Genomic DNA, 57,671 nt, shown 5'->3' on the forward strand with positions numbered 1-57,671 from the left:
CCCATTTTTATATTATTTTCACAAAAAGCATTTTTATCGGAACCCTTCCACCAATATGGCATGGCTTTTGCTTTTATATACAGGCAGAAAACATTGCAATGGTTCGTAAAAATCAAATCAAAGGAGATTAGATGATGAAATTACTGGCAACTATGAAACGATTTCCTGCAGGTGTTATGGTAATCCCCCTTCTTTTGGGATGTACCATGAATACATTCTTCCCCAATGCCCTGACCATCGGCGGCTTTACCACGGGTCTGTTTAAAAACGGCGTTCCCACCCTGATCGGCCTTTTCCTGTTCTGCAGCGGCGCTACCATTGACGTAAAAATGGCCGGAGCCACGGTATGGAAGGGTGTTGTGCTCACCGCCCTTAAATTTTTTATCGGCTTTGGCCTGGGGCTGCTGCTAAATGCCCTGTTTGGGGAGGCCGGTTTTCTGGGCCTGGCTCCGCTGGCAGTGATCGGGGCCGTGACCAATTCCAATGGCGTGATCTACGCAACACTGGCCGGTGAATACGGGGATGAGACAGATGTGGGGGCCACCTCCATCCTGGCCCTTAATGACGGACCCTTTTTTACCATGATCGCCCTGGGCGCTTCGGGAATGGGCAACTTTCCGGTCACTGACATTATTGCAAGCATCATCCCCATGGTGATCGGATTCATCATTGGCAACCTGGACCATGACTGGAGAAAAATACTGGCAACCGGCATGATCCTCCTTCCCCCGTTTAACGGCTTTGCCCTGGGAGCGGGCATGAACTTCCGCAACATCATAAGCGCAGGCATGTCCGGTATTGTACTGGGGTTGTTAACTGTTTTGGCCACCGGCCTTCTCTCCTTTTTTATCTACAGCGCCCTTCGCAGGAAAGCGGATCCCATGGGCGCCGCCATTGGCACCACTGCCGGAGTGGCCACCACTACCCCCACCGCCGTGGCCATGGCAGATCCGTCCTTCCAGCCCCAGGTGGAGACCGCCACTGCCCAGACAGCTGCCGCCGTGGTCATCACAGCCGTACTCTGCCCCCTTCTTGTATCCTGGCTGGCTAAATTTTCCAAAAAATGGAATGCGGCCCATGGGATTATGGAAACAGACATGGCCCTCGATCCCCTTTTGGAGGAAGCAGGCACCAACATTGAAGAATAGCGGAAGGAGGTATAATAGAAATGAACCGATTGATTTTGCGCGCTGACATGATATTGCAGGGCAAGGAGCTGGCCCCCGTGGAAAAAGGCGCCCTTGTAGTTGAAAATGGACGCATATGCGATATATTTCCACAGCACGTCCTGGACGGTCATCCCATTGAGGACGCCCGGGAGTTATGCTTTCCGGGCCAGACCCTGATGCCGGGTATGATCGAATGCCACAACCATCTGTGTATTGACGCCACTCTGCCGGACCACCTGGAACTGCTGGAATGGAGCAGCGAATGCCAGCTCACCATCCTGGCCCTCAAAGGCTTGGAGGAAGACCTCCTAAGCGGTGTCACCACCGCCCGATGCATGGGCGATAAGTATTACATTGACGTGGCTATGAAAAAGATGATCCAGGAGAAAAAGATCAAGGGGCCCAGGCTTCTGGCAGCCGGTATCGGCATGAAGGGAAGCCATGGGGCAGGTTATATCGGAAGCCCCCACTGCGGTGCTGAGGAGATCAGGGACACCTGCCGGAAGAACATGAAAAAAGGCGTGGATCTGCTGAAGCTCTTTGTAACCCCCGGGGTCCCGGATCCCAATTCCTCCTTTGTTCCCAGTTTCCTCAGCCCGGAGGAAATTGCCATGGCTGTCAGCGAAGGGGCGCGGCTGGGGATTCCCGTGGCCGCCCACTGCATCGGGGGCCAGGGCTTAAAGGACTGCATAGAAGGCGGCGTACAGGTGATTGAGCACATGTATATGGCCACGGAGCAGGACGTGGAACTGCTGGCCGCCTCCAACTGTGTGGTGGACCTTACCTCCGGCATCTTCCTGGATCCCAGCAGGGAAGCGTTCCTGTCCCCCTCCAACGCCGGGAAGGTGCGCCTGAACCGGCCCCGTGTGCGGGAAAATGTAGCCCGTATTCTTAAGGCAGGGCTGCCCTTTGTCCTGGGCACGGATGCCTATCACGGATATCTTTACCGCGAAGTGGAATATGCGGTGGAGCTGGGAGCCGATACCGTAACCGCCCTTCAGGGAGTCACCTCCCATGCGGCTGACATCTGCGGCCTGGGCCATAAGCTGGGAAGCCTGTCTCCCGGGCTGGCTGCCGACATCATTGCCGTAAAGGGCAATCCCCTGGAACAAGTCTCCTGTCTGTCCCAGGTGGGATTTGTAATGAAGGACGGGACAATCTGTAAACAGTAAAAACTCAGCCGGCCGGTACCTTTTAGATACCAGCCGGCTGAGTTTTTTCCATTCTTATAGCTATGCCAGGAGACCCCTGATATAGGAAGCCAGTTTCTCGTCCCTGCATGTTTCAAAAAAGAGCTCTGAGAATTTCTCTCCTGCAAACGCTCCCTTCACAAGTTCCTGATCCAGTCCCCGGAAAATCTCCACCAGGTCCTCCTTAAATGTGACCTTGCGGACTTCGTCCAGAATCTTCTTATTCCTCTGTTCCGGCACTGCCCTCTCCCTGGGATATCCCTGGCCCGAAGGCTCGCAGAACAGTTTTTCAAAAATATATTCCAGATTCAGGTCGCCGCCCCAGCCAAATCCCTTTGCAAAAGGAAGGGCAATGGCATTGCCGCCATTGATCTGGGCAAATGTATATGCGTCCAGGGCATCCTCCACATGGCCGCAGATCACACCCGGGAAGGAATTGCAGGCCAGCATGGCGCCCTCCCCTGTTCCGCATCCGGTTACCACATAGTCGGCCGCCTTGCTGTTAAGCAGAGCTGCCGCCAGGATCCCCACCTGTACGTATGTAAGCTGTGCCTGGTCCTCTGCCGTGTACATGCCGTAGTTATCCACTTCATAGCCATAGTGGTCGGCCACCTTTTTTAAGGCATGATAGATCATTCCGTTCTTGGCTCCCTGGCTGTTTTCATTTATAAGCGCGATTCTCATATCTTCACCTCTCACTTGATTTTGTCCCCGGAGTGCAAAGCCGGACTGCCGGCCCTGCACCTGCGGACACTTACAAGCATATCGCTCAACCGACCCCCTGTCAATAAGATCTTGATGGTCTCCTTATGAGAGCTTGATGAGATCTTATCTGAGGCTCATCCCGGCCTTCAGCATCCTGAACATCCTGTCAGCCGCGCTCACATACAGCTCCTCGGAGCGGTCCAGGGCTTCCTCCAGCTCCATGGCCCCGTTGATGGTGGTCATGATGCTGTCCACGCCGTGATCAAAGATTGTCTCCGCCTTGTGGCCCATACCGCCTACAATGGCTACCACGGGGATCCCCCTCTCTTTGCACCGCTGGCCGATGCCGCTGGGCACCTTGCCGAAAGCGGACTGCCAGTCCATTCTGCCTTCCCCTGTGACAACCAGGTCCACGCCCTCCAGCAATTCATTAAAATGCACCAGGTCCAGCACTGTATCGATTCCCGATTTCAGGTTTGCCTTAAGGAATACACAGAAAGCCGCCCCCAATCCACCGGCTGCCCCGGACCCGGGGATCTTATCCACATCCACGCCCAGTTTTTCCTTGATCAGAGCTGCGTAACGGATCATTCCGCCTTCCATGATATCCAGGATCTCAGGAGTACCGCCCTTCTGCTTGCCGAATGTATAGGTGGCTCCGTCCGGACCGGTCAGAGGGTTGGTCACATCGCACATCACAGTGAACCTGGCCTGTGCCACGCCGTGGTGAAGGCCGCTCACATCAATATCAGCCACCTTGGTAAGGTCCTCCCCTTTTCCTTCCAGCTCATTTCCCCGGTCATCCAGGAACTTTACTCCTAGCGCACGCATGGCCCCCATTCCGCCGTCATTGGTAGCGCTGCCGCCAATAGCAATGGAGATCTTCCTGTATCCCCTGTCCAGGGCATCCCTGATCAGTTCCCCGGTTCCATAGGTGGTGGTATTCAGCGGGTTACGCTTCTCGGCGGGAACCATGGGAAGGCCTGATGCGGCCGCCATCTCAATGATGGCGCTGTCCCCCTCAAATTCCCCGTAAAAGGATTCACACTCCTCCATGAGAGGTCCGTGTACCGTAAGTCTGCGATAGGTGCCGTTAAGGGCTGAGATCACCGCATCAATGGTTCCCTCCCCACCGTCAGCCACAGGCACGCCCGCAGTCTCACAGCCCGGAAAAATACGTCCCGCGGATTCCTCCAGCAGGGCAGTGATGCGCTCAGATGATAAGGTTCCCTTAAATGAATCAGATGCAAATAAAAATTTCATGTTCCGCCTCCCAAATAATCATTGATTTCATGTATGTCCCATGTGGTTTCACTATCTACTATTTTAGTGGTTCCAGGCATTTCCGTCAATGTTTTACAAAACAATCATTTTTTATTTTATATATTCTACAGAACAAATCTCCTCCATCTCATCCTTTATATCCCTGAAAAACAGCATGGCCATATAGAATACAGTGGCCTGGCTCACGAGGCGGACATCATACCCGGTCAGTTCCTTTAACCGCTTCAGCTTGTAAGTCAGCGTGTTTTTATGGATGTGAAGGGTCTGTGAAGCTACATGAAGGGAGCCCTCGGACTCAAAATACGCTTCCAGAAGACCCATCCACCGGCACAGCTCCTCATAGCTGCATTTCTTAAACAGCTTATGGATGTACTCCGCCTTCACCCCATCTCCCAGATCCTCTGTAAACAGTTCCAGGGTTACGCTGTCATAGGTGAGGATATCCTGTTTGGCCATGCCGGCAGAGCGCCAGGCCTTGTTGGCCTGTCCATAGGCCACATGGATATCCTCCGCCCTTCCGTCAATGCCCACCACCATGCGGATATTGAATTTTTTCAGCACAGCTGTGCGGATGCGCCCGGCCAGCTGCTCCATCTGGCAGTCGGAGCATTTTTTCACCAGGATCACCTGCCTGCCGCCGCTTCTGAGCACAAGGCTGCCTCTGCCTGCAAGGGATGCGCTCTCCTGTTCCACCTGCTCCAGCAGCTTTTGTCCGGCTGCCGTGGATGCGTACTCCTCCAGTTCCCTGGCACTGGCCACCATCACACGCCTGGGCACTGCAATGTCAATGCCCAGGGCAAATCCCCTCTCCTCCAGGATCTTGGGCTGCATCAGCCCGCTGCCGATCACCCAGTCCTCCAAAAAACGGTTCAGGACCCTCTGCCCCATGCGGCGCTCATCCTGTTCCGCATTTTCCCGGATGAGTATTTCCACCATCTTTTTTACAACCTGTCCATAGCCCACCACTTCGCTGTAAAGTCCCGTTATCCCGATCACACCCACGATCCTTCCCCCATGGTTAATGGGAAGGTTTAACCCTGGTCTGGAGGTGGCAGTGGCATGCTCCTCCTCCACATACAGCTCGGTCAAATGCTCCTCGATCACCCTCCCGGCCCCCTCGTGAAGGCTGCCGATCCTGGTCTCATCCGTACTGGCGATCACATATCCCCTGCGGTCCATCATGTTGATGTTCTGCCCCACAATAGCCCCCACTTCCTCCACAACAGACTGGGCCCCCTGCCGTGACAGCTTCAGCCCGCTTTCCATTTCCAGTTCATACTGTTCCATATCCCCTACCCCCAGGTTTTAAAAGGGCTGCCCCTGAATATACCAGGTGCAGCCTTTTATCGGTTACGTGTTCCCTATATCGATTGATAGTCCTATTTGTAGATCGGATACTTATCACAGAGTTTTGTGACCTCGCCCCTGATATAATCAGCCTGATTCTCAAAGTCCGTGGCAGCCAGCCAGATGCACTCGGCAATCTTAGGCATATCCTCTTCCTTCAGACCCCTTGTGGTGATGGCCGGTGTTCCAATGCGGACGCCGGATGTGACAAACGGGCTTCTGGGGTCGTTGGGAACCGTGTTCTTGTTCAGCGTAATAAACACCTCATCACAGCGGTTCTGCAGTTCCTTGCCGGAAACATCCATTCCCCGCAGGTCCACCAGCATCAGGTGATTGTCCGTGCCCCCTGTAAGGAGCTTGAAGCCCTGGTTCTGAAGAGCCTCTGCCAATGCCTTTGCGTTTAACACTACCTGGTGCTGATATTCCTTAAACTCAGGTCTCAGGGCTTCCCCAAAGCAGATCGCCTTGCCGGCGATCACATGCTCCAGCGGTCCGCCCTGGGTTCCCGGGAAGATAGCCTTGTTAAAGTTAAACTTCTCAGCCGCTTCCTTGTTGGCCAGGATCATGCCTCCCCTGGGTCCCCTTAAGGTCTTGTGGGTGGTTGTGGTCACTACGTCAGCGTAAGGAATGGGGCTTGGATGCTCCCCTGCTGCAACAAGGCCTGCGATATGGGCCATATCTACCATGAGATATGCGCCTACTTCGTCAGCTATTTCACGAAATCTCTTAAAATCAATGGTTCTGGCATATGCGCTGGCGCCTGCCACAATGAGTTTTGGCTTTGCCTCTTTGGCGATCCGCTCTAACTCGTCATAGTCAATGTATCCCTCGTCATTCACGCCATATGGTACGATATTGAAGTAAAGGCCGGAAAAGTTAACTGGGCTTCCGTGGGTCAGATGGCCGCCATGGTCCAGATTCATACCCATGACCGTATCCCCTGGTTTTAACATGGCGACAAATACCGCCATGTTGGCCTGTGCTCCGGCATGGGGCTGGACATTGGCGTAATCACAGCCAAACAGTTTCTTGGCACGCTCGATTGCCATGGTCTCCACCACGTCCACACACTGGCATCCGCCGTAGTAACGCTTTCCTGAATATCCCTCCGCATACTTATTGGTAAGTACGGTTCCCATCGCCATCATCACCGGCTCAGAAACGATATTCTCAGATGCGATCAGCTCCAGGTTGCGTCTCTGGCGCGCGCACTCCGCCTGAATGGCCTCGCCCACTTCCTTGTCATATCCGGTAATAAAATCCATTACTTCATTAACCATTGTCCTACCTCTTCCTTTCGTTTTCGCCTGCTAACGTGACAGCCTTTTTCTGCTGATTATAACCTATCTATGGTTAAAAAGCAAGTCATAGAGCGGCCTCCGGAGAGAATAGACTGACAACTTTTTAACGCACTTCTTAATGTTTCCGTAATAATCATAGTACTTTCTTTATACTTTAGACACAATTTGGTCACAATTATAGTCTATTATCAAATTCGTTCCAAAAATTTACGTTTTATGGAAAATCTCATCGGGAGGTTTTCAAAGGAGAGGAGAACTATTATGAAAAAATCTATGACAAAATCCATGACAGCTGTTCTGGCAGCAGCAATGATCGCAGCAGGACTGACTGCTTGCGGCGGTTCTGACAACAAGGCAGAAACCACCACAACTGTAGAGACCACTGTAGCTGCTACAGAGGAGACCACCACAGCAGAGGCTTCCGAGGAAGAGACCACTGTTGCTGAGGAAACAAGCGAAGAAGCTGATGCGGAAGCTACCACAGAAGAAGCTGCCGATGCTGAGGAATCCACTGAGGCTGAGGCTTCTGAGGAAGAGTCCACCGAGGCTGCCGCTGACGCAGCAGCTGCTGTAGAGGAGACAACTAAGGCTGCTAACTAATCAGCGTTAGGCAAGACCAAAAGGCCGGGGCATTTGTTTGCCCTGGCTTTTTTAGTCCAAAATAATGACAAATGTCATTCCACCTGTTACAATCAACATCTGTTTCAATTCCCCGGACCAGGTTATAATGATCTTATAAGAAAGGGGGGCGAAACAATGAATTCAAATGAATTTTACAATGAGTTAAAACACCTCACCCAGCTGGGATATCTGGACCAGGTCCAGCTTGACCGGATCCGGGACGAGTACATAGAAACCAGGAGGGACCACCGTAACATGTTCCTGATATTTGCCTTGTTAGGTGTGATCTTTGTGGGAGCGGGCGTGATCTCCCTGTTCGCCTATAACTGGTCCATGTTTTCCAGGGAAATGAAAGCCCTGATCTCATTCCTTCCCCTTTTTGGCGTTCAGGGACTCCTTTACTGGAAAATACGCACCCAGGCGTCCGATGTATGGATCAAATCCCTTACCCTGGCTCTTGGCATTGCGTTTTTATCCGCTCTGGGTCTGATCTACCAGGCGTACCAGATCTCCCTCAGCCTTCATTCCATGCTGCTCACCGGCTTTCTGGTCATGCTGCCCGTGGTCTATCTTTTGGACGGATATTATCTGGCTATCCTGTACATGGCGGGCATATGCTGGGCCGGCGGAAACAGTGACTACACCCTGTTAGTCCTCCTGTTGGTCCCCTATTATATCAATCGGGTGAAACAGGGGGAGACCTGCTGGCAGTTATCACTGTGTTTCTTTTTCTGGATCCTTTATCTGGCCTTCCTGTACCTGTCAGGCGGCGCCTTTTATGCATGTGTCCTTGTGCTGTTTATCTATATGACCATTGAAAAGCCCGGCCTTTACCCCAGGCTGGCGGGAAGGCTGCTGTACACAATGCTGTTTTTAAAAGCTGCCTTTTATGTGTTCTTTAATGAGCTTACAGAACTGTTTGCGTACGGGGAGTCCAACCGGTATTTTCCTCATCTCCCCCGGTTCCTGCTTCTGGCACTGATGATCGCAGCTCTGGTCCGGCTGTATCTGTTTTGTCGAAAACAGCCAGAGGATGGGCGTGTGGGCCTGCTCCTGTCCCTGATCCTGTGCAGCCTGCTGGTAACAGACCTGATCCTGTTCCCAGAGACCTATGTGTTTGCTTATGAAGTCCTTGTGAATCTCTGCCTCATTGCATTCAGCCTGTACAAGCTGCTGGCAGGTGTAAAGGCAGCCAACCTTCCCTCTGTCCGGCGCTACACGGCCGCCATCATCCTGTATATCCTGTTCAAGGTATTTCTCGGGAATTACCAGCTGATGGTAAAAGGGATCGTCTTTCTCATGGCGGGCCTGGCTTTCTTTGCCGTCAATTACATGATGACCTTAAAGCTGAAAGGGGTGAATACGCATGAAACAAAATCGGAATAAAATGATCCTGTCGGCATTTTTACTGCAGATCCTGGTACTCCTCTCTGTCATTGCCCTGGTTTACGGGATATCAGCCAAGGGCCAGACCGTGACCCTTACCATGACCGGATACGATCCCTATGACGCCCTGCGCGGGCGCTACATCCGGCTCAGCAATCCGGACAGCCGAGTCATTCTGGACCCCGGATCCATAGAGCGCTACGAAAACAGGCGGGGCCGGGATCCCTACGTGTACGTGGTTCTGAACAGGGATCCCGGCACCGGCCTATCCTCATTCTCCTATGCATCCCTGGACCGGCCCGATCCTGCAACACCCTATATCAGATGCTCCTCCGATTATCTGCGGACCTATGAGGGGGAATCGTGGGTCAGCATCCATCCCAGGATCGATCAGTATTATTTAACCGAAAAACATGCCGGGCACCTGGACCAGTCCATCCGCTGGGATACACCGGTCCGTCTGACCCTGAAAATATGGCACGGCATGTATGCCATTGATGGGATCGAGGTGGACGGGCAGGCCTATTAAAGCTCCCGATTTCTAATATCCATACCTAAAAAACGTACGGTTTTCCGCCACAAAGGTTCATACTCTGCAAAAACCGTACGTTTGTCACATTCCATATCTAATTTTGGATCTTGGAATTATAGTCCAGGCAGGCCGTAACCTCCTGGGAATACCGGTTCATATACATAAAATAGATCATGTCCACCAGATACAGCATGGCAAGCCTGCTTATAGTGGAGGTCCTCCGATCCCTGGCTTCGCTGCCGTACACATAGATGATATAATCAAACTCCTCCTCAAACTGCCGGTTGCTATGGTGGGTCATCAATATGGTGGCAGCGCCTTCTTCCCTGGCGATCCTCAGATTATCAAGCACATCCCGGGTGGTCCCGCTGTAGGTGATCCCCCAGAAGATAGTCCCCCTCCCTGCGTTCCTGGCTGCAAAATACTGCAGATTAATATCATTTAATGCCTGACAGTTTTTCTTGATCCTCTTAAACCGCAGTTCTAAATCCTTTGCAATGATCCACGAACTTCCAAGCCCAAGGACCACGATCTCCCCGGCCTCATGAAGCCTCTCGATCATCTGGTTCATCTGAACCGTATCCCGGTCTCTTCCCTCCAGGCTTTAAGGCGTCCGGCCAGCTCATTTTTTATGGTAGCATAATCCGGATGGGAATTCAAGTTCTCCATCTCATTGGGATCAAAGAGCAGGTCATAGAGCTGCTCCCCTGCTTTCTGCCGATTCATGATGCCCCCTTCCACCAGGGCCTGCTTGATCACGGACTCGTCACAGTTGGCCAGATTATACTGTTTCCAGTCATTGTCATAATACTCAATATACTTGTACCGGTCTGTGCGGATACAGCGCTGTGGCTCGTAGGACGCATGGAAATTCACTTCCGCAAACACCTCATCCCGCACCCGTACCCCCGGGTCCTTAAACACGGCTGAGAAGTCCCTGCCCTGGGCATATCCGGGCACAGGCAGGCCGCACAGGCTGCACAGTGTAGGCAGCAGATCGATCTGGGACAGCAGGCCGTCATAAACGCGGCCCATAGACTGTGGGAATCCGGGCACCCGCATGATAAAGGAAACCGCCATTCCCGCGTCCTTCAGCCCGCATTTGGAATAGGGGTTGGGGAGGCCGTGATCCGTTGTATAGATAATGATTGTTTGATCGTAAAGCCCGCTCTCTTTTAAGCCCTGCATCACACGGCCGAAACAACGGTCATAGGAGGCCAGTGACTTATGAAGCCTGGCCGTGTCCTCTCGGGTGCTTTGGTTATTCATTACATTTCCAGGAACCGCTATGTAATTGGGATCATACTGTTTCCGGTCCTCATCCGACAGTTCCGGGTAGATCCTGTGGGTGGCATGGGTTCCGTAAGAGAGGAAAAAGGGCCGGCTTCCATCATAGGAATCCAGAAATCCCCTTACCCTTTCTGCATTCCTCCAGTCCCATTCCAGCAGATCCGTATCATTTGCCACAAAGGTATCTTCCACTGATAGATTCGTATCATACCCCAGATCACGGCTTGCCCTCTCCGCCCGCCAAAGGGGTCTCCAGAAATCCCTCTCATGCTGTACCCCCGCCAGTATGGAATGATAGCCGTGTTCATGCAGATAGGATGCCATATGGTGTTTTTTCTCAGTAATGTCATGCCCCCTCTGGGACAGGCCGTTCAGTCCGTTGCAGTGGGAATACTGGGATGTCATCATAGCCCCCCGGCTGGGTGAGCAGGTGGGGCTGGCACAAAACATAGCCTCAAATACCATTGCATCCTTTGCAAACTCCATCAGGTGTCCGGTGGGAACATGAAACCCATAGGGGCTGATGTATTTTCCCGTATCATGGGTGTGCATAAGCAATATGTTCATTTCCCTAGATTCCTTTCTTCTTAATATAAACCGCGGTGAGGACAAATGAGATGCCGGCTGATATGAGGCAGACCAGGGTATACTCCACTGCACCGCCGTTGAGGAACAGCAGGTAACCGGGGATCGCCGAAACTCCCATACCGGTGGCGCTCAGATGCATCAAAGCCGAAAACAGGCCGCCGAATGCGCTTCCGATACAGCCCAGCACAAAGGTCACGCTGTAGGGCAGGGTAATTCCAAAGATTGCCGGTTCCGTGATCCCAAACCATGCCGCAATGCTGCTGGAGCCTGCCAGGGCCTTTAACTTTTTGTCTTTGGCAAAGCAGAAAAACGAAGTCACCACCCCTGCCTGGCCCACCACTGCAGCCGTCCTTATGGGCATGTACATATTGGTGCCCATTTCCTCCAGGAAATTGATGTCAATGACCCACAAGCCATGGTGTATTCCTAAAATAACAAGGATCTGCTGAAGGCCCCCGATGATAAATCCGCCGATTCCAAAGGGGAGCTGGACCAGCATCCGGAACGCGCTCACCACTCCTGCCTCGACCACATGGATCACAGGACCCACACCAAACAGAATAACAAACAGGGAGATCCCCAGGGTAAGGATGGGGGTAAGGATGATATCAAACACATTGGGCACAAATCTACGGCACATATTCTCAATCTTTGCAGTGAGCCATCCGCCTACAATGGCGACCAGCACAGAACCCTGGAATCCGGTGAGCTTAAACGTAATCCCCAGCAGCTGGATCAGCATGGGTTCTGCATTTCCCTTGCCAACCGCTCCCGCTGCCGGAAGGGTGCTGCTGATCACCATCAGGCCCAATACAAACCCAAGTATGGGCGACCCGCCGAACTTCTTTGCCGCGGAATAACAGATCAGTGCCGGAAGAAAGGAAAAACCCGTGTCAATGAGGATTGCCATGATGTTGTACCAGTTGGAATCCGTGGCCATCAGTCCGCTTCCTGTCAAAAATGACCTCACGCCCATCAGAATCCCGCTGGCAACGATCACTGGGATCACTGGGAGAAAGATATCGCCGAACATTCTTGATATCCTCTGGATCCCATTGCCTCCCTTTGCTTCGATCTGCGCTCCATTGCCCGTGCCATCCCCCGCGCCCTCTCCGGCCAGAGCCGTAAATTCCTTATAAACCTTATTTACGATCCCTGTTCCCAGTATGATCTGGAACTGTCCTCCGCTCTCGATCATCCCCTTTACAAGAGGAAGGTCTTTTAACTCTGCTTCCCGCACCTTTTTTGGATCCCTTAATACAAGCCGCAGCCTGGTTGCACAGTGAGCTGCCTGCATCACATTCTCAACACCGCCTGTATACAGGAGGATCTTTTCAGCCGTTTCTCTATCATCCGCCATAATAAGCCCCTTTTCTACATATTATTACCAGCGCGCTTTGGTTGTCTCCATTATATAGTGACCGTGGTTTAAATACAATCATCCCGGGGCCTTGTGGTATTTATTCCGGAAAACAGGTATTTATTTCAGCGGGAGTGCCTTCCCTGCAGCCCCAGCCTCTTATACTGTTCCTCAGGAGCCTCCGACTCCCTCATCAGCCGGATCATGGCTTCCTTCATGCGCTCCTCCACCGCCTTATCCTTTATGGGATGGTTCTGTCCCGGGTCCTCCTTCAGGTCAAACAAAAGGTCCCCGTACTTCATGTGGCGGTCATACCAGTAGGAAGAATTATCCGGTGAGGCGGATGTCTCTGCCGGTATTTTCATCAGTGGCACACCCTTTGTAAACTCAAAGGAATCACACAGCTCCCGCTCCGCCTTTTTCAGTTCCTCCACTGAAAAAGGGGTGAAAATATGGGTGGGCATTATGGTGTAATTGTACAGAGTCTCCTCCCTTCCCGAGCGCATGTACACATAGTCTCCGTCCGTTATATTCACATGCTTTCCAAACCCGCCGAACAGCGCGTACTCACGGCCCACAGCCCCCTGGCGCAAAACCGGAAGCAGGGATCTTCCCTGCATCTGCTCCGGTATGCCAATGTGAAAAAAGTCGCAGAGCGTTGGCGCAATGTCAATGGTCTGTGACAGCGCCTGGTTCCTGACATTCTTTCCCCCTGACACGGGATCCCAGATAAAAAAGGGAAGATGGGTGATCTCCTCGTACAGGGGCATATAATTCTTAGCATAATAACCATGCTCTCCCAGAAGAAAGCCATGATCCGTGTTCACGATCAGCATCGTATCCTTCCACATGTTGTGTTCATCCATAAAATCAAGAAGTTTTCCAAGATAGGTGTCGCAAAAAGTGAGCAGCGCACAGTAATTCAGCCTGACGCTCTCCAGCGTTTCCTCATCCGTAACCGGTTCATAAGGAGGCCAGTCAAAGGAAAGATCTTTGTCACTGTACATCTTCTTATAGGATTCCGGCACGTAAAACGGCTCATGGGGGTCAAAATACTCCACATGCAGGCACCAGTTGTCCTGTTCCACATTCTTTTCCAGAAACTCCATGGCAGAGCGGAAAACCCTGACATGAGGAAAATCCTCCTCATCCTTTATGTATTCCCGGTTCACATACTCCTGCCGCTTCAGATCCTGAAAATCCGTGTAGCCGCAGACATCCCCTTTCCACAGGTCCCCTTCCTGCCCTCTCACAAACTCATAGGTTGAGAACTTTGTATGATATGTCAGCCCTCCTTCCTGCCAGTAATGGGCATGGTCCGAGATAAAATGCGTGTAAATTCCATTCTTTCCCAAAAGTTCATACACAGAATTGTCATAGGGTTCCATCGGCCCCCAGCTTCTGTGGAGAAAATTATACCGCCCCGTGTGCATCTCCCTTCTGGCAGGCATACACGGCAGGCTTCCCGCGTAAAAACAGTCAAAGGCGGCTGTCCGCTCCTGAAGGCGCCGGAAATTCTCCGTGATGGTAAAGTCACAGCCATACGGGGACAGCAGGTGACGGTTCAGTGAGTCATACATAATGTTGATTACTTTCATTTGTTTCTCTCCTTTGCATACGTATTCATAAAAATGTAAAATAAAATGGCTATGCAAACATAGTCCATTTCATTCCTTAAACCGGACCGCTGGATTCCCTGATAATCAGCTGGGGCAGGATCTTTGGACGGATCCCTTCCCCCTCTTCCCCTCTGAGTTTTGCATACAAAAGCCGGCAGCATTGTTCCGCGATCTCCTGCCCCGGCATGCTAACAGTTGTAAGGCGGGGACGGAACCAGGCGCCTATCTTTAAGCCGTCAAACCCTGTCACGCTGATCTGATCCGGGATCCTGATCTGAAGCTCCTTTAATGCCTCCATGACTCCCAGGGCCATGGCGTCATTGTACGCGCAGACAGCCGTATAATCCCTGAACATATCCTTATGCTCCATCACGGCCCGGTATCCTGACTCAAATGTAAGGTCTCCGTGGAGAAACTGTTTGGGTTCCAGGATCACGCCGTACTTTTTCAGTCCGTCCCGGATTCCCTGTTCCCTGAGTCTGATGGCCCCCATCTTCTCCATGGCGGACACACACAGGATCCGCTTGTGTCCGCACCGGCCCAGATACTCCCCCAGCACCTCACCGCCATGGTGGTGGTCCACAGCCACGGTGCTCCTCTCCTCAGCCCCCGCCTGTTCCGGATTATAACGGATAATGGGGACCGGGTGGCCTGTCTCATACCACCTGTCCTGGGAAATGCTGGACTCGATCACGATCAGCCCGTCCACCTTCCGGTTGCGGATCACCCGCTCAACGCCTGATATCTTATCCTCCGGTTCATGACCGCCCAAGGCCAGCAGGTCATATCCGTGGGCCTGCAGATGGTTGCGGATACAGTTAAAAAGGTTCCCTATATAGATATTGGAATCAAAATCAATAAAATGGTCCGGAAAGACAACGCCGATCGTCCCGGTGCTGTTGGTCTTAAGACTTTTTGCATTGCTGTTGATCTCATAACCGTACTCTTTGGCCACGGCACGGATCCGCTCCGCCGTCTCCCCTTTTACAAGACTGCTCCCATTCAGGCTTCTGGAAACCGTTGACTGGGACACGCCCAGAAGTTTTGCTAATTCCTTTGAGGTCATCTCATCCTTCCCTCCAATCCCGGGCATGGCCTGCGCCACGCAGGCCGGCCGGGATGAACTAAATCCATCCGCCCCTCTTTTTTGCATACGTATGCTTTTTTATTTATACTACACCGGGACAGCGGATTTGTCAATCCTCTGTCCCGTTAAACATATATATTCCATATGCCAGGCCCTCATGCCCTTACATCAGCCCCTGAACCTTAACGCTTCTCACTTTCCTAACCTTGCCTTTTAAGGTTTTATCCTTAAGCGCATCTAAAACCATTTCCCCCTTTTGGTTCAAAATCTCCACATAGCTCAAACTGTCCCTTATATCTATGATTCCTATGTCCGTCACATCCACGCCATCGATGGTGCAGATTGTGGCCACAATATCATTGGCTCTGATCTTTGATTTCCGTCCTCCGCCAATGGCCAGCCTCATTATATCCTTATTAAACCCATTTCCATCCTGGTCCTTTAACCTGGTTTTCACGCGTTGGCTTTCCCAGAATGCTTTTTCCCTGTCATGTTCCGGAACCGGCGCTTCCTCCACGTAAAACGTCCGGCCCATGTACTCCTCCACCATCTTAAGCATCCGCCTGTCATCTTCGCAGACCAGGCTCACAGCAGTTCCCGTCTTTCCATTTCTGCCCGTGCGTCCGATCCGGTGGACATAGGTTTCTCTCCCAGTTGGGAAATCATAATTGATCACATGGGTGATATCCTTAAAATCAATGCCTCTTGCAGCCACATCCGTTGCGATCAGGAATCTGAATCCGCCTCTGCGAAAGGCATTGACGGTTTTCAGCCGCTCCTTCTGCTCCATTTCCCCGTGAAGCATTCCGCAGAAGATCCGGTTCCTTCTCAGCTTCTGGAACAATACGTTCACCATCTCCCTGGTCCCGCAAAAAATAATGGCATTATCGGGATTTTCCAGCTTTAGGACTTTGATAAAGGTATCATACTTATCCTCGGATGCTGTTTCATAAAACAACTGCCTGATGGCAGCCTCCTCCTCCGGCTGTGCATCACATGTCACGGTAACTGCATCCTGAACAAAACCATCTGTCAATTGGCAGACCTCAGGCTTTAATGTGGCGGAGAACAGGGAAATCCCCGCATCCTGCGGAAGCTTTGAAAGAATTTCCTTTACCTCGTCCGCAAATCCCATATCAAGCATCAGATCCGCCTCATCGATCACCACCCGGCTGACCTTGTTAAGCTTCAGGGTTTCCCTGCGGATATGGTCCATCAAACGTCCGGGGGTTCCCACAATCATGTGGGACTTCTGCTTCAGGGTACGGATCTGCTTGTCAATGGGAAATCCTCCGTAAACGGCCGCCACCTTCAGCCGTTTCAGCCGTCCGATCAAAAACAACTCATCCCGCACCTGTTCCGTCAATTCCCTGGTGGGTTCCAAGATCAGGACCTGGGGCAGATTCTCCTCCCAGACCGCGTGCTCACAGACCGGGATTCCAAACGCCGCTGTTTTCCCGCTTCCCGTGGGCGCTTTTGCCAATACATTGTTTCCTGACAGCATAAGGGGGATAACGGACTGCTGGATCCGGGTGGGGGTCCGGTAGCCCAGTACCTCCAGGGACTTGATGATATCGTCTGATAGTTTGTAGCTGTTGAAAAAATTATTTTCCTCTATGTTCATATATCCTCACAATTTTTCTTAGTCATTTATGGTGCGTGGACCATATTCCGCTGCTCTAATGTGCATTTAAATACAACGGGCCATATTACATCACCAACTCAAAATCCTGACCGCACCGCTCCACACCATTGACAATCAGTGTAAGGGAATGGGTTCCCGGATAATGCCTCCTGGTACTTAGATCCGCAAAAGAATGTTTTTTCTCATAAAACTTTTTTTCATTATCATCCAGCAAAATTTCAGAGATCTGGAATATTTTCCTGTTTCTTCTCCCATTGGCCTTTACGTAATCAATTCCGTATTCCAGTCTTACCTTTGCGGCCTCCTTAGCGGAAATGTAAAAGGAAAAAACAATATCCTCCCCTATTGAGACAGCGGACGGCGCCAGGCAAAAGTCTTCCACTTCTATGGAATCAACATCGTGATATCCGAACATAGCCATCACATCCCGATTGCCCTTTTTTAACAATGTCCTGCATCCATGCTTTACGATCCAGTCCGTGTATTCGTTTTTGCCATACCAGTCCTTTGCAAGCTTTATGACCAGTTCCGGATGCGTCTTGGAAATATCATTCAGGTTATTGGCAACGCTCTTTCGTACATACGGGGATGGATCGGCCTTCAGCTGCTCCAATATAGGCAGGATCGGTGTGGGATCCTTTTTATACTTATTCAATGCCTGCCCCCAGGGCAGCTGAGGCCGGCAGCCCTCACTGGCCAATCTGCGGACATGCTCATTTTCATGTTTGGACCAGGCATACATCTGTGCCATCATCCGCTCCTCATGGTGAATGATAAAAGGCCTTACTGCAAATTCAGAGGAGGAATAGGTGGTATATCTCTCCAGCGCAGCTATGGATAGATCCCAATTCTCCTCATCCTGTCCGTAGACCTCCACAAAATCCGGAAATAAAATCCCAAACAATCCGGAAGGACAGTCCGCGATCACCTGGTCTAAAACAGCAAGGGCCTCCCTGTAATCTGCGGGCAGATATGTTCCCAGACTTATATTTATTTTTCTTACCCTGGCTTTTAGCTCCAGATCATCCCATGTCTCATCCATGGTTGATCTCACAAACTCCTCCGCCTGAAAGGCTGGGTAAACGGATCGAATCGCCGCTGCGATTTCATTAAGAGATTTTGGGTTGAACATGTTTTTTAATAAATCAGCCATGTGTTTTTTCTCCTGTTGTATTATATGTACTCTCGGAGTCTCCTCGGCACCCGTCTTTGCGGCTGAGATTCCGAGAGTACACTTATTTTTATCAGCTGTTTTCCCGAAGGATGCCATCAATTTCAGCAACGGAAGCCTTCCCGCTCTCCTCATTCCCAAGGATATACACTTCTGCATCCATATGCAAAAGATACTTCTTTAAAAATTCCCAATAATACAGGTCGATCCCTGTCGCCTCATAAGTCCGGATCCCTGTTTCCCTGATCTGACACTGTTCTTTCCACTGCTGCGCCGCCTCCCTTGACCGGAAAAGCAGCAGATTTCCTCCCACTGAATATGTTTTTCCCGTATTACATGCCCCGGAAAATTCCATCAAAGCCCAAAAGGGAGTACCCACGGTCCTCTTTGTGGGCAGACAATGCAGATTTCTCAAGTATCTTTCCGGATTTATCTGAAACATAACATTTCCTATTGATCGGAACAGGTCAATGCCAAGCCATGTATGGGGTGACTCCGGGTCAATACCCGCCACCCTGCTGTCCGTGAAAAACGCCAGCAGCCATTGAAAGCTTTTTAAAACTTCCAGCAGATCATCAAAACCTGCAAACAGTTTTAAAAACTCCGGCTGGTCAGCATACAGCACCTGGCCGTCCAGGCCCGCTGATCGCTTCAAGTTCCCTGCCAGCCTCCTGGTCACCGGATAAACAAATACCGTGTCCGGTTTTTCCCTCGGGTTAAAAAACAAGACCGTAAAACAGCTGTCATTTTCCTTATGAGTCAGGTCCCCTATATACAATTCGCCTTTTTCCCTGGCCTTTTGAATCCATTTCAGGCAGTGGGAAAAGTCCTCCAACAGGACAAACAGCATCTTAGGCCCGGCTGGTAAAAATCCCGCACGCTCATTTGCGCTGTCATATTCCATAAACGGAATCATTAAAAATCCTGCTTTTTCAAGGAAATGCTCCAGTTTCCTTCCGCTCCACTCATACCCGGAATACCAGGACCCATCCGCCAGGTCAGCTCTGCCTATGACAAAAACATCTTCCGCCTTACCTAAGTTATAGCAGTTTTTAATCACCAGCACGCCTTCCTGGCGCAGCATCTCCTCTCCAATGTCCCGTCTTACCCGAATATGCGAAAGATCAAAGGCTTTCACCCGCTCTGCCAGCTTTTCAACATAATCGAACTCATCAATCATACAGCGGTCAATATTTTGCAGTGCATGCTCCACCATATCTGAACAATACTTTATAAGGCCCGCATGTTTTAACTGTCCTATCCATACCTCCGGCTCCCATTGAACTTTCTGGTATCCGGATTTTCCATTTCCCTTTTTCCATTCCTGATACAGACCGTAAAACCGTTCGTCAAAATATCCGTGGCAGTCCAGATATGCCTGAAAAGCTGTTCCATCTCCAACCGCTGCCCGCCATTCCTCAGAAGCCACGTCCATATGCAACGCGTCCTTGCATAGCAGTGTTATCTGCCTGCATTTTTCCGTATGATCCATGTGTGTATCCTGGACCAATTCATAAAAATAAGAAGAAAACTCCCGGTACTCCTTTGTCTTGCTATTATACCCTTCCTGCACCGCTCTAGAGTGTGTTTGAAAATTGCTTTCTGGCAGCTGTACGTTATACTTTGTGGGAGATTTGGGCCCGATGAAGGAGGCGTAGTGGGCTACGCTGACTGAATTGGGGCCAAATATGCCGCGAAGTGGGGCGTGCAGATGGCGGGAATGAATTTTCAAACACGCTCTAAAGCCGCCATACTGGTAAAGAGACGCCAGTTCCATACTGTTTGCATAAATTTCATGAATTTTCCGCGTTCTCTGTTCCAAAATCAGATTTATCTTCTGTACGTGCTCCGCGTGCCGTTGATCCAGGGAATCTGCCGCTGCCTGTTCAAGGTCCAGGATATTCATCAGAATACCCGCCACTGATATCCCCTGCAGCTGGGCATGATAGATCTCATGGGCCTCCGAAACCTGCCCTGACTGAAACTTCAGATTATCGCCCATTGGCAGATAAATGCTCCCGCCTTCTTTAAAACAATACGTTCCCAGTATAACAGATCCCGCATCAGATTCTGCATTAGATTCTACATCATCCCCCACATCATCTCTCCTTTCGCCTGTCCTAACTGGAACACATAACAGATCCTGCAATGGGTGTTATGGCCCACCGTATAGCCTAAACTACGGCCGATCATATGGCCCACATTATGACCGGTATCTCTGCGCCACCCATTCACACAGCCAGATCCCATCTTCATTTACTTTAATGCTTTCCATCCGTTCCAGTTCTTCCAGAATTGTTGTATACCGCTCCTGGGTAAATTCCTTGTTGGAGGTCTGCCTGCACATACGGTTCGCGCAGTCCCATCCCTTTTCCAGGGAAATGATGTGGCGTTCATCCGCATTCTTCCACAATGACATAATAACGACAGCCTGTTCTTTAGTAATCTCAACCGACATCACATTCCTGATCATTTTCCAGATATGCAGGGCGGCACACACCTTTAAAATAGGGATATCCATAGCCAATGCCACGCCGGCCTCCACAGATTCAGGCAATGTATCAATCAGCTTTTTCATGTTTATCTTTATATTCCCAGGCTTGATAGACGTTCCTCTTTTATAATCACTCAGGGAAGACATGACCAGCATATGCATCACAGGCGGCTCCTGCTCCGGGGGAGTCATTATAATACAGCTGTCAAACATAGCATGTTTCACCTCAATGATCTGTGTATCATCTGCCTTCTGGATTCTGCAGTATTGTTCAATCTCTGATTCAAGTTCTTTTCGTTTGGATCTCATTAAGTCATTTCGTCTTTCCATTGTATCTTAATCTCCTTAGCCAGCCATAACATGTACAGTATCCGTTTATTTAAGGCCATCACGAACCGGCCTGTTCTCCTGCAAATACTTTCATAGCAGCTTCTTCCTCAAACTGCCTGGAATACAGTTCATAATAGTATCCCTTTTGCCCTAGCAATTCCAGATGGCTGCCCCGCTCTATGATCTTTCCATCCTTCACCACCAGTATCAGGTCTGCCTGGCGGATGGTTGATAAACGGTGTGCGATCACAAAGGAAGTATGGCCCTTCAGCAGATGGTCCGTGGCATCCTGAATCAGCTTTTCCGTCTGCGTATCAATTGAGGAAGTGGCTTCATCCAGGACAAAAATAGCAGGGTTGGCCAACACCGCCCGGGCAAATGAGATCAGCTGCTTCTCACCGGTGGACAACAGGCCTCCGCTTTCACCCACATCACTGTCATATCCCTTTTCCATTTTCCCCACAACCATATCCGCGGACACATTTCTTGCCGCCTCTTCAATCTCCTCGTCCGATGCGTCCAGGCGTCCATATCGTATATTCTCCCGCACAGTTCCTGAAAACAGGTGGGGATTTTGCAGCACATAGCCGATCTGGCTGTGCAGCCACAGCTGCGACCGCTCCCGGTAGTCCACCCCGTCAATCAGGATTCTTCCCTTTGTGGGTTCAAAGAACCTTCCCACCAGGTTAACAAGTGTGGACTTTCCAGCCCCTGTCTCCCCCACGATCGCCACATTCATGCCCGCAGGCACATGGAGGTTAAAATGTTCCAGTACATATTCCTTCCCATCCGGATACATAAAGGAAACATCTTCAAACACAATATCTCCCCGTATCTTTTCCCAATTTTCTTTATTAGGTGAAAATGCATCCCCATACTTTTCAAGCACATCTTTCCGGTCCACCACATTGGGCTTCTGTTCCAGCAAATCCATCACCCGCTCGATATTTGCCTGGCAGGAGATCAGATCGGCAAGCAGTCTGGCAAGCTGCTGGATGGGTTCAAATATGACAACCGCGTAAGAGATAAATACAGACAAGGTCCCAAGTTTGATGATATTTTCCCGGACCATGTAGCCGCCCTTTGCCAATACGACCGCGGAAGCCACTGAACTGAAAAACAAAATGGCCGGGATATACACCGCGTTCAGCTTTGCCGAATGGATCGCCGACTGATGCATATCCGATGTCTTTTCAAAGAAGCGCTTCTCATTGTCCCCTTCAATCACCATACTCTTTGACGTTTTAACTCCGGTAATGCCTTCATTGTAGGCGCTTGTGATCTGGGAATTGATCCGTCTCACCTTTCGGTTCCATTTTAAGATACGGTTCTGAAAATACACGGTCAGCAGGGCAATACACGGAACAATCATGGTAATGATACATGCCAGCCGGGCATTTAATAAAAACATGATCACAAACACACTGACCACATAAATCAGGGCCCAAAACATATCCACCAGCCCCCACGCGATCATTCCCGCGATCCTCAGCGTATCACTCATCACCCGGGCATGGATATAGCCCACCGGCGTTGTATTATAATAGGAAAATGATAATGTCTGCAAATGCTGAAACTGCGCCCTTTTTAAATCCTTTCCCACATTCATCTCAATTGTTGTAGCTGCATGGACGGACAGATACACACAAATCGTCTGGGCCACGATCACCAAACTATAAACCAGTGCAAATATCCCAAGCCCATGCATACGATCCGGTATAATAAAGGAATCAATGGCATAACTCTGGAACAGCGGCACCAGGATATCCACCCCTGCAAGCAGAATATTAAGCCCCAGGGTAATGGCAAAAAACTTTTTATATGGTTTAAAAAACGGAAACAGCTTCATCCAGATCTTAAAGCTGAAGGGATTATTATATTCTTGTTCTTCATATGCTGCCATCTGTCATCCCTCCATCTTCTCTCTGTCGTCACGGCTCATCTGTATATCATAAATCTTGCGGTAAATCCCATTTTTCCGTATCAATTCACCGTGGGTTCCGCATTCTTCTATTTGCCCCTGGTTCAGCACCATAATCTCATCCGCTCCCATAAGGGATGTCACTCGGTGGGATATGAGGATAACCGTTGCCTCTCTCATATGTTCCTTCAGGGCGCAGCGGATGTGATAATCGGTCTGGGAATCCACGGCTGATAAAGAATCATCAAATACCATGATCGGCGCTTTCTGAAGCAGCATTCTCGCAATGGCGATCCTCTGCTTCTGCCCCCCTGACAAAGTGACTCCCCGTTCCCCCACAAGTGTGTCATATCCGTCCGGAAAGCTCATAATGGCATCATCGATGCACGCGATCTGCGCCGCATACCGGATCTCCTCCATGGAGGCATCCGGCACGGAAGCCGATATATTTTCCCGTATCGTCCTGGAGTACAAAAAGGGCTCCTGCAAGACCGTTCCAATATTTCTCCGAAGCTCCTCTATGGGGATATCCCTGATCTCCCTGCCCCCAATACAAATACTCCCCCTGCTGTCCTTAAGCTCATACAGCCTGGAAAGGAGCTGTACCACTGTAGACTTCCCGCTGCCCGTTCCGCCTAAAACACCAAACGTCCTGCCCTCCGGGATCGTGAATGAAATGTCCTTAAGTACATCCTTTCCATCCTCATATCCGAAGGATACATGCTGAAAGGAAATATCGTACGTTTTAGGGGACGTTTCGTTTTCCTCTCCAAAACCAACATTTCCCTTCCCATAAATCTCCGCCCTTTTCCCATAAGCTTCTTCCTGGGAACGGATGATATAATCCACACGTTCAAATGAGACACCTGCTTTACTCATATCCGAAAGAATACGACCCAGGCCACGGATCGGCCACACCAGCGTTGAATTATAAGCGGCAAACGCAATAAATTCACCAACGGATATGAAACCATTTACCGCCTCCATCACTCCGAAGATAATGACCGCAACCACCTGAAGCCCCGTGATCAGGTCCCCAATTCCCCAATACAGGCCCGATAATGTTCCCAGCCGGATCCACAGCCTGGCAAAGGCATTATTCTTCTTATCAAACCGCTCCATCTCAAACTGTTCCCGGCCAAAGGCCCGCACCACACGCACTCCTGTTGCATTTTCCTGCACAACCGTGGACAGCTCTCCCTCCGCCTCATCCGCTGTGGTAAACCGCTTTGCGATCAATCTGTAAAACACCGTTGAATACACGATCACAACCGGCACGAACAGAAGAACGATACAGGAAAGCTTCACATTCATGGAAAACATCATAACAAACGATATAATTACAAGAAATGCCGTCCGGAATACCTCCAGAAGCTGTGTCACTACAAATCCACGTATCACCTCCACATCAGAGGTACACCGCTGGATAATATCCCCTGTCTGGTTCCTGTCGTGCCACTTCATGGGCAGCTTCTGCACATGGATAAACAATGCATCTCTCAGATTTTTAGCAAAATTCTCCCCTGCCTTGGCTGTATTGGTACGGCTGATATAGGTAAAAATCCCCGAAGCAACCGCCACCGCCACGATCATCATGGCCAGTATCCATAGGTGGCCGGACAGATAAGTCCCTCCGTTTCCGCTGAGCACCTCATCAATGCTGAACCGGAAAATCTGCGGTGTCAGGGCATTTAGTATGGTTGATATCAGGGATGCGGCTACGGCTGCTGCAAAATAGACTTTGGAGCCCTGGAGGAATTGGATGATCAGATGGAGTTTTCTGTATTTTGGCTTTGTAATATTTTTCATGATTCTATACTCTTTTCCCCGTACAAAAAAAGAGACGATTACTCGCCCCTTTTTTAGGTCCTCTCTTGACGGCGGTGACTCACCTGTTACTTAAATTTAGTATACATGATGCGTGGTCCAAAATCAATAGATATTGTTGCCTTTAGGATTCCCTTTTAGGAATCCTCTTTTAGGAATCACCAGCCTTAACTTAGGAATGTATCTCCTTTGCCGGAACCCCGGCCACAACCACTCGGTCCGGCACATTCCGGATCACCACTGCCCCGGCTCCCACCACAGACTCCTCTCCCACTGTGATGTCATCCATGATCGTGGATCCGATTCCCAGAAACGACTTTCTGCCGATCTTTGTATGCCCCGCCATGGAAACACCGGGGCAAATATTTGCAAAATCCCCAATGATGCAGTCATGTTCAATAATTGCGCCCGTGTTCACAATACACCCTGTCCCCACATGCGCATTGGGGTTGACCACGGCCCGCGCCAGCACGGCGCATCCCCTGGAAATATGTGAAAAAGGGCTGATGACCGCTGTGGGGTGGATCACTGTTGCCAAGGGAATACCCAGTGACATGAGCCGGGAGGTTTTGGCCTCCCGCAGGTCATTGCTCCCTACCGCTACAATGGCTTCATTGTATGACCTCAGGAATCCGGAAAGATTTACCTTTTCTTCCTCGTAGACCGCATACCCCGGAATGGACCGGTGACCTTTCTCCTTCATATCCAGGAAATCAATCCTGTCATATCGCTTCATCGCCAAAGCGCAGTCCAAGGTAACGGTGCCCTGGTCTCCGGCACCCCAGATTAGTAGATGTTTCATATATTTTCTCCATTTACATCAACGCTTTAATCTTATCAATAAACATATTTATATTCTCTTTAAATTCTTTTGATGTGTCACCTGCAATATTTATATAAACACCATGTATTTGTTTTAATGAAAAATCTTCATTATTGAATTTCAGAACAGCATTTTGTTGTTCTCTGCCAGCTGGGTAACATAAGATCACACGCTTACTATGTAATTCATTTGCATAAAAAAACATTTGGTATACATCTGCATTGCTAAAAGGCTTGGATGTTTTATTCTTCATATCTAAGATACCAAAAGCGGAAATTGGCATTTCATTCTCCTGATACAAATAAAGCATATCCGGTATATATGATTTAAAATAATCATCATAATCAGCACCGGAACACACTGCATACTGTTTTTCTGATTCCCAATAAGTAAAATTATAATCCCCGGAATATGTAACTAAAATCTTTTTAATAAAATCCTCAAAAAGTCTATCAAAATTAACCAGAAAATTCTGACCATATGCTTGATTGCCATAATCGGAAACAGACAGATCATTCAATATCATATATGCTAACGTCAATGCCTTTTTACAATACATTGTATTTGTATTAAGTGTTATTTGGGGAACCTGGTAAATATCGGAAATATCTCCGAAGTCCCTGTTTAACAGGCTTGCTTTTTCCATATCCATTATCCGTATCGCTTTATTATATGCCTTATACAATACCTGATTTATCGTAATATCCCTGGATAATTCATCAAAAGAACAATCAAAAATATCCCGTCTTCCCAATTGCTTATTCATCATAGTTTGAACTACATTTATATTTCCTCTCAGATACTGAAGATTTTCTCTTCCCTCCCTATATTCAACCGGTAAGCCCTTTTTTGCCACTTTATCCAGCTCAGAAATAAAAAGTTCAATGATATCAAAGGTGCCGCCACTATCTACGTCATATATTGGGTCATCCAAATCCGCTGAATCAGATGAATATAAAAAATAATATATCCTGATAATATGCCTAAGATTCACACCATTATGCTTGGGATCAATCATAATCCTTCTTGTTGGCAGATTAATATATCCTACATAGGCTTGGGGAAAGCTGACTATATTTTGTTGAGAATCTATACATCCCGTACTAATCCCACGAGGCTCAAATGCTTTTAGCAAAAACTCCTTTTCGCCGTCTAAAAGCCGAAGGACGCTACCTTGCGGAATGTGAACCACATCTGATTCCATAGGCATCCTCCTGCATTAATCCAGTTTAAACTGTGCTTTTATTTCTTGAACAAACTGGTCTGTATCATCAATTCTCTGGGGTAACTTCATTCCCAAGATATTGGCTAAATATCTTGTATTTCCATATGTATATTCCTCAATAATAGGAATGATATAATAATTAAACAGCATTTTTAATACATCTGGTGTCCACATTATTTTTCCATTGGCCATTGCCCATTTCGGAATAAAATATGCATGTCCCAGAAGCATATTTTCATCTTTTAAAACATTAAATATCCCTTTGTTTATATTTTTCAATAACAGGTCTGGCTTAATCTCCTTCATGGATGAACAATCCGAGATTGAAGAAATCAACTCATAGTTCGGATAAAATTTTACAAAGGCAAATCTTCTTCTGATTGCATAGTCAATCTGTGCAATACTTCTATCAGCTGAATTCATGGTAGCTATAATATAAACATTATCAGGAATTGAAAATTTCTTAATCTTTTTATCATTCCATTTAATATCACTTGCAAGATCAGCCGTATATTCTCTGTCTAATGTCAATATTGCTTCGCCAAAAACCTTTGATACATTTCCTCTATTTATCTCATCAATGATAAACAGATATCTGTGACCCGGATCCTTATCGCATCGAGCCGTCTCACAAAAATCCAAGAACACTCCGGGTTTAGAAACAAAATTACCTGCATCATCTATAGAAACACCGCCAATAAATTGCTCATATGTTGAATTAGCGTGGAATTGTACCAATGAACAGCCGGTAAAATCCCCCCTAATCTGATTAGTAATATGAGACTTACTGGTTCCGGGCGCACCATACAATATGACTTGTTTTGTAGCTAAAAGCAGTTCTTTTAAGCTTTCCGCCGTTATATTATTTCCTGTTGTTTGGGCAAGTTCCTGTGTCTTATCAACTTCAATATCGTTGATCACCGCCATATAATCATTTCCTCCTCTTGGTAATTTTGCAATTTCCGGAATGTAGTCTTTACTAAAGTGAAGATGATCTCTCAATTGGATTCCGCTTATCTGAGTGAGCGAAAATTTCAGAATTTCATCTTCATCATAATAAAATAGAGCGCTCAGCTCATCTTCATTTAGTTTTAATTCCTGTATCAGAATTTTAGTACATACCCTTGTATATCCTCTATAAATATCCTCGGTTATAGTCCCATTTATCCATTCATCAGGAGCTTCTACACCACGAAACCTAAAATACCACGCAGCAAAATACACAAGTGATATCTTATTCCCGTTCAGAAAATTAGACAGTAACAGACGTATGTAATTTCTTGGAAATTTGAACTTATCAGGATCAGCATCATCCTTTCTCAAAAATTTTGAATCATCCACCAATGTATTGTCAACCGTATCTCTCATACGGCTTAACAGTCCTTTAAAGGCAGTTCCTGGATTAAACAAATTATTCTTGCCTATTTCATCAATGATTGAAAACGGAAATAAGCAGCATTTCTTTTCTCCACTTTCAGCGTTATAGTCGTACAATGCAGAAAGCTTATATACACTTTGCAAATATACTTTTCTATCTTCAACTGATATACCACTGACTTTAGGAAATGCGCGATACTTCTTCTCGTCAAACCCTATACTCTTGAAAAAAAAGAACATTCCCAGTTGTTCACCGGACATGATATCCAATTGCTTGAAATAGTCTATACAAGATGCGATACTTTCCTCAGAAACATAAAGCAGTTTCATAACCACCACCCCTTTAATCCATGAACTGATTACCCAATTGTCTTTTAATTTCCATACCAATTACTTTTGCTAAAGTAGGCGGTACCGCATTGCCAATTACCTTATACATCCCTGTAACGGATTTAGGATCCTCGGTGAAAAACACAAATTCGTCAGGAAATGTTTGTATACGTGCTATTTCTCTTACATTATATCGTCTATTTTCAGTAGGATGGATAATTCCGCAGTTCTCCGGCTGAGCAGCCGCTGTAATTGTTCCTGCAATCTCATCTCTTGAAAATCTTCGATACATATTGGGGGCATGATACCTTTTCATATTGTCTGCAATCCTGCGGAATCTGTCCGGCAAATATCTATATGGAATACTTTTCCATGATCCTCCTTCAGGAATATGCCGGATCAAATTTAATGCCTGCGGAGAAAACGGCCAATCTACCTGGTTTGGTACATCAGCAGGAATATCAAGTAAATTCCCCACATTCAATCCTTCTTTTAGTTGTTTTGGAGGAAAAACAAATGTTTTCCCAAGATCTTTTCTAAATGCCACCACAACAACCCTTACTCTGTTTTGAGGCACACCGTAATCACTGGCGTTAATAAGCTGATAATTTACACAATACCCTTCACCAATGTCTCCTAAATTTCTAACAATCGTATCAATCAATAAACTTCCTTCTTCATCTTTGATTGACAACAATCCGCGGACATTTTCAAACACTACAACTTTTGGTTTTTTTGCTTCTATTATCCGCAAGCACTCTTTATACAGATTTCCTCTGGAGTCGTTCACTCCTTTTCGGTTCCCTGCATTTGAAAAAGGCTGACACGGAAAGCCTGCAGTCAAAATATCGCAGTCCGGCACTTCCTCTGCCGGTACATCGAGGATACTTCTTTCGTCCATCTCGCCAAAATTTGCCTCATACACTCTCTGTGCATCCTTATCAAAATCATTTGCATAAACAATATCATATCCAGCCTCTTTAAATCCCCAATCCAATCCGCCGCAACCGCTAAATAACGAAACCATCCGTGGATGAATTGCAGCCAATTCATCCGTGGAAAGGGTTCCATTTTCTTCTGTTCCATTTATACACTCAAATATAGATAACTGTTCCATTTTTCCTCCAAATACCATAATCGCTGCATATTTTATCATCTTAGATGACTTCAAACAGACGAATACTGCTGTCTCCAATCTGTCAAGGATATTCTTAGGCCGAAAATATTGTACTCCCCGCTTTTTGAGGTATCCCTTTGCAAAGATACTTCTTTATTTATATCTTTCTTTATTAATATCCTTCTCTATCAATATCTTCCATATACCTTTTTATAGATGTCATATTACAATATTAACCCATGTTCCCGCAGGGGAACGACCAACGCCGTAGACAAGTCTCCCCCGATCAGTTTTATTTCAATCCACGTTCCCGCAGGGGAACAATTATTATATGCGTATTTGGGCGTAATGTCAAGGGATTTCAATCTGCGTTGCTGCAGGGGGAACGACTGAGTTCTCCCCTCTACTCCATAACCAAAATATTCTATTTCAATCCACGTTTCCCGCAAGGGGAACGACATGGTTATGGCTTCAAGGTCACCCTGGATGAGCATTTCAACCCACGTTCCCGCAAGGGGAACGATGAACCCACGGAATGACACGTACAAAATTATATATATTTCAATCCACGTTCCCGCAGGAGGAACGACCAGGATGGGGCGCTGCGTTGGCCTGGGATGGGGATTTCAATCCACGTTCCCGCAGGGGGAACGACTCACACCATATGTGATATAACGAAAGCCAACATATATTTCAATCCACGTTCCCGCAAGGGGAACGACCGCTGTGTACCTGCTGCACCGCAGCCTCCCATTATTTCAATCCACGTTCCCGCAAGGGGAACGACCGAGATCACTTACATTTAAGCCTCAGATAAGGTTTATTTCAATCCACGTTCCCGCAAGGGGAACGACCCGGCCATGATCGGGTCCATCAAGGCCCTAATAATTTCAATCCACGTTCCCGCAAGGGGAACGACCCATGGCAAGCTTGCTCTATAGATAGGCTCCTCTATTTCAATCCACGTTCCCGCAAGGGGAACGACTGATCGTATAAACCTGCAGTGTAGGCTCAAACTATTTCAATCCACGTTCCCGCAAGGGGAACGACTGCCCACCAGACCATCCGCAGCCATGTAAGCAATATTTCAATCCACGTTCCCGCAAGGGGAACGACTCTGCAGGACGTACAGCATTACTCAGGCTATGGAATTTCAATCCACGTTCCCGCAAGGGGAACGACACATCTACCGGGCGGCCTACGGCAGGCATACGGAATTTCAATCCACGTTCCCGCAAGGGGAACGACCGGATAAGGTCATCATCCATCATCTGGTATGTACAGATTTCAATCCACGTTCCCGCAAGGGGAACGACATGCTCCGTGACCACATCCTGCTTGCAATATTCCTTATTTCAATCCACGTTCCCGCAAGGGGAACGACTGCAAATATATCCAATATCATAACACAAAACAATCACACTTTTATATCATCTATACATTCCTTTGAATACCACACAGCAGAATCATCGCCTCTCCCTCCCAAACCAAGCGTCTTTTGTGCAATTTTCCCAGTGCGAATCCCCCGTACTTTTCATGTGTGCTTCACATTCGCACTACAAAAACAATGTCTCATCTGCCGCAATCCCCTTATCAACCCCCACATGCTCTACTTTTGTTTTATACTTATTTCCCAAATAATAGAATCTCAGGCTGTCGACCTCTTCATCAATAATTTCAGTCAATAATGACTTCAGCATCACACACTGCGCATTGTCCAGGATACACTCAAATACCGAATTCTGAACTCGCCGCCCGTAGTTAACGCATTGCTTGGCAACCTTTCTAAGTCTCGCTTTTCCTCCTGCTGTCTCTGTATTCACATCATATGTAATCAATACCAGCAAACTCTGACCTCACTTCCACAAAAATGGCGGATATGCATCCAGATCCCCCCGCAGATACCTTGCCAGCAGCATTGCCTGAACATAGGGAACCATCCCCCATTCTATCTTCTCCTGTAAATACGGATGTGTCAGCATTTCCTTTTTTCGGTTCTGCCACTCTGTAAGGAACCGTTTCCGTGCATCATCCTTCATTAGAACAGCTCCATTTTCTTTTTTCAGAAAATCCTTTTTTTGAACGATCTTCTTATTAATCATCGAAAGAACAAAACGGTCCGCCAGAACAGGCCGCAGCTCTTCTATCAGATCCAGCGCAAGGGATACACGCCCCGGGCGCTCTGTATGAAGCACTCCCACATAAGGATCCAGACCTACGGTTTCCAGTGCAGATGCAATATGATTGGTCAGCAGTGTATAGACAAAAGACAGCATTGCATTTACATTATCAGTCGGAGGCCTTCTATTTCTGCCGGAAAAGGCAAAATCCTTTTTCTGCTGCAGAATCAGTTCATCAAATACACCGAAATAAACGCTGGCGGCCTCGCCTTCAAAGCCACGCAGGCTGTCTTTTGATTCACAGTTACGGATTCTAAGTGCGGCATCCTTCAGTAACAGAGAAGCATGTTTTACTTTTTCTACGTCAATCTGCATACTATGATCCCGGATCGAGCGCTCCAGCACCCACCTTGCATTGTATACTTTTCCAATCATGCAATTTTTCGCGATCCCCAGACTGCTATCTTCATCCATACTCGTCCGGTACTGCTTATCTCTCAATACTACGTTTCCTTTTACACTCCCCGTTACCCTTGCCAGAAATCTGCCGCCCGGACTTACAAAGCAGAGAGAAATATTCCGATCCGCACATGCTCCCATCAAAGCCGGACTGGTTCCACGGTAACCGAACGAGACGATCCCCTCCAGATTATGAAGGGGAAGGCGCCCTATTTCTTTTTCCTGATCCAGAACAACAATATTTTCACCGTCTAAAGAAAGGTAACTGTCATCCGATGTTACATACAAAGTATTCAGTAGTTTCTTCATCCTTCTTCCTCCAGTGCCAGTTTTATATATTCTCCCACTGGCATGGTTTTCCCCAGCTTCGGCAGACAGATATCTTTCAGAGAACAGCCATTACAGCTCTTGCTCCATTTGACCTTCGGAGTATAACGCCGTTCATAGTACTGATGCATTTCCTGAAACATATCCCGAACTCTGTTTCTCAAATCATCTGTCATTTCTATCATTTCACGGCGGCGTGTTTCACCGTAGAAAACAGCCGCTTCCGGAATAACCGCAGAAAACATTTCTTCCAGACAAATGGTCAAAGCAGCAAGCTGCAGAATATCCTCCTCCGAAATTTTAGGCTTCCCCTTTTTATATTCAATGGGGAAAATGCTATATAGCCCACGGTGTCCATGAAGATGCACTCCGTCTTCGCTCCGATGAAACTCCACTACGTCACATTCTCCGCTTGCGCCCATCGTCCGGGATGAAACAGGCAGCGCCCTGGTAATCAGTACATCCTTCCGGTTTTCCGTCAGAAATGGATCATGTGCATTTTTATGCATCAGCTCACCTGTAACCGTATGCACATTTTCGGCCCATTGCTACTCAATATGGATCAAAGCCCACTGCCTGCGGCAAAACCGGAAATGCTGGATGCCGGAAATCATCAAATAATCTTCTTCCCTGTATTCCACTATATCTTTCTTATTACCTCCACTGTTTCCGGAATCTGCTCTTCATGAACAATAACCTCGTAATCCTGATACTTTCTCGGATAAAGGATCCCGTCCTTCCTCGTTACTTCCACAGCCTCAAACAATTTATAGGCTGGGCAGTCCCCCAGTTCCTTGCTGTGTTTGAATACAATCAGCTCCCGGACTGCCATTTTCCCCCTTGCCGCCGAATGATCATGTTCAAACATATTAATAATCGCTTCCCACAAAAGCTCCAGATCCTCTTCTGAAAAACCGGTTACCTTCCTTGCGAGATTGGCAGAAATATACCCCTCTACTCTGTAAAGTCCATAGGGTACGATATTCTTCCTTCCCATTTCCGTACTCTTATTCCCCGCATCCTTTTCCGTGGTAATTGCCACCCTGGTAATTGTCACTTCCTGACTCACAATCGGATCAATACTTCTGGCAAATCCAAGCTGCACAGGCCCCCTCACCTGGCCGCAGTTTAAAGAAGCCTTTACAAATGTAGTCATAACCGCGCCAAATGTCCGGATATCAAAGAAATTCTTACACATAAAATCTCTGATTTTCCTGTCTGCTTCCGGATCGTTTTTCTTCAAATCTTTCCTTTTGGTTTCGTCAATATGTAAATACTCAAATGCCTTATTGTCACTCCTGTTTAATGGGACATTCTCTTTGATATAGATCTGATATCCTTCTTCCTCTTCCTTAACCAGCTCCACATAATTGCGGATTTTTCTCTTTAAACACACATCCGTTACCAGGCCATATCCGCTTTCCGGGTCGATTCTCGGCATGTTGCCCGCATCCGGGTCACCGTTGGGATTTCCGTTCTCCACATCGAATAATACGACAAATTCATACCTGTTTTTAATCGCTTCACTCATTTACTTCTCCTCCTTTTTCTCGAAACGTTTCTGAACCTGATGGTAATATCCCAGTATAAACATGCCCTGTTCTTCCAAAGACAGTCTGCGTGGAAATGCCGCAGGCTGATCATTTTCCACCTCAATCATCCCCTGCAGGCCTGTGAGCATTTTTTCATAGAAAATCCGTCTCCCGGCCTCTAATTTTCTTATGTGACTGTTTTTCAGCTTTAACAAAATAGGAAACACTGACGCGGGCGCCGCACAGGCCGAGTTAAAGTACCGGTCCTTAATGGTCGCATTAATTCCCGAATTGGCGTCTTCCTGAATGGCCTCCAACACTGCAAATTCCCGTCCCAATACATAAGCCACATCCTTACACTGTTCATTTAATCCCACAAAGCTTCCCTCCTCTGTCCACTGCTTACCATGATTCCGTATCAGACAGGCTTTTATAATTGCCGCCCGTCCCCTAGTAATTCTTCCCTGTTCCGCGCGAATCCGTATCATTACATTACTATATAAACTTTCCGGGTACTTTTTCCCAGACAAAACCGATTCAAATACCGATGCCGCCATATTGGGCTGCGGTTTTTTTTCCTTTGATTTCTGGTTGACCGTCTCAAAAAGCACCCTCCAGACACCCGGAAATTCTATTTTATCCCAGTTTGGTCTTACAATTTCCATCTGTTCATAATGCTTTTTAATATTCGATAAGATTGTCCCAAAATGATTCTGATAAAAAAACCTTACCGACAACCGCGCCGCATTGGGCGCCAGGCCCAGTATATAGAACTTCTGTTCAGGATTAACCTGGATTCCATCTACATCAATTCCCCGGCCTTCTTGCAGATTGGAGAAAATGCCTCGCAGCACTTCCTGGTTATCTTCGGTCGGTTCCATCGATCCCATAAAGAGATCCTGATAAATTTCCTCTCCATCCTCCGCCCAGAAAAGGATGGTCGTATCCCCCAGCATAAATATGTATTTTCGCTGTGAAAGCAGGTAATTAAGCGCTGTGGTGTAAGCAAACATCGCATATTTGCCTACCGGCGCGTTAAAGCTTTGCTCTTTCCCATAGGATTCAAAGGAAGGTGCATTAAAAGACACCAGTGCAGCCCCACTGGACTGTGCCCCCTGAACCCCACGGATCACCGTATGGATCCGGGAAATTTCCGCTCTTTTTCCGGTCACAAGACAAATCTCCTGCGTCCCGTTTCCCTCCGCCTGAAGGGACTTTTCCCAGGCATTTCGTATATCCGGGTCTTCATGTGCATACATTGTTCCCACGTAAAAAACAAGATTCCCACCAGCCGTGATATCCTCCCACTTCTCAAGCAGTTCCGGATGTTCTTTTGCTTTCATGGGATCCCAATTCTTAAAGAAATGTTTCACCGCCACGGCAGCTTCACTCTGTACCTCTTCCAGAACGCTCTCATGCTTTTCCCTAGCTGCCTGAAAACACTCTAACACACGTTTTCCGCTTCCGTCATTGTCGATCCCCAGCAGATACTTGGAATTATCGCACAGGAAGTTCGCCGATACTCCCGAAGAACGGGCAGCCATTTCCGGCACTTCAACCATCTGCGGTACCCAGACCGTCTTTTTCCCGCGTTCCTCTTCCTGCTTGAGTGAAATAATTCCCAACAGGTTTCCGTCTGTATCAATATCCAACGCATAGGTTACCTTTGCCCGGCACCAGGCCTGTCTCGACACCTTTCCCTGTTCCGCCAAAGTTTCATAGTGCTTTACCAATGCCTGCAATATCATCGAATCACCTCGCAGTCCTTCAGATCCACAATCCCACGGCGCATGACGGCCCGGAAGAACATGGGCTGTATGTCCTCCGGATTTGAATAGTCCATATCGTAAAGCATAAATCCCAAATCCTTATCGTCCACAACCTCATAGGCTCCATGGACTTCTTCCTCACAGAGACAGAAATTGGCCGGAAATTCCCGGCAGCCGAAATAAGGTGTATGATAACATTCCCCACGCCTTAACCGCCTCATGATAATGTCCTTGAACTTTCCCGGATTATCGCTGTCATTTGCTTGATCCGTCAAGTCGAAGTGGGCGGATATGACATACTCCACATCCTTCAATAGCAGAGAAGCTCTCTGGACAATTTCTTCCTTGCTGCTGATGAACAATTCTTTTTTCGCGCCGTTGTAAACGGATAGCACGTTATTAGCTGAAATCTTGCTTTTGACCTCATTGCGCCGGATGGAAGTAAACTGGATCGGTTTTATGACATGGATGCTGTCAATCTTCCAGGACATCCCCGGATGCCAATAGATTGCTTCCAGAATACCTCGGGCGGCAGACGGTGTTATGATATCATAGCTGCAGCGTTCCACTTTCATCTCAGGGCGGGAAAAGAGTGCATAATCCCCCCAGACTTTTACTCTGACCCCCAGGCTCATCGCTTTCCTCCCCTTCATTTTTATAAGTTCTCGGAACTCTCAGCCCTTATTTTTCAAGGCTTTTCATTCCTTTATTATAAAAATCACCCACTTTTTTCACCAAAAAGCTTGACAAATTACTCAAAATTTGCGGCGAAGCCGATTGAATATATTTTATTTTCTTCGACTGGAGGCGATTTTTATGTTACCTTGTATCATCGGCGGCCATGCCGCCTATCAGGATTTTGTCCTGTCTCAAATTTTTCATTTTTACCCGGATCCTTTTTCCATTTCTAAGGATTCCTGGGAAACCATTATTGAATTTTGGCATCTTGATTTATCCTTAACTGATTCGCTTATGATGAATCGCTATTCCAGACTGGGACCTGAGCCTAGGCTCCCTTCCTGTATGCTTCGTTCCTATCTCTTATCTATTAAATTTAAGATTACTTCCATTACCCGTTGGGCTGCTCTTTTGAAGGAAAATCCTCTTTATGCCATTCTTAGCGGCTTCTCCTTTGGTGACGTTCCTGGTATTGGTACTTTTTATGATTTTTTCTCCCGTTTGTGGGATTCTGATTCTGATAATCTTTCCCCAAAAGAGAGATTTCTGAAACCCAAAACAAAAAAGGGGATAAAGAAAGGGGATAAAACTCCGGCTGATACGGATTCTATTTCTTCCAGATTGCTTCCGTTTTTTCAGCGCCATCCTGTAAAACCTTCCCATGCCTTTTCTTTTATTTTCCGGCTCTACCACACTCAGTTCCTTGATATATCAATTAAAAACGGCCTCATTAACCCGGCAAAACTTTCTGTTGCCGGCGATGGCACTCCTGTAAAGACCTCATCACTTCTTCGAAAAAAACAAATCTGCAAATGTAAGGAAAACGGTATTTCTGACTGCAACTGTAAGCGTTTGTTTTCTCAGCCAGACACCAACTCCGGCTGGGATTCTTCAAGAGAATGCTATTTTAATGGTTACCACCTTTTCATGTTTGTCGCTTCCGATTCCTTTAGTGACCTTCCCGTTTTTCCTTTATTGGAGCGCGCTTCCAGACACGATATGCTGTCTTTTCTGCATACCTTTTTCAGCATGAAAGCTTACCTCCCTGATTTTCATCTGGAAAAGCTTCTTCTGGACTCTGCTATGGATGCCATTCCGGTCTATGAATACTGCAAAACAGCGGGGATAACTCCATTTATTGATTTGAGTAAAACAAACAATGGCAACTATAAGTATAAAGATACCTTCACCATTGATCCGGATGGTGTTCCCCGCTGTCGGTTGGGCTTACGCATGCATCATGATGGCTATGAATCTAAGAAAAACCGCTGCAAGTACCGGTGTCCTAAAGCAAACCGCAAAAAAGGCTGCTTTTGTGAGACACCCTGCTCGCCTGCAAAATATGGGCGAACCGTGCATACCCAGTTAAAGGACAATCCACGTATGTTTAACATACCGCCACGAGACAGTAAGGAATGGGATAAGGAGTATGGCAGAAGAACTTCTGTGGAACGCTCTAACAAGCGTGAGAAACAGGACTATAAATTAGAAGACGGCAAACACCGCTCTACGAAGATGTGGTATTGCCGCCTCTATGGCATCATGATGTGCCAGCACCTTGATGCATGGAACATGCCCTCTGTTGAGGACTTTCAAAACGCTATCCAAGCCGCTTAGTTTGGGTTAGCAATATTATTTTAAAGCATAACTGCCGTTATGTCTATTTCTCATTCACAAAAATATCTTCTTTTTTTCAAAACTGCCAATATTCAATTTTCAATCTGCATTGGTATTTAACTTATCTAATTCCGAGAACTTATTTTTATCTTTCTTTTATCTTTCTTTTAGCTTTCTGTCTATCTTTCTTTTAGCTTTCTTTTCAGCTTTCTTTTATCTTTCTTTTAGCTTTCTTTTCATCTTTCTTTTAGCTTTCTTTTAGCTCTCTTTTACCTCTCATTTTATCTTTCACTTTGTATGAATGCTAATTATATAATACCATAAACTAATTTTTTACAATACAATTTTCTGTTTTTCTATATGGGATTTTTTATTTTTGGGGTTCTATCATCTTTTATCTGCGTATTAGCATTTCCTTCCCGGTGAATTTGCCTTATTATCTGAATATTCTTACGAATCCACCGAAAAAGCCAGACCCATTCCAGCTCTCGCCGACATCCTATAACCAGATATCCATTCCCAGCTCTGCCTTAACCTGTAAACCTGTCTCATCTGAATAATTGCTACAGTCTTTTAAAACAAAGAAATCCTCCTTCAGCTCCTCCGACACGCTGACAAACATCCCTGCATCATACATTTTCCGAAACAAATTATCATAAACATTGACACAGTATTTCCCCGCTTCCCGAATCAGTTTTTTGTTAGCGCCTTTAAGCCTCAATTCCTCTGCAATTTCTTTCGCACGTTCCTGGGCAGGAATCAGAATTGTCTTTGTATTCTGCTCGATCAGTTTAAATTCTTTTCCCACCGTAGCAAAGGCAAACCGCATTTTTTGAAATTCTTCCAGGATATTCTTTTTATCCAGGGCAGAGCCTTTGAATTGATACAGTCTGGTAAAATACTCCTGCACCGCGTCAAGAGAACCAATGTCTTCATATCTTCGGATTACCTGTTTTGCCGTATCGATCTGCTGTTCCTGTCCCGGAACCGTTCGTGACTCCTCCAGCTGAAAATAGCAGGCAAAGCTGCCAAGGGCATCCCTCTTCCCCTCTCTGTTGCACCGGCCCGCTGCCTGTATCATGGAATCCACACCGGCAAGTTCCCTGTATACGGTCTGAAAATCCAGGTCCACACCGGCTTCCACCAGACTGGTAGCAATTACGATACATTTTTCTCCCGCCGCTAACCTCTCCCGTATAGTCTCCATCCGTTCCTGGCGGTGACGGGGATACATGAAAGTCGAAAGATGATAGACTCCCTCCCCCTTTATTTTCTCATACAGCTTTTGTACATTGTTCTTTGTATTCAAAATGCACAGCGCCTGTTCTTCGTTCCTCACCCTGTCTAAAAGTTCATCCTCTGTTATTTTCCCCAAATTCTTAAATATGGCTCTCTTAAAAAACCGAAACTGCTCTTCCATGCGTGGACACAGCTCTGTATACTGCATGTCCTTTGGGAAAAAATTTTGTAACGATGGCTGGGTTGCCGTACACAGTACAATACTGCTTTCATAATGGCGGATCAGCTCTTCCATCGAAGCGATACATGGCCGAAGATAATCATTGGGCAGCATCTGCGCCTCATCAAAAATGATAATGCTATTTGCAATATTATGTAATTTTCTGCATTTTGAGGACTTGTTGGAAAACAAAGACTCAAAAAACTGGACATTGGTTGTCACAACGATTGGCAGATCCCAATTTTCCGCTGCCAATTGTTTCAACTTCAGTTCATCTGTGCTTTCATAATCAATACCGCTGTGGTGCTCCAGCACATTTTCCTCTCCCAGAATATGACTGAACACCTTTGCATTCTGCTCGATGATACTGGTATACGGAATGACGTAGATGATACGCTTCATTCCATGCTCCGCTGCATGGTTCAGGGCAAATGCCAACGATGCCACCGTCTTACCTCCCCCGGTAGGAACGGTCAGGCGAAACAGCCCCTTCTTTTTCTTTCCCTTTTCGATACAGGATTTGAGAATCTCTGTCCTCCGCTCATTGATCGTATCCTGATCATCATTAACAAGCCATTTTGCTATATGGCGGTTGAGTTTTTCCAAAAGAACCGGGATCGTTTCTCCCGTTATTCTGCTGGTTTCACCATCTTTCATAAAATCCTCTGTATTGAGATAATCAGCATCTACAAGGCAGGAATACAGCATACGGATTAAAAAGCTCATGGAAAAGGTTAGATCTTTCTTTTCTGCCGCTGATAAAACAGGAGGAGGGAGCGGAGGGATAGAAATCTCCTCCTGATAAGCTCCATAGTCTTCTACCCTCTTCTTCATTCTACCTGCAAAGGTCCCTCGATCTCCCGTATCCGCACTTGTCCCTGTATCCGGCAGACCGGCATGGTGGCCGGCAATACAGTACGCCGGTGCGACATAATAACTGCCTTTCTCTTTCCCTAACCTCAGGCACAACTGCGCTCCCGCCGTGGCATGGTCCGCCTTCTCGCCGCTTCCCATGATACGCCCCTGGAATTTAGTGGAATATTTCCCTATGTCATGAAGCATCCCGCAGAAATATCCCCATTCTCCATAGCCAAATTCTTCTGCAAATTCTTTTGCAAGAAGCGCTGTTCCCTCTAAATGGCTTTTTATACTCTGCTCCCGTTGTTTGTCCTCACTGATATGCGCCAGATATTTCATGGGGGCTCCTTTCTGATGTAGATTGGCTGTTGGTTTTATTTTCTCTCACTTCCTAAAACGGCAATTCCTCCTCAAACAGTGACAACTGATGGTATCCATCCTTCCTGCCGTCTTTCTCATATTCTCCCCATGTATATCCTTTCAGCACTGCAGACGGAAGTTCATTCCGAAACTCGCGAAATACCTTCCTCATGGCCTTTGTTAAAGGCATGTTATTTTCTTTCATTACACCATCAATCCATGTGAAATATTCCTGTTCTGTGTCTCCCATGGCAACACATTTTACTAAATGCTCCAAAAAAGCTTCTGTATCTTCCGGGCTCCATCGTCTCTCCCAAAATAGATAGTGAAACGTTTTTCCATAAACCGGACAGGCCCCTCTCCAGCTTCCTGCCAGAAGCGCATCTTCTGCTTCCTTATCCAAAGTACAGTACCGCTTTACAGGATATTTCTTCCGTCTTTGCAAAATCACCTCTGTGATTTCACTGCAAAAAGAGCTTATGTAAATGGTCCCATCTGCCCCTGTCTTATTATTCCAGAACTTCCAATGATTAAGCTTTTCTATTATGTCTTCAAACAGTTCCTTTGAACACCCGGAAACGCTTTCTATCTCACATAATAATTCATAGAGCATATCCTGTTCAACCACTCCATAAATTCCCACCAGTGCTACGATCACATGTTCAAGATCATACCGCTTCTGAAGATTATCCCAAATCCCATACTCCTTATAATCTGCTTTTCCCCGCTTAACCCTTAAAAACAAATGTGTCTCACTCTCGTCCACCTCAACGAGTCCGGCTTTCTCCAGTCGATACAGCAACTCTATTTCTTCATCGCCAGCCATTGGAAGATCCTCTTTGACAAGACGAATCCACATATTTTGAAGGATTGCCGGTATTGACATCAGCTTCTCTTTGACAACCGCGTCATCTTCATAGACCGGCGTAATTGCCAAATCATCCGCTGCCGCAAAACCATCCTCATCAAACTCCCCCTCATCGTAACTGTCCTCTTCACCATCCCAATCTTCGTCGTTTTCCCAATCCTCGTCCCAGTTCGGATATTGACATAGTTCTCCCTGTCTAAATGTTATCTTGGCCGGGATTTTCAAATCTGTCTCGTTGACTTTCATTACAGTAATATAAAACATCCAGTCATCGCCAAAATCGTATAAATATAGATACTTATTTTTTACAACCGGATTTACATCCTGCAGCCGAACCCGGTCCGCACGTTTCCCCTGTTTTCCCATCGGATGATAGATTCCATTGGGATCATAAGCCTTTCGATTCAGACTGAACATATACAAATGGTCTTTGTCGAATTCAAATGCATCTAAAATACAGTCGCTTAGCTCTGCAAACGTCCTGTCTCCGCTGATCTCCATAATCCGGTAAATGTTGCGGTTAAACGCCGATTCGATTTTTAATTGATAGCAAAGATATGACATTTTATCGATCTCCCCCCTCCTCTTTTTCCGCTACAATCTCCAAGAGCTCTGCTGCCACCTGCGCCGACTTAATTCTCATCAAATTGTCCCAGGCATCTTGTTTCCCCAAAAGATTCATGCCACCATGCCATACAAGCTCATCATCTATGATTGCAAAATGCTCTGCAATATCCTCTCCTGTGATCACATGAATACCGTTTCGCTGCATTTCACATATTAGTCCGTAACAAAATTCCGAACTCCCATAAGAAAGATTCTGAGGATCCAATGTAACAACAGTCACCCCGCATCCAGCTTCCTGTCTTGCTTTCACAAGATAAGAAAAACGTTTTACCTTTTCCATTGTAAGCTCAGGGCTTGAAACAATAATTCTCTTCTCCGCTTCTATCAGATCCTGTTCAAATACATCCGTATAATTATCACTGTCATAAATAGCATTTGCAGTCTGCTTTGGAAAAATTCCATTTGCAATCAACTGAAATCCTGTACGTTTGTATGTTCGCAGCCGCTTAGCATACATATTATCAAAGGTCCTGATGTGTGAGTCTATATAATCATAGACAATAACTTCGCTCTTGCCCTCATAATCACGGTTCAGCCTTCCCAGGTACTGCTCCAGCCGTCCGGAAAATGAAACCGGCGCGGCCAGCATCAGCGTATCTAGTCTCGGATAATCAAAACCTTCTCCTATCTTCTGACCTGCCGCCACCAAAATAAGGCTCTGATTCCTGGAGATCTCTTTTAATTGCTGCCTTACATGTGAGTTTTCTTTATCACTATTATCTCCATAGAGAATCAATACATGATCCGCATCCATTTGCAGATGATCATACAGATATTTTGCCTGTTCTTTATATCTGGTCAGAATGACCGGCGTTCTTCCTTTTTTCACACATGCGATCGTATCCTCAAGAATCATATCGTTCCGAGCACGGCTGCTGCTGATCAGGGAATATGCTTCATTAATATCACTTCTGCTCTCATCGGTATCAATTACTCTTGTATATCTCGGATACACATAATGACCGATCCGCTGCTCAATAGCGCGTTCCTTTGCCGTATAATGGTGACGGACCGGTCCCAGCAGCATATAAATGATTTTATCCAGATTATCACTTCTGTTAGGCGTTGCCGAACCCCCGTACACATATCTGGCATTGACCTTTTGCATCACTTCTACCGAGGTATTAGAACCGCAATGATGACACTCATCCATCAAAACCATACCATAAGAATTAATGCGGTCATTAAATTTTCCTTTACTATAAACAGATCCCACCATCGCCACATCTATAATACCGGTCAGCGTATTCTTACTTCCATGCAGAATTCCGATCACACTTTCCCTACGTTTTTCCCTGCCGCTTTTCGTTTTATAGATTGGCGGTTCCTCATCTATTATCAGGAATTTATTCAGTTCATCTACCCACTGTTCCAGCAGTTCCTTACTTTGAATCAATATGAGTGTGTTTACTTTTCTTTCTGAAATCAGATAACTGCATACTACCGTTTTTCCAAAGGCAGTCGCTGCACTAAGCACTCCCTGATCATAGGCAAGCAGCCTGTTTGCCGCCAAATCCTGCTGCATCCGAAGATCTCCTTGAAAGGTAACCCTTATCGGTCTTCCCTTTTCCCTGTGGTCCTCGATTTCATAGTCGATTCCTGCTTCCCGGCAGGATGCTATCAGACTGTCACGAAGTCCTCTCGGAATACAGATATAGCCATCCTCATCCTTCCCCATATATACTGCACTGAAATTATAATAATTGAAATAACCAAGTCTTTTATTTTTATAAAACACGGGGTTATCAAATGCCGCCATGCTTCTAATCTGATTTTGCAGATGCGGCATTAAATTCAGTGCATCAACATATACACCGTTCCCCAGTATAATATGCATTTTTCCTATAACATCCGACTTCACAAAGCCATCCTTTTTTCTCCATGGTTTAGGTCTGTTTTGTTGCATAACCGCAACTGGAATGTCTCCATAACCCGAAAGCTCTTCCTGCCAGTCTTTCATCCGTCTTATGATATCCTCCATGGAAAGTTTCTTTGTATGATTCAAAAGAATATCCCACTGATCCGGATAAGCATTCCAGTTTTTATCGACAAATGCACTGTTTCCAGTTTTAAGTGCCCTTCCCTGTAATGGCAGTGCTATCAAATTTCCTATACTGCTTGCCACATCCTGTGACGGGTACATGCGGTCATAATATTAAGATGATTTCAGATTAATAGATGCAGACCCTTTGTCCAATAACAAAAATCCGAAATTTCTTGCAAGAGATGCAGATACCGGTTTCTTAAAAAAGATCCATACATGAGCACCCCTGCCGGACCTTGACCGTTCCACCAGGGGTGTAATACCGTTACTATCACAGATTAATCGCAGTGCATCAACTTCCTCATTCCATTCTTCCGTAACATTAGCAAAATCCGTCTGCTCCGCTCCTTTTTCATGATGATCAATATCAAATACAATAAATCGGCAAGTGCCATCAGAAAATAGCGGATATACCCCCAGTACGTCAGATCCATCTTCTTTATATCCAACAAGATGATCTATTATTTTTTCCGGCGTAAGCTTCGTCCATTCCCTATGTTCACAAGCTTCACAGCTTAATTTCTCTTTGCGCTGCTTCGGACATATCCTGTCATTCCATCTGTTATTGCACTGTGGAAAATAGCCGCCTTTTCTTCCTCTTTTAGCATACACATCCGTTCGGCCCCAGAAAAATGAAAAAAACTGGTTAGCCAAATCCTTTGTAATATATCTGTCCAGGATGCGCCCACCCTGATCCGGATCATACTCTTCAATTTTCTCAATTTTCTCTATAAAAATATTGGACGTTTCACAGGGAATATTGGCCCTTGACAGCTGGTCTTTTAATCGTCTGTTTTCGTCTTGAAGACTCCGTATTATATTTCGGAGAGAATCCAGATTGTATGCTTGTATGTGCATGAAAATGGCACCTGCCTTTTTATAAATTTCCTGTCACTTTTATTTTTACTCATCCCCATCTGTTACACTATTCGTTTTTTTGATCGTAAACGATCTACCGTGTACGTTTTTGACGCATGAAGAACTTCACGTATTGTGTTACGTGAACTGTGGACGCTTGCAGTGATTTGGTGCTGCGAATATCCGAGGCTGTCAAGCCTAAGTATCTCTCGATAATTCACCATAATTATCGACTTTCTGTAATGATAGTCGCACATCTGTGTGCCAATCTCATTATAAGATAAATATATCTGAATGGCTCTCCCTCTCATAAGGGTGGGTCAGTTCATTCGTAAAGATGGGTCTAAAAGTTCGCGCATGTATGTGTCCGCGGTCAGAATATACATATGGGTAGCTTCACATATGATAATAGTGCCATAGGTATACCTTTTTGAAAGCAAAATCATCAACCCCAATGGTACTTACACGTTTTACTTCTTCCTATAGTCTAAAACACTTTGTAAGCAGGCGGATCACACTATCCCCACCTATTTTAAAGTTCATGGCTCTGCAGATACAAAACAGCCTTCGTAGCTGGTTTTTATTACTAATGTACAGACAAAGTCAGCGCAACGATCCGTCATCCTGCTATAGTAACTCAGAAACCCATTAACTGTTTCAACAAAAGTCGTAATGTTACAGTTTGGATTATCACACTAGGATTCATATATGTTTACGAAAAGCCAGAGACCATCGATAGATTTTCGCATATCGGTGTACCCGCAGACGATATAGACCGCGTCCACACCAGAAAAGTCGTCTAGCATGACTGCGCCTTCATCATCTGGAATATCATTGTAAGCAGACCTGAATTACTGATTTTTATCCGAATGTCACCCATCATAAGTTCAATCGTATGCGCAGCGTCAGGATCTGCTGCAGTCATATGTGCCCCGGCTTTTTCTGGAACCGGAGCCGGGTCTATGCCAATCCTGACCACATCCTGGTGTGAAATAAAGTCCAGGATATACAGGTTGTCAGATAGAGCGTCTGAATCTAGAATAGCACAGGCTTTCTTCCAGAGTCTGGTAACCGCATTATAAAAGCTGCTTAGCGGGATATTGTGCCGCTCACACTAGGCATTATCAGCCATACCGCTCTGGCGGTGCTGTGAACGGCGGGGATTATATCTGGCCATGATCGTCCTCCAAAATGAAAGTATGGTGAAATACTACTTGGTTACCATTATGGAGGAATTGGAGCTTATTTACAATACGCCCAATATTTCGGCGCTTACTTTTAAAGGAAATTATCATTTACAATTGGATTTTTAATAAATTCCATCACATTTGCAATCTTTGCATATTCAAATTCGTCATCTACAGTTACCGCTCGACGAACCAGTCTATTATGTAAATATTCAATCCCACCGCGTGCATAGGAATGAAACAGTTCCATGTTTTCTATATATACTTTTTCAGATTTGGAGTTTGTATCAAATGCCATGCGAACTTTCTCTTTAACATCAAGTCCACGACTATCATCTAAGAGTAGAATTACCTGCATAATCGTATAAAACCGGTTGTAATGCCCTTTAGCAATCTGGTCTAACTGTATGGTTCTTTTATCCTCTGATGTTCTATCATCTGGAAGTTGTACACCCTTTCTAAAACCGATAATGGCCGCAGCTGCATATAAATCAAGCAATTTCTCAAATCTCGATTTATCCTCAATCCTATTTTGGACCCACATATCATCGGCATATCGAGCAAATTTACCATTTAAGATAATGGGATCTGTTTTAAAATAGTCATATATCTTTTCAGCCATTAGAACTCACCCCCGTTCGGCGCAATTGTAGAACTATTTTCAGCAAAATCTCTGGAGATTCTATAACAGTAATCCGGAAGTGTATAGTGCCTCAATCCTGATGCCTCCCAGTCCTTATCCAGCATGAAAATAATTACCTGTTCTGCAAATTCAGGAAGTTTATTTGCTATTAAATGTGTATTTTCATTACTTAAATTTGAAAATGGGGCATCCAGAACTAATGGGAGCTTTAAAATTCCAGATGTTCCGTGCTCTTTTTCCTGTCTCATCTTTGCAAGTTCTAAAATGCTCACAATATAAACAAAATTAATTGCAATCAACTCGCCATTAGAAAGATTTGTTTCCTCATAATCAGAGAATCCGCCAACAGAACGATAATACATATGTATCTTATAATCATCTTCCAAACAGGCATATTTATCTTTGCTATTAAACATCTTCTCAAAATTCTCTGCAATAATCGCATTTAGCTCCCTGATAGTCGGGCGTTCAAGTTTTTCTACATCTTTGACAGCGATTGCATACAACTCATTTACGTACTCTAATGCGCGATAAATTGGTTTATTAATTTTATCCTGCTGTTCCAGCTGCTTAAGTTGTCCACTAAGACCGATTATATTCGTTTGATATGAAATAATCTTCCCCTCTACTTCACCCTTTTTTCTTGACGCATCCGCAATATTCTGTTTTGCCTTGTTATATTTTTTTCGTACTTCCTGCAAATTTTGGCTTCTGTCAATACGCTCCTCAAGTTTATCACGTTTTCTTAAATCTCTCTCAATTTCTTCCCTAAAGTCTTCATATTCTTTTGCCTTATCATGAATGTCTTCGACAAAAATTGCTGTCTGGTTTGCCCACTCATCTAATCGCGACCGCAACAATTTAGCTGGGCCTCCAATTTTGTTCGGATATACTTCCTCTCGCAACTTCATTAATGCTTCATAGTGGGACTGTCCAGGTATCAGTTCTTCCCCACAAAGGCATTTTCCAGAATCAATAAGCCAATCAATCGTATCGGACGTAACTCCCGGAATATCCTTTCCCTCCAAATCTATCTGTTTTAAAACCCGCTCAATACTAGGTATTAATTCTGATACAAGAAGCTTATCGCACGAACTGAAGAGTTTGATGAAATCCCTGTAACAACTTTCCATATGACGAGTATTAGACTCTATCCGACTCTCCAAACGCTTCAGTTCATTTTGGTCTTCTTCCGCAGTATGATTATTTTCAAGAATCTCTCCAAATATGTCTCTATCATCTTCCGCAGCCTTTATATCTTGGATATAATTTTCTTTATCCTTCTCTAACTTAGCAATCCTGCTTTCATAATCACTAATTCTGCTTTTAAGTTCCTGTGATTCTGTAGATGAACCTTTAATTGAACTATTCAATCTTTTATACACCGTAGTTTTATAATCCCTATTTCCGTCCTTTAAGTGCTCTTTTATTTTCAAAATAGAAGAAACACCAAGAATTGTATTGATTGATCGTTTCACCTCATCCGTCTTATTTTTACTTTCATTCCAACGTTCACCATCAAAAAAGAAATAATTTGAAAGTTTTTCAGGAAACATATTGTTGATTATATCCTGTACATATCCTGCTGGCCGTTTTCCATCGTAATCATTATCAATTACTCCATCTTCCGCTGGTACTCCATTTTTGCTGATCTGTACAGTTAATCTTGCCTTTGATATCGGAGCAATATCATAGTTATTAGGATTTGGACTTGTTTTTTTGAACGACTGTCTACGGATAAACTTATACTCATGTTCTATTTCTCCGACATGATCTGATACTGTAATTTCAACACGAACTTCTCCAGGTGTGTTTATACCAAGTTCTGCTATAATTTCATTATTCAATAGTACTGCCTTCTCTTTTTTAGCATAATTTGTTGTAATAACTTCGCCATAAAGTCCCCAACGAAAAGCTTGAGCAATTGTTGTTTTTCCAAAAGTATTATTTCCTAGAATAGCCGTGACGTTCATTTTATCATCCGTAGAAAATCTAAGTATATTTTCCCCCTTATACCTCATAAAGTTCACAATTGTGATCTGTTTAAACTTCATTACTCATTCACCTCCTCCTTCGCCTTTTCCAATAAATATCGCATGATTCGGTCAACCATATACTTATCATCATGCTGCCCCGTCTTATCGTTCCTTAGCTCTGCTCCCCGAATTTCATCATACATCTTTCGTAGTTTTTGCTCATCCACTGTATTCTTCCTCCAGCTTTTTCATTTCTTCCTCTATGTCAATATAAACATCATATGCCTGCATAATCTGATTCATCATTCCGTCTGACTGTGCTGGATTATCAGACAATTTTCCAAATTCATTAATACGGGCCATCTCCCCAAAGAGAATCGTTTTGTCCTTTTCGTAATCCCCATGTTCTACACAGGAGAGTTCTCTTGGAAGAGTTATAAAATCATAAATTTCAGCATAATCTTTATCAGGACTTTTTCTCAATAAACGTCCTCTTCTTTGTATAAATTCTCGTGGGTTTCTTGTACTTGCCATTATAAAGGCAGTTCGGATAGACGGAATATTTACACCTTCATCAAGACATTTGATAGCTGTTACAACTTGATACAAACCATCACTAAAAAAATGTTTAATTTCTTGACGTTCCCGTAAGTTTTCTTCTGCGGTAAAACGATGTACTGTCATATGCAGTTCTTGACGTATTTTTTCAGTTACACCATCAATTTGGCGCTCCAATTCACCAGTTTCTTCCTTTTCTGTAGTGGCTGCCCCACAATAAACAAGGATATGGCCCTCATTTTGATACTTTTTCAGCAATTCAATCAGCAAATCTAGCTTGTTTCTAGCTCCAGCTAAAAGTCTCGCTCGTTTGAACAGAAGCAACTCCCCATCTTTGGAAATTTCCACTTTTCCATCTTTCTGAACAAGAAATTTCTTCAATTTTTCTGTTAAATTCTGATATTCGTACAATTCCTCCGAATTGAGATATATAGGCACTGGATAATAACGATATTTTGTTAACGCACCATCTTTAATAGCCTGATCTACATCATATACAATACATTTGCTACCGAAATAATCAAATAGAATCCCCGTCCCCTTGGCATCTCCATGCCGTTCTATCGTAGCAGACAGCCCAACCCTATATTGAATATTATCAGGAAGACACTTTGTCAGACGTTTCGCGCCAAAATTATGTGCTTCGTCAATAATTAAAAGGACATTTTGGTCGTCCTTTAATCGTGATACTATTTCCGATATGTATCTACCCGAAAACGTATCATTTGTCGTAATACATACAAACGGCTCTCCATTATTTCGAAAACGTTTATATGCTCTTATTAATTCATCATTCCAATACCTGTTTTTTGATTCTGAATGGGCAATAATTGGAGGGGGACCCCAATTTATTTCATCCTCCTCCCACTGTCCAACCAAATGAATCTGTGGACACACAATGAATACTGCAAGCTGATTATTTAACTTCTGTGCAAGATCAACCATACAAGCCAATGCCGTATAGGACTTGCCTGCTCCTGTACACATGGAAAATATACCTCTACAGCCCTGATTAAACCAGTTTGATACTGCCTCCTTCTGAACCTCGCGAAGTTTTACATTCTGCGGGATACGAAACGGTTTTGTATCCTCCACAAACTTATGGTAGTGAAACTGTTTTTCGTCAGTCTGATAATCTATTGTATCTTTTTGATACCTCTCCAGTTTTTTCAATATTACTTTCGGAAAAGGTATTACCTGAATCTTGTCTGTTACATTTTCCCACATACGGTCAAAATCATTTTCTGTTATGTCCACAAACTCTTTATGTGTTGCATCTTTCCAATCACAAAAAACATATATTGATTCAAAATTATCACAATACGAATTAGCCGAGGCATTCGCTGAACCTGTATAGGAAATACGGTTACCGTCCTTATCCTGGAACACTGCTATTTTTTCATGATACATATTATGATAGGTATCACTTTCCATAAACGCCAATTTCAATTCCAAAATTCCATTGGCTATCAATGTTGCTACAAGATTCAGTCTTTCTTCTTCAAACTGATCAAGTGGATCTCTAATACTTAACTCTAACGCTTCAATCATCGCCTGTTCCCGAGTTTTATATCCAAATTGAATGGCTACGATGTCTTCATCGCTGAGTTTTGGTGAGGCAATCAATTCAATTTTTCCTCCATTTCGTGCCATTTCAAATAGCCCCACAGATAGTTCGATCAGTGCTGTAGAAGAAAAGAAACCAACTGCCCTTTTGTACATGACACTTTTTCGCAATACCGGGATAAGAAAATCTCTGGAAAAGCTATGTTCTTCAGTACGATATCGTAACCCTATCGACAGATCCGCAAACCCCATATAACCTCCCCCTATCAGAGATATATTTTATTTCCAACTCATAAGCCGATCATTTATTGTACCACGCACGAGACCATTCATCATATCAAAACGATTTTCTAAAATACCATAAATTTTTTCATCTGTGTTTACTGAATCTTCTGTTGTATAAGCTGTAATAAATAGTTCTGCCTTTGCTTCTGGAGTAATCTTCGTTACATATTTGTCCAACGCTTCATCAGAAATCTCCTTATTTGCCTCTTTGGTAATCAGTACAAAATTCAAAGGAGAATTACAGATATGTTTCGGATTTTTACGGAGATCCGCTGTTACCTCTCCAATCTTTTTGGCCGTTCCGAGTGGAATAATATGATGCATTTGAAGCTCCGCAGCCTCTTTGCAAAATACACTTATAGTTTTGCTGCTGTCAAACATATCCTTATATGTTCGTGATAACATATACTGGCACACAAATATTGCCATAATACGTTTCGGATATCTATCCTCTGCCGCCTTATCCATTAATAATAATTGTTTATCAGAAAAATTAGTCATCAAAAACACATTGGCTGTAATTGCTATTATCCAATCTGCTTTCATCTGCTTTTTGACTGTCTTTAACATATTTTTTAAGTTATTGATAAAGTTAACATTCTGGTCCTTATCATATTCTCCAGAAAACAAAACAGACCAGTACCACCCCTCAATCAGATCATGTACATCCTTATCATAAAAATATGTATCTTCGATGAATACAACTGCAATAAGAACCACCATCAACGAGTAATTGACTTCTTGCAACGACCGGATACCGCATCTAGTCTGAAGAAAAAACATCGCACGGTCAATTGCTTCTATAACTTTGTCGCAATTTTTATCGATATCTTCCGGCTTCAAGTCAAGAATACGCGCTTTCTTAATATAATCCAACTTAATCTGATCCGGATCTAGATTGGGCACATATGAATAAAGTCCTAAAACATCAAGAAAGATATCTACATACTTTACATTCAGCTCATTCTTTGCTTCGTTCAGACACTTCGTGTTACCCGTTGCATTATATTTATGATTTTGAATATCATTCACTAAAACCATACGGATTTTATCCGGTAGCACCTTATCTGGATAAGTTTTCTTTTCCATCATGAGCCGTCGGATTCTCTGGTTAAAGTTTTCTTTGTTCACCTTCGCCACTCTTGCCATAATCAAATCAAAGGTATTTAAACATACACCACCACGATTCAGGTTCTCGTAAATATCAATTGCCCTTGCTCTTTGGTCCGCCTTTACAATGATCTGATGCAGAGAAAGGTTATTAATACAGGCATACAGATAATCTTTCATCTGGCTTCTCCATATTTTCTGTCTCTGAATAAGTTTCTCTTGGAATGCCTGCTGCTTATCTAGCTGATTATAAATTTCATCCACTTCTTCGCCAAAAATATATTCTGTGAAATGGAAACGATCTGTATCATTCTCACAGGTGGCATAGAAGTTCATGATCTCACCGCGGATCGCCTCTGCCACACCCTTTATGATTTCATCGAAACGTAAGATTATCACATTTTTATTGTTTCCGAGTGGCTTTGCCATCAAAAATAACGGAATTAGATATCCATCTGGATAACTGATGCAGAACTGGTCTAACGCTATAGAAAGACCCACAGCGGGATTATAGGGTTCACTATCACTTGCATTAAATGTCTCCACATGAATATAGTTAAGCATCTGTGATGTCAAGAAATCTGGGAGATCTGCGCTTGGATTACTAAGGGGAAATTCCAATGTTCCAATACCAAACCAATCCTCTGCCCGATCCGGACGGTTGGACCACTTTGGAATTTTCAAAAAGAAACGACGTTTTAACGCTGGTGATACCAATTCACTGACCTTTGGACAGTTGTCGTGTATTGCATTCGAAAAGACGTTTGTCAGTACTGTAATCCTCTGTTGTCCATCAAGAAGAAATGATACATCTCCATTAATTTTAGATGTATCAACTACTTTTTTTGCACACCCAATCACATTGGCAGCATAATCATTGGGATTTGATTCAAGAAGCAAAATAGTTCCTACCGGCATTTTGCAAAGTACAGAAGCTACAAGTTTTTTCTGCTGTTCCTCATCTTTCCATACAAAATCCCTTTGAAAATCTGGCAGCAAAATTTCGTTTTTCTCCACACGATTGATAATTTCAACTAAATTTGATGTGTTTTGATCTGGCATTTCTACTCTCCCTCTACAGACTCTGCAATGCATCTGCTATTTTATCAATATCGCTTTCCGTATTGAACATTCCAACTCCGATCCGAACCGTCCCCCCATATTTTACGTCATCCAAATATTTATGAATAAATGGAGCACAGTGATACCCAGTACGTACGGCAATGTCATATTCATCATCTAGTATACTGCCTACCTCATTGGAATCATAGCCTTCCACAACGAATGATACGATTCCATAACATCTATCGGCATCTATAATTCCCATAAGAATGACTGACGGTATTTCTTCCAGTTTGTCTATCAGATACCGAGTTAGCTCTCTTATTTTCCGCTCATGTTCTCTTTGATCTAATATTTTTAAAGAAGCATTTAATCCTGCTATTGCAACAATGTTTGGGCTAGCAGCTTCATACCGTTCTGCTCCCCGCTCTGGCATGGAAAGATTAAGCGAGTTACTTCCTGTTCCTCCTGTAAAAACTGGATATAGTTCCACCTGTTTACTAATAGCAAATCCCCCTATTCCAAAAGGTCCATATAGAGTCTTATGCCCAGCAAAACAGAGGATATCCGCGAAAAATTCATTCATGTCTATATCAATCAAACCCGATGCTTGAGCCACATCTGCAATAGTTATCGCACCAAACTGCTTTGCTCGTTTAAATACCGTTTCTACTGGAAGTCTGTAGCCTGTAACATTACTTATTACATTCATTATAACTATATTCGGTGGATTTTTATGAAAAAGATATTCTGTTTCTTCTACATTTATCTCCAATGTATCCTCTTTTATTGGTAAAAACATCACTGTACACCCAGCATTATTTCTAACATTCTCTACCGTTCGTGCAACAGCATTATGTTCATACGGTGATAAATATATGATAGTATTCGTTGTAATATCTAGTCCGTTAATAACTTGATTTATTGCATGGGTAACAGAAGGGACAAACACAATATCGGCTAGACCATCACAGTTAAATAATTTTGCGAGTCTTTTTTTAGTATCTGAAATCAGTTCCGCGGCAACTTTTGCTGCCTTATAGGATCCTCGACCAGCATTTACTGCCGCATGACGGTTTTCCTCATCCATGGCCTGATATACAGCTTCCGGTTTGGGAAAAGTAGTCGCTGCATTATCTAAGTAAATCATACTTTTTTCTCCTCCATTCCCATCAGTTTTTGGACCATGCTCATGAGAATCCCGATCTTTTCGTTATTTTCAATAGAATTCCCATATTCTTCTACGATATCCTCTAGTGCGTTCTGAAAAAAATAAGCAGAAGTTGACATTTTTTCAATGTCAAAATTGTAAAAACAATCCTTTATCCCGTTCTCCGAAACAAATGATACTTTTTTACTTTGCTTATTATCTTTTGATGTCGTTTTTCCTTTTATTTCTTCAATCAGATTTGTAAATCCTGCTGAAAATTCCTTCAAGGACGTATCTGACCAATCCTCTACAAAAAATCCTGTAACCTCCTTTGATAGAACCTCAATAATTTCTTCCACATTAGTAATTGTAAGTTCCCGGATACTATTTAGTAGCCGCTGAGAATCAATACTGTATACACTATTTTTTGCCATATCAGGCAACTCGCGATACCACGTTTTCATACTAAGTAGGAAATCATCCTTTTCAGGAAGTCCAAGTTCCTTTCGAACTACCATTTCTGCATTACGCTTAATAATCTTAATATGCCCATCAATCTGTTCTTTAGTTTCCGATACGCCCTTTAGCGTCTTAACCATATCTTTCTCTCGAAATATCTTTGGAATCTGCTCGAACAGCACTTCTCGCGGATTTATCGTACCCGCAAATAACCTTCGGAATGCGTGAATCTCTCCTATTGATTGGCCTTCAAAGTCTTCCAACATAAATGTCCTAGACGTCTGAGGAAGCGAACGATACCAGGACTGCATCATACATGTTAACGCTGCGAGACGGTTTTTGTTTTCAATATCTCGACAGTATATTCCATAATCAGCAAACAGCTTTTCAATGCCTTCAATATATTCTAGTTTCTGTCCTGTTTCAATTTCAACATATAGCGAATATTCGTTCGGAGAGTTTACAACGTTGACTAACTGCTGTACATCAATACTAACTTCTGTCCTGCCATTATAAATAACAGGCATATCTTCTAACTTCATCAGCTGTTCCGTAATATAGATTGGCAGTACGCCTTTCCGAATACCAATCGGCGCCTTAGTAAGCTTATTAATAAGCCTGGAAAAGCACACTTTTTTCCCTTTACTCTCATGAATAAACTCTACAATTTCATTTCTAACATTTGAAAGAGCTTTATCACCTGTCGTATGCAGCATGACTGCCCTATAAATAGTGGATTCTGCGCTTGTCCCTTTTTCGTATCTGTTCATCAATCGTGTATGTAGCATATCATCCAAAATTATGTTGCGTGCTTTTGATATCTGGGAAGAAATATTGTGGCGGTTAATTGATTCATTATTAATTTTCGGTGTTAGATAATAAGTAGATTCACAAATATCACTTACCGTGCGATTTAATCCTTTCGAGCCCACTTTATATATTCCCGAAAATGTATAAACACAGTCGATTGAATTTAACATCTTAAGTAATTGGTTATTCAATTCATCTACAAGTTCTATCTCATAATTCTTAAGTTCTGTTACCAGTGCTTCATTTTTTTCAGTAAATTCCCTATCATTTTTCAACTTTCGTACTGCCAGCAGCTGCTGCACAATGTGTCTGCAGTTTGGTTGCAAATGCGGAATACCGAGAATCGCACCTGGATCGTTGATTTCGGCAAGGTGTCTTACCGCTGCTTCATTTTCAATGTCCCCATCACATAAAACAAATAAAAAACCGTCCGGATCATTTTTATCTTTTACATAGGACAGCGAGGCAAGGGACAGAAAACCTAAACTTTCAATAAATTCAATACCATAGTATCTAGTCATAAAATAATCCTGGTTATACTTTTTGGGAAGAATATATTTCTGGTGGAATACATCGTTCAAAACTTCCGATATTCCAACCTTGGGAAAATATTTTTTTGCACAGTCAGCTACTTCACTCTCGATGTTGACTGAAACACCGTTCTGAAACTCATATGCCGCAATCCCAGGTTTATATTTCAAGATTCCATTTCTAACAAGGCTTTCCACTGCTTTTACATATTCATTTTTACTAAAACCAGATGCCAGACGTAGGAACAGATCATTCGCCGGTACATCATCAGGACGGTTAAGCATATGAATTACAGCTAAAGATTTAATGATAGTCTTTTCATTCTCATTTTCCGTTTTTGACAACGCATAGTCAGCCTTCAGCCATTCGTTATGAATGGATGAGGCCTTTTCTGCCTCAAATAGCTGTGTAAAATAGTCATAGATTAATCCAGCACCAATGTAAATAACCTGACGGCATTTGAGTACAAAATTAGCAAGACTATACATATCTTTTCCAGTCAGAAACGTAAATATTGTTCTTTCATTTTGGGCAATTTTCTCACTTAATCCCAGAAGAAGTAATGCCGCTAAGGGTGTAAGCGGATAACATCCCTCACCAACGATCTTATCAAAATCATTCCGCTCAAATAGCGCATTAAAATCTGGAATCTGATAGGACTGCTCCATTAAATTCTGATATTCAGTATTTTGCACTTTCCATTCGGCAAATTTTTCTTTTTTTCGTATTGCATCTGCAATTAGCTCATAATTATTCTGTGATGATACAATAAATGGAATTTCTTTCAAACGACCTTCAACACCACGGAAAGCATTCTGAACTTCCTTTGAGAGAGCATCTCCGTATGAACGTACAGCCTTGTGCGCCACGCAAGTCAAATGGAGCTGCTCGTCTTTTGATGAATTACATAACTCACAGATATCCTGAAGAACCTTCATATCTGTAGAAAAGCCTTCTTCCCAATGTCCTTCCACATACTTAGAAAACTCATCAAAAATAATATAAATGCCAGTATATCC

General features: G+C 45.0%; 39 protein-coding genes, 2 pseudogenes and 1 CRISPR repeat array (1 of these 42 only partly in view). Of the genes and pseudogenes, 6 read left to right on the forward strand and 35 right to left on the reverse strand.

Annotation, left to right across the window (positions count from 1 at the left end):
• Positions 1 to 134 precede the first annotated feature (134 nt).
• Both HMPREF9469_RS15060 and HMPREF9469_RS15065 read left to right on the forward strand, forming a co-directional pair.
• Entirely contained in the window at positions 135 to 1,148 is a 1,014-nt protein-coding gene (locus HMPREF9469_RS15060) for a 2-keto-3-deoxygluconate permease (RefSeq protein WP_045091769.1), read from the forward strand.
• Between the two features lie 20 nt (positions 1,149 to 1,168).
• On the forward strand, positions 1,169 to 2,341 hold the full coding sequence (locus tag HMPREF9469_RS15065; RefSeq protein WP_007863347.1) for an amidohydrolase family protein: 1,173 nt from the start codon (positions 1,169 to 1,171) through the stop codon (positions 2,339 to 2,341).
• A gap of 60 nt (positions 2,342 to 2,401) precedes the next feature.
• Here HMPREF9469_RS15065 and HMPREF9469_RS15070 read toward each other — a convergent pair whose 3' ends face one another.
• From HMPREF9469_RS15070 to glyA, 4 genes are all read right to left on the reverse strand, one after another.
• Positions 2,402 to 3,043 (reverse strand): RpiB/LacA/LacB family sugar-phosphate isomerase, encoded by a 642-nt coding sequence (locus tag HMPREF9469_RS15070; protein WP_007863349.1) that lies wholly within the window; start codon positions 3,041 to 3,043, stop codon positions 2,402 to 2,404.
• 144 nt (positions 3,044 to 3,187) lie between these two features.
• Positions 3,188 to 4,327: a glycerate kinase family protein gene (locus tag HMPREF9469_RS15075; protein ID WP_007863351.1), complete on the reverse strand. Its 1,140-nt coding sequence runs from the start codon at positions 4,325 to 4,327 to the stop codon at positions 3,188 to 3,190.
• A 111-nt stretch (positions 4,328 to 4,438) separates the two neighbouring features.
• On the reverse strand, positions 4,439 to 5,635 hold the full coding sequence (locus HMPREF9469_RS15080; protein WP_007863352.1) for a CdaR family transcriptional regulator: 1,197 nt from the start codon (positions 5,633 to 5,635) through the stop codon (positions 4,439 to 4,441).
• A gap of 92 nt (positions 5,636 to 5,727) precedes the next feature.
• Positions 5,728 to 6,975 (reverse strand): serine hydroxymethyltransferase, encoded by a 1,248-nt coding sequence (gene glyA, locus HMPREF9469_RS15085; protein WP_007863354.1) that lies wholly within the window; start codon positions 6,973 to 6,975, stop codon positions 5,728 to 5,730.
• 282 nt (positions 6,976 to 7,257) lie between these two features.
• Between glyA and HMPREF9469_RS15090 the strand changes: the two genes are divergently transcribed.
• From HMPREF9469_RS15090 to HMPREF9469_RS15100, 3 genes are all read left to right on the forward strand, one after another.
• Positions 7,258 to 7,596: a hypothetical protein gene (locus HMPREF9469_RS15090; RefSeq protein WP_007863356.1), complete on the forward strand. Its 339-nt coding sequence runs from the start codon at positions 7,258 to 7,260 to the stop codon at positions 7,594 to 7,596.
• A gap of 156 nt (positions 7,597 to 7,752) precedes the next feature.
• A complete protein-coding gene (locus HMPREF9469_RS15095) occupies positions 7,753 to 9,003 on the forward strand; it encodes a DUF2157 domain-containing protein (RefSeq protein ID WP_007863357.1) in 1,251 nt (416 codons plus the stop codon).
• Positions 8,984 to 9,532: a GDYXXLXY domain-containing protein gene (locus tag HMPREF9469_RS15100; RefSeq protein WP_040416389.1), complete on the forward strand. Its 549-nt coding sequence runs from the start codon at positions 8,984 to 8,986 to the stop codon at positions 9,530 to 9,532. The genes HMPREF9469_RS15095 and HMPREF9469_RS15100 overlap by 20 nt, the downstream gene beginning before the upstream one ends.
• A 97-nt stretch (positions 9,533 to 9,629) precedes the next feature.
• Here the strand turns inward: HMPREF9469_RS15100 and HMPREF9469_RS15105 are convergent, their stop codons facing one another.
• From HMPREF9469_RS15105 to cas5c, 21 genes and pseudogenes are all read right to left on the reverse strand, one after another.
• Positions 9,630 to 10,106, reverse strand: coding sequence for an SIS domain-containing protein (locus HMPREF9469_RS15105; protein ID WP_007863360.1), 477 nt, complete (start codon positions 10,104 to 10,106; stop codon positions 9,630 to 9,632).
• Positions 10,103 to 11,392, reverse strand: coding sequence for a sulfatase family protein (locus HMPREF9469_RS15110; RefSeq protein WP_007863363.1), 1,290 nt, complete (start codon positions 11,390 to 11,392; stop codon positions 10,103 to 10,105). Before HMPREF9469_RS15110 ends, HMPREF9469_RS15105 begins: the two co-directional genes overlap by 4 nt.
• A gap of 4 nt (positions 11,393 to 11,396) precedes the next feature.
• A complete protein-coding gene (locus HMPREF9469_RS15115; RefSeq protein ID WP_007863365.1) occupies positions 11,397 to 12,773 on the reverse strand; it encodes a PTS transporter subunit EIIC in 1,377 nt (458 codons plus the stop codon).
• A gap of 125 nt (positions 12,774 to 12,898) precedes the next feature.
• Positions 12,899 to 14,371, reverse strand: a complete 1,473-nt coding sequence (locus tag HMPREF9469_RS15120; protein ID WP_007863366.1) for a sulfatase — start codon at positions 14,369 to 14,371, stop codon at positions 12,899 to 12,901.
• 76 nt (positions 14,372 to 14,447) lie between these two features.
• Positions 14,448 to 15,545 carry a LacI family DNA-binding transcriptional regulator gene (locus HMPREF9469_RS15125; RefSeq protein WP_040416391.1) on the reverse strand — a complete coding sequence of 366 codons (1,098 nt, stop codon included), beginning with the start codon at positions 15,543 to 15,545 and terminating at the stop codon, positions 14,448 to 14,450.
• A gap of 97 nt (positions 15,546 to 15,642) precedes the next feature.
• Complete coding sequence (locus HMPREF9469_RS15130; RefSeq protein WP_007863370.1) at positions 15,643 to 17,103, reverse strand: DEAD/DEAH box helicase; 1,461 nt, start codon at positions 17,101 to 17,103, stop codon at positions 15,643 to 15,645.
• Between the two features lie 85 nt (positions 17,104 to 17,188).
• Positions 17,189 to 18,277, reverse strand: coding sequence for a DNA alkylation repair protein (locus HMPREF9469_RS15135; RefSeq protein ID WP_007863372.1), 1,089 nt, complete (start codon positions 18,275 to 18,277; stop codon positions 17,189 to 17,191).
• Positions 18,278 to 18,368: 91 nt separating this feature from the next.
• Complete coding sequence (locus HMPREF9469_RS31370) at positions 18,369 to 20,393, reverse strand: DUF6783 domain-containing protein (RefSeq protein WP_007863381.1); 2,025 nt, start codon at positions 20,391 to 20,393, stop codon at positions 18,369 to 18,371.
• A 105-nt stretch (positions 20,394 to 20,498) separates the two neighbouring features.
• A complete protein-coding gene (locus HMPREF9469_RS15145) occupies positions 20,499 to 21,119 on the reverse strand; it encodes a hypothetical protein (RefSeq protein WP_007863387.1) in 621 nt (206 codons plus the stop codon).
• Positions 21,120 to 21,177: 58 nt separating this feature from the next.
• Positions 21,178 to 23,022 carry an ABC transporter ATP-binding protein gene (locus HMPREF9469_RS15150; RefSeq protein WP_007863388.1) on the reverse strand — a complete coding sequence of 615 codons (1,845 nt, stop codon included), beginning with the start codon at positions 23,020 to 23,022 and terminating at the stop codon, positions 21,178 to 21,180.
• Positions 23,023 to 23,025: 3 nt separating this feature from the next.
• Positions 23,026 to 24,849, reverse strand: coding sequence for an ABC transporter ATP-binding protein (locus HMPREF9469_RS15155; protein ID WP_007863390.1), 1,824 nt, complete (start codon positions 24,847 to 24,849; stop codon positions 23,026 to 23,028).
• A gap of 190 nt (positions 24,850 to 25,039) precedes the next feature.
• Positions 25,040 to 25,669 (reverse strand): acetyltransferase, encoded by a 630-nt coding sequence (locus tag HMPREF9469_RS15160; protein WP_007863392.1) that lies wholly within the window; start codon positions 25,667 to 25,669, stop codon positions 25,040 to 25,042.
• 13 nt (positions 25,670 to 25,682) lie between these two features.
• Entirely contained in the window at positions 25,683 to 26,894 is a 1,212-nt protein-coding gene (locus HMPREF9469_RS15165; RefSeq protein ID WP_007863394.1) for a 5-methylcytosine restriction system specificity protein McrC, read from the reverse strand.
• A 15-nt stretch (positions 26,895 to 26,909) separates the two neighbouring features.
• Entirely contained in the window at positions 26,910 to 28,622 is a 1,713-nt protein-coding gene (locus HMPREF9469_RS15170) for an McrB family protein (RefSeq protein WP_007863396.1), read from the reverse strand.
• 13 nt (positions 28,623 to 28,635) lie between these two features.
• A complete protein-coding gene (locus tag HMPREF9469_RS15175) occupies positions 28,636 to 29,778 on the reverse strand; it encodes a DNA cytosine methyltransferase (RefSeq protein ID WP_157140299.1) in 1,143 nt (380 codons plus the stop codon).
• 453 nt (positions 29,779 to 30,231) lie between these two features.
• A CRISPR array of direct repeats spans positions 30,232 to 31,123; the repeat unit is 32 nt; unit sequence ATTTCAATCCACGTTCCCGCAAGGGGAACGAC.
• Positions 31,124 to 31,295: 172 nt separating this feature from the next.
• Positions 31,296 to 31,586 carry a CRISPR-associated endonuclease Cas2 gene (cas2, locus tag HMPREF9469_RS15180; protein ID WP_007863407.1) on the reverse strand — a complete coding sequence of 97 codons (291 nt, stop codon included), beginning with the start codon at positions 31,584 to 31,586 and terminating at the stop codon, positions 31,296 to 31,298.
• A 9-nt stretch (positions 31,587 to 31,595) separates the two neighbouring features.
• Entirely contained in the window at positions 31,596 to 32,627 is a 1,032-nt protein-coding gene (gene cas1c / locus HMPREF9469_RS15185) for a type I-C CRISPR-associated endonuclease Cas1c (RefSeq protein WP_007863409.1), read from the reverse strand.
• Positions 32,624 to 33,286 (reverse strand): annotated as a pseudogene (gene cas4, locus HMPREF9469_RS15190) (CRISPR-associated protein Cas4). The gene cas1c and the pseudogene cas4 overlap by 4 nt, the downstream one beginning before the upstream one ends.
• Complete coding sequence (gene cas7c / locus HMPREF9469_RS15195) at positions 33,286 to 34,176, reverse strand: type I-C CRISPR-associated protein Cas7/Csd2 (RefSeq protein ID WP_007863413.1); 891 nt, start codon at positions 34,174 to 34,176, stop codon at positions 33,286 to 33,288. Before cas7c ends, cas4 begins: the two are co-directional and overlap by 1 nt.
• Positions 34,177 to 35,925, reverse strand: a complete 1,749-nt coding sequence (gene cas8c / locus HMPREF9469_RS15200; RefSeq protein WP_007863415.1) for a type I-C CRISPR-associated protein Cas8c/Csd1 — start codon at positions 35,923 to 35,925, stop codon at positions 34,177 to 34,179. It lies immediately after the preceding gene.
• The gene (gene cas5c / locus HMPREF9469_RS15205) at positions 35,922 to 36,581 is read right to left on the reverse strand and encodes a type I-C CRISPR-associated protein Cas5c (protein ID WP_007863417.1); all 660 of its coding nucleotides are present in this window, start codon (positions 36,579 to 36,581) and stop codon (positions 35,922 to 35,924) included. Before cas5c ends, cas8c begins: the two co-directional genes overlap by 4 nt.
• A gap of 181 nt (positions 36,582 to 36,762) precedes the next feature.
• Here cas5c and HMPREF9469_RS32070 point away from each other — a divergent pair, with 181 nt between their 5' ends.
• Positions 36,763 to 38,241 (forward strand): hypothetical protein, encoded by a 1,479-nt coding sequence (locus HMPREF9469_RS32070; RefSeq protein ID WP_007863419.1) that lies wholly within the window; start codon positions 36,763 to 36,765, stop codon positions 38,239 to 38,241.
• Positions 38,242 to 38,740: 499 nt separating this feature from the next.
• Here HMPREF9469_RS32070 and HMPREF9469_RS15215 read toward each other — a convergent pair whose 3' ends face one another.
• The 10 genes and pseudogenes from HMPREF9469_RS15215 to HMPREF9469_RS15255 all read right to left on the reverse strand — a co-directional run.
• Entirely contained in the window at positions 38,741 to 40,897 is a 2,157-nt protein-coding gene (locus tag HMPREF9469_RS15215; RefSeq protein WP_007863421.1) for a CRISPR-associated helicase/endonuclease Cas3, read from the reverse strand.
• A 52-nt stretch (positions 40,898 to 40,949) separates the two neighbouring features.
• The gene (locus HMPREF9469_RS15220; RefSeq protein ID WP_007863423.1) at positions 40,950 to 42,350 is read right to left on the reverse strand and encodes an IS1096 element passenger TnpR family protein; all 1,401 of its coding nucleotides are present in this window, start codon (positions 42,348 to 42,350) and stop codon (positions 40,950 to 40,952) included.
• A gap of 1 nt (position 42,351) precedes the next feature.
• Positions 42,352 to 44,394, reverse strand: coding sequence for a DEAD/DEAH box helicase family protein (locus HMPREF9469_RS15225; protein WP_416387924.1), 2,043 nt, complete (start codon positions 44,392 to 44,394; stop codon positions 42,352 to 42,354).
• Positions 44,395 to 45,315: pseudogene (locus tag HMPREF9469_RS33510) on the reverse strand (TOTE conflict system archaeo-eukaryotic primase domain-containing protein); the annotation flags it as partial. It abuts the gene before it with no gap.
• 1,278 nt (positions 45,316 to 46,593) lie between these two features.
• Positions 46,594 to 47,124 carry a hypothetical protein gene (locus tag HMPREF9469_RS15230; protein ID WP_007863429.1) on the reverse strand — a complete coding sequence of 177 codons (531 nt, stop codon included), beginning with the start codon at positions 47,122 to 47,124 and terminating at the stop codon, positions 46,594 to 46,596.
• The gene (locus tag HMPREF9469_RS15235) at positions 47,124 to 49,199 is read right to left on the reverse strand and encodes an AAA family ATPase (protein ID WP_007863431.1); all 2,076 of its coding nucleotides are present in this window, start codon (positions 49,197 to 49,199) and stop codon (positions 47,124 to 47,126) included. Before HMPREF9469_RS15235 ends, HMPREF9469_RS15230 begins: the two co-directional genes overlap by 1 nt.
• Before the next feature lie 141 nt (positions 49,200 to 49,340).
• On the reverse strand, positions 49,341 to 51,497 hold the full coding sequence (locus HMPREF9469_RS15240; protein WP_007863435.1) for a DEAD/DEAH box helicase family protein: 2,157 nt from the start codon (positions 51,495 to 51,497) through the stop codon (positions 49,341 to 49,343).
• Positions 51,498 to 51,524: 27 nt separating this feature from the next.
• The gene (locus tag HMPREF9469_RS15245) at positions 51,525 to 53,702 is read right to left on the reverse strand and encodes a DUF262 domain-containing protein (RefSeq protein WP_007863438.1); all 2,178 of its coding nucleotides are present in this window, start codon (positions 53,700 to 53,702) and stop codon (positions 51,525 to 51,527) included.
• Positions 53,703 to 53,715: 13 nt separating this feature from the next.
• Positions 53,716 to 54,852, reverse strand: coding sequence for an aminotransferase class V-fold PLP-dependent enzyme (locus HMPREF9469_RS15250; RefSeq protein WP_007863440.1), 1,137 nt, complete (start codon positions 54,850 to 54,852; stop codon positions 53,716 to 53,718).
• Positions 54,849 to 57,671, reverse strand: partial view of a hypothetical protein gene (locus HMPREF9469_RS15255; RefSeq protein ID WP_007863441.1) — the 3' portion only. Its footprint extends 708 nt past the window's final position; the window shows 2,823 of its 3,531 coding nt (coding positions 709–3,531); its start codon lies beyond the right edge, outside the window; the stop codon is at positions 54,849 to 54,851. Before HMPREF9469_RS15255 ends, HMPREF9469_RS15250 begins: the two co-directional genes overlap by 4 nt.

It is taken from the genome of [Clostridium] citroniae WAL-17108, assembly GCF_000233455.1.
Taxonomy (GTDB): domain Bacteria; phylum Bacillota; class Clostridia; order Lachnospirales; family Lachnospiraceae; genus Enterocloster; species Enterocloster citroniae.

Excerpts from the sequence above, each read along its gene's own strand:
- HMPREF9469_RS15060 (WP_045091769.1), top strand. The coding sequence starts at position 135 with ATGAAATTACTGGCAACTATGAAACGATTTCCTGCAGGTGTTATGGTA.
- HMPREF9469_RS15065 (WP_007863347.1), top strand. The coding sequence starts at position 1,169 with ATGAACCGATTGATTTTGCGCGCTGACATGATATTGCAGGGCAAGGAG.
- HMPREF9469_RS15070 (WP_007863349.1), bottom strand. The coding sequence starts at position 3,043 with ATGAGAATCGCGCTTATAAATGAAAACAGCCAGGGAGCCAAGAACGGA.
- HMPREF9469_RS15075 (WP_007863351.1), bottom strand. The coding sequence starts at position 4,327 with ATGAAATTTTTATTTGCATCTGATTCATTTAAGGGAACCTTATCATCT.
- HMPREF9469_RS15080 (WP_007863352.1), bottom strand. The coding sequence starts at position 5,635 with ATGGAACAGTATGAACTGGAAATGGAAAGCGGGCTGAAGCTGTCACGG.
- glyA (WP_007863354.1), bottom strand. The coding sequence starts at position 6,975 with ATGGTTAATGAAGTAATGGATTTTATTACCGGATATGACAAGGAAGTG.
- HMPREF9469_RS15090 (WP_007863356.1), top strand. The coding sequence starts at position 7,258 with ATGAAAAAATCTATGACAAAATCCATGACAGCTGTTCTGGCAGCAGCA.
- HMPREF9469_RS15095 (WP_007863357.1), top strand. The coding sequence starts at position 7,753 with ATGAATTCAAATGAATTTTACAATGAGTTAAAACACCTCACCCAGCTG.
- HMPREF9469_RS15100 (WP_040416389.1), top strand. The coding sequence starts at position 8,984 with ATGAAACAAAATCGGAATAAAATGATCCTGTCGGCATTTTTACTGCAG.
- HMPREF9469_RS15105 (WP_007863360.1), bottom strand. The coding sequence starts at position 10,106 with ATGAACCAGATGATCGAGAGGCTTCATGAGGCCGGGGAGATCGTGGTC.
- HMPREF9469_RS15110 (WP_007863363.1), bottom strand. The coding sequence starts at position 11,392 with ATGAACATATTGCTTATGCACACCCATGATACGGGAAAATACATCAGC.
- HMPREF9469_RS15115 (WP_007863365.1), bottom strand. The coding sequence starts at position 12,773 with ATGGCGGATGATAGAGAAACGGCTGAAAAGATCCTCCTGTATACAGGC.
- HMPREF9469_RS15120 (WP_007863366.1), bottom strand. The coding sequence starts at position 14,371 with ATGAAAGTAATCAACATTATGTATGACTCACTGAACCGTCACCTGCTG.
- HMPREF9469_RS15125 (WP_040416391.1), bottom strand. The coding sequence starts at position 15,545 with ATGCAAAAAAGAGGGGCGGATGGATTTAGTTCATCCCGGCCGGCCTGC.
- HMPREF9469_RS15130 (WP_007863370.1), bottom strand. The coding sequence starts at position 17,103 with ATGAACATAGAGGAAAATAATTTTTTCAACAGCTACAAACTATCAGAC.
- HMPREF9469_RS15135 (WP_007863372.1), bottom strand. The coding sequence starts at position 18,277 with ATGGCTGATTTATTAAAAAACATGTTCAACCCAAAATCTCTTAATGAA.
- HMPREF9469_RS15145 (WP_007863387.1), bottom strand. The coding sequence starts at position 21,119 with ATGGAAAGACGAAATGACTTAATGAGATCCAAACGAAAAGAACTTGAA.
- HMPREF9469_RS15150 (WP_007863388.1), bottom strand. The coding sequence starts at position 23,022 with ATGGCAGCATATGAAGAACAAGAATATAATAATCCCTTCAGCTTTAAG.
- HMPREF9469_RS15155 (WP_007863390.1), bottom strand. The coding sequence starts at position 24,849 with ATGAAAAATATTACAAAGCCAAAATACAGAAAACTCCATCTGATCATC.
- HMPREF9469_RS15160 (WP_007863392.1), bottom strand. The coding sequence starts at position 25,669 with ATGAAACATCTACTAATCTGGGGTGCCGGAGACCAGGGCACCGTTACC.
- HMPREF9469_RS15165 (WP_007863394.1), bottom strand. The coding sequence starts at position 26,894 with ATGGAATCAGATGTGGTTCACATTCCGCAAGGTAGCGTCCTTCGGCTT.
- HMPREF9469_RS15170 (WP_007863396.1), bottom strand. The coding sequence starts at position 28,622 with ATGAAACTGCTTTATGTTTCTGAGGAAAGTATCGCATCTTGTATAGAC.
- HMPREF9469_RS15175 (WP_157140299.1), bottom strand. The coding sequence starts at position 29,778 with ATGATAAAATATGCAGCGATTATGGTATTTGGAGGAAAAATGGAACAG.
- cas1c (WP_007863409.1), bottom strand. The coding sequence starts at position 32,627 with ATGAAGAAACTACTGAATACTTTGTATGTAACATCGGATGACAGTTAC.
- cas7c (WP_007863413.1), bottom strand. The coding sequence starts at position 34,176 with ATGAGTGAAGCGATTAAAAACAGGTATGAATTTGTCGTATTATTCGAT.
- cas8c (WP_007863415.1), bottom strand. The coding sequence starts at position 35,925 with ATGATATTGCAGGCATTGGTAAAGCACTATGAAACTTTGGCGGAACAG.
- cas5c (WP_007863417.1), bottom strand. The coding sequence starts at position 36,581 with ATGAGCCTGGGGGTCAGAGTAAAAGTCTGGGGGGATTATGCACTCTTT.
- HMPREF9469_RS32070 (WP_007863419.1), top strand. The coding sequence starts at position 36,763 with ATGTTACCTTGTATCATCGGCGGCCATGCCGCCTATCAGGATTTTGTC.
- HMPREF9469_RS15215 (WP_007863421.1), bottom strand. The coding sequence starts at position 40,897 with ATGAAATATCTGGCGCATATCAGTGAGGACAAACAACGGGAGCAGAGT.
- HMPREF9469_RS15220 (WP_007863423.1), bottom strand. The coding sequence starts at position 42,350 with ATGTCATATCTTTGCTATCAATTAAAAATCGAATCGGCGTTTAACCGC.
- HMPREF9469_RS15225 (WP_416387924.1), bottom strand. The coding sequence starts at position 44,394 with ATGGAGGATATCATAAGACGGATGAAAGACTGGCAGGAAGAGCTTTCG.
- HMPREF9469_RS15230 (WP_007863429.1), bottom strand. The coding sequence starts at position 47,124 with ATGGCTGAAAAGATATATGACTATTTTAAAACAGATCCCATTATCTTA.
- HMPREF9469_RS15235 (WP_007863431.1), bottom strand. The coding sequence starts at position 49,199 with ATGAAGTTTAAACAGATCACAATTGTGAACTTTATGAGGTATAAGGGG.
- HMPREF9469_RS15240 (WP_007863435.1), bottom strand. The coding sequence starts at position 51,497 with ATGGGGTTTGCGGATCTGTCGATAGGGTTACGATATCGTACTGAAGAA.
- HMPREF9469_RS15245 (WP_007863438.1), bottom strand. The coding sequence starts at position 53,702 with ATGCCAGATCAAAACACATCAAATTTAGTTGAAATTATCAATCGTGTG.
- HMPREF9469_RS15250 (WP_007863440.1), bottom strand. The coding sequence starts at position 54,852 with ATGATTTACTTAGATAATGCAGCGACTACTTTTCCCAAACCGGAAGCT.